The sequence below is a fragment of the Bradyrhizobium sp. CCBAU 51765 genome (assembly GCF_015291725.1).
GTDB classification, from domain to species: Bacteria; Pseudomonadota; Alphaproteobacteria; order Rhizobiales; family Xanthobacteraceae; genus Bradyrhizobium; species Bradyrhizobium liaoningense.
Map to the genome: position 1 here is coordinate 7,234,463 of NZ_CP030038.1, position 57,671 is coordinate 7,292,133.

Consider the following 57,671-nt stretch of genomic DNA (forward strand, 5'->3'; position numbering starts at 1 on the left):
AACAGGCAGCACGTTGGTCATCGGCGACCGACGCTGCCATTGATCGAGATCGCGTATTCGACGACGTGGCGAGGTCGTCATATGTCACACTGCGGCGTTTTCAGAATCAGGACACTGATTGCAAGCCGCACACGGAAGAAAACACGAGTGCAATATCTCATGTCCGCAACACGGCTCGAGATCATTCTTCCGTTGGAGATCCTCTGGAGCGGTATCCCCTGGACCGAGCCCGCCAGGCTGGTTGGCATATGCGGGGAAAGACTACAGTCTCAGCCTTCGTATCGTTAGTCGAGGATCCGTCAAAACTTGTCGTCTCTCGCGATCCGTGGGCGAGAGCGATTGCCAACAATGCGGACGCGCTACACACCTACACCGTACCGAAGACCACAATCTGGACGCCCGACGACGTGCTGAGTAGCATTGGGCTTGGAATGAACGCCGAGGATCAGGACACCATCGATGGAGACGTCGATTTGATGTGCTCACTGGGCAGAACGCCGACCCGCGAAACCGAGCGCCTGTTCCTTGGAGGCAATTTGGAAAGCTACCGCACCAGTAGTGAAGCAAATCCCTACAAGCGCGAGAGTAATGAGTAGATGGTCGATCGCGCCATTTGGCAGGTTCGTTGGCGACCAAGCGCCACAACACCCTGCAACGAAGAAAAGCGGCGCATCAGCTCCGCCTCATGCACAACAGATTAAGCGTAAGGGGGGCGACCGACGGCCCGATGAAGGCGCCGATCGAGCCGTACAGCGGTTGACAGTTCCGACGGAAGGTCAGGAGGACACCGATGTTGTCCCCTCATCCCTTTCCACTCGTTGAAGCATCGTGGCATCTTGGGTGCATTGTGTCGCGAGGCAGGAATTTATCAGGCGGCTTCAGGGGTTGGCAGGCGGATTTGGCGAGGTAAGCCGCCGAAAGCGCAGCATCCTCGCGTTAGCTAACTCTTTCTGACAATGATCGCGTGTCAACCAACCGTGTTTCGGCCGCGGTCGCATCATACATTCACTCACCCGTAGCAAGCGGCGCTATGGCATTACAGCCGATCCGCAACCTGGATGCGTTCCATCAAAACAATCGATTTTGCCGAGCATGCCTAAAGGCCTCATAGTCGATCGAAATGTATGGAGACCGCATTCAAGATGACGTCTGGCAATCGATTCTCTCCTCAGTCCCCTACCGAACAATTTGGCTCGAGCGATCGGCAGTCTCGCGTCACATCGACGTCCCGCGCCCGCCCCGATTTTCCCACTAAATTGCCGAGTATGAGGCAGGTCGGATTGGCCGATCTTTGGCGTCACAGCCGAACGACTGCCTCTTCGCGCGCTTCAAGGCGTTATGGCGCTACGCTTGATTGGACAGACAAATGCTCACGACCTTGGACAGAGCGCGATTGACCTTCGCACAGCTCGGCAGCATGGCCCCACTGTGTCGTCATTGCTTCACAAGGAGTCCGATGTTGATGGCGCCGATACAAAGAGCCCTTAAAGGCACTTGAATCTCACCCAGCGTCAGATTGTAGGATTTACGACAGTCTCGCGACAGACTCCACTCGCGTGAACTCTTCCTGACAGGTAGCGACAATTGCGAACGTCTCAGAATCTCAATGCTCGGCCGATACGGCTTGGGACACTGCTCGACTGCTCCGATTCAGATCTTGCATCGTTAATCTGCTTTGTGAACGCAAGACGAAGCGCGCTCTTCGCAGTCAGGCGAGGATCCAGCGCGCGAGAACAAGGCGAGCAATCGCCGTACCGATCACAGGCTGAGTCCAAGCTCGAGACTAGATCGTTCTTGCGCCGTTCAACCCGTCTGACGAAATTGAGCCGGCCTCACTGCCTCAGACAATGCGCGACAGCAATGCCAGGCTCAATTTGTCCTTCCTTGGCAGCCTTCGCTCGGCTGGCGCGGAGAAAATCTTGGAAGTAACCGAGCTTCAGGACGGTTGACATCATGTTTGGCCATTATCACCGGCTGGCGAGACAATGTCTAACCCGCCCATGGGCGTGTTGAGCGTTTCATCGCTCTTGGCCTTTTACAGCCTGTCGTCCGCCGCATAGCGCGTAAACTGTCTTAGACGCGGAAAACTTGTATCGTAGTGACTTGACGACACTACGGGCTCAACTGCCTTGCAGGACTGACCGCGGATCAAGACGATTTGGGAGTTCCAATGTCGGTTTCGCAAGTCCGTTCGGCGGCAGATACAGCCGCTCTCGCCTGCGCTTTCCTTTCACTCCGCGAGTTTGGCGCGATCGCCACTGCAGGCATTCGCGTAATGCATGCAGCCATCGCTATGTTTAGCCCGCAGATGAATCAGCACATCGCCAGGGCTCTCGTCCTCGTGAGAGATTGCCGATCACTTGCCGGCGTAAAGGAGATTTTGAGCCCCGCCGCGGGCTGGAACCATCCGCCGCGGGCCCCCGCCTATCCGCCGACGGCGGACGTGCACTGCCTGCCAACAGGCTCTTGCGTATCGCGCACGGGTTTTCGAATTCACGCCAAAGCGGCATCCTCTGGGTTCCGCCGATCGTCATGGTCAAGCGTGACACGCTCAAGTCCTGCCAAGGATGGAGGAGAGGCGATGAATGCGAATTCTCCTGGTTGATCATCATGCGGACTTTGGCCGCGCCGTGAAGGAAACGCTGCTGAATTGCGGGTTCGCCGTCGACGTGACGCGGACGCTGGATGAGGCGTCGGCCGCGTTGGATTGCGCGAACTATCACATGATACTGCTCGACTCCTTCTTGCCCGATGGAGATGGTTTGGACTGGTTGAAGCAGTTGCGGCGCGAAGGACAATCAATGCCGACTATGATGATGAGCAATCTCAATGATCTCAGTCGGCGGATTGCGATCTTCAACGCCGGAGCGGATGATTTTCTGCCCAAGCCCGTTTCTATCGACGAGCTCGTTGCTCGCATGCGAGCTATTCTGCGACGATCAACGCAGATGACGGCGCCGGTGGTGACATTCGGGAATCTGCATTTCGATCCGATCGCGAGACAAGTCTCCGTCGGTGGACGAGTACTGAGAATTGCGCGCCGCGAAGTGTGCATTCTTGAACATTTGCTCAACCGCGCGGGCCGTACCGTGCCGCGCGCATCGCTCGAAGAAAGCTTGTATGCATTTGACGACGAGGTCTCGACCAATGCGCTGGAAGTCGGGATTTATCGCCTGCGCACGCATTTGAGCCAGGCGGGTGCAACGCTCAGGATCAAGACCGCGCGCGGTGTCGGTTACACCCTTGAACTCGTTGGCGCAGCATCGGCTGCCTAGCCGATCGAACTTGAAAGCAGCACTTCCTTGAACTTCGTCAACAATGACGCCGGCGCTGATGGACCGTCGATGGTCGCCAGCGGCTCGCATTATGCCGCTTTTCCCCGCCTCTGCTACGCCCTGTGCGCAGTTGCTCTGCTACTTCCGCTTGCTGCCGCGGCTCAGGCAAAGCGAGATGGCAAAGGAGAACCGCCACGAGCCGCGCCTGGCAGCACCACCGGCACGCTCAACCTTACCTCCTCACAGGGAAAGACAGTTCATCTGACCGGACCGGCTGCGAGCATTTTTATTGCCGACCCTGCCATTGCGGATTATCAGGCGCCGTCGAACACCACGATTTTCGTGTTTGGCAAAAAGTCGGGACGGACTAGCCTGTTCGCCCTAAACGACAATGGAGAGGCTCTCGCCGAGCTGCGTGTTGTCGTCACCCAACCGATCGAGGATCTGCGGGCCGCGCTGAAGGCCGAGGTCGGCGACTATCCGATTCAGGTCAGCTATACCCCGCGCGGCGCGATCCTTAGCGGTACGGCGCCTAATGCCGAGGTCGTCGAGACCGCCAGGAAGGTCACTGAGCAGTTTCTTGGGGCTGGCGCGCTGGTTGTCAACAAGATCCAGGTCGCCGGCTCATTACAGGTGAATCTCAGCGTACGGGTGGCAGAGGTCTCCCGCATCGCCGCCAAGGATCTCAACATCAACTTCACCGCCTCGAGCCCAAACGGCGCTTTCCTTGTCACCGGCAAAGGGGGAGGGTCCGGCGCAGCCGGCGGCGGCGGCACGATCGGGATTGGATTTAGCGCCGGCAACACCAACTTGAGCGCTGTTCTGGACGCTCTCGCAAGCGAGCACCTCGCCTCAATCCTGGCTGAGCCGAATCTGACGGCGATGTCCGGCGAAGCCGCAAGCTTCCTCGCCGGCGGCGAATTCCCTATTCCGGTGATGCAGGATAACCGGCAGGTTTCGGTCCAATTTCGCCAATTCGGCGTGAGCCTCGAGTTCGTTCCAACGGTTCTCAACAATAATCAGATCAATATCCGTGTGAAGCCCGAAGTCAGCGAACTCTCGAGCGAAGGCGAAGTCAAAATCAATGGCATGGCGGTCCCTGCCCTCTCCACTCGGCGGGCGAGCACCGTGGTCGAGCTCGCCAGCGGTCAGAGCTTTGCAATCGGCGGCCTCATCAGGCGCAACTTCAACACTGATATCGGCGAGTTTCCCTGGCTCGGCGATGTGCCGATCCTGGGCGCGCTTTTTCGCTCCTCATCGTTTCAAAAACGTGAAACCGAGTTGGTCATTATTGTCACGCCCTACATCGTGCGGCCCGGACCGAATCCGAACCGGATGAGTGCGCCGAGCGACCGCATCTCACCGCCCTCAGACGCGGGGCGGATTTTGACGAACACGGTGGCCCGGCCGCCGCGAGAGCGCGATGCGCCTCGCGCCAGCGCACCAGGATCGACCGGCAGCGCGGGCTTTATTATCGAATGAGGATCGGCAAATGACTTTGCGACATCTGTGCTACCCGATCGTTATTGGAACAACATTGGGGGGCTGCGCAAATACTGCCTCGATCCAGCCCGGGCCGGCTGACCAAGAGATCCAGGTCGAGCAGAAGAGTAACGTGCTGTTCCTGCAGAGCCTTCGTGGCCCCGAACGGCATCGGCTGCGAAGCTTTATTGCAGCGACCAGTCGCGGCCGGCTGGATGCCCTCCATGTGGGTGTCATCGGCCCGCCCAGACTCATTGCACAGGTGGCCCACGAGGCTCGCGCCATGGGCGTTGCCACCTACAACATCCGCCTGTCCGCTTCTCGTGTGGATTTGCCGGCTCGTTCCGGGGTGAGGATCGAAGCGATCACTTTCGAAGCCCATCCTCCGGTCTGCCCATCGCTCTCCATCGTCGGTCCTACAGTGAACGACAATTCGTTCAATCCGACCCTTGGCTGCTCAGTCCGGAATAACCTTGCGGTCATGGTCAATGAACCTGGCGACTTGTTAGGCAATGGCGCTGTCATGTCGACCAGTGGTGATCGTGCAGTGCTTCCCATCACCGCACGTGGGGCCACGTCGGGGGGCAACAGGAGCAATTTGGAGGATGAAACGCATAACAGGGTTGCGCCAGAAACCCAATAAGCGGCTCGTAAGACCCGAGCAGCATGAACGTCGGTTGGCCATTCTTGTCCATATCAGTCTTGGAATCGGCCGACGAGCCTCCGGGAATCCAATCTTTGCTCGATCCTTTTCTTGGGATCGTGCAGCTTACAGATCAGGTTTTGGGACAGTTGGATCGTTGACCAGAGATTTGAGCGCATCGCTGTTTTGTGCGACGCTAAACTAGGCCGGCGGCAAAGACTGCCTTTGCAACCCTCTCGAAACACTCCATCGGAACGGCCTTGCCCATCGCACCTTTTCGGATCAGCTGACGCGCCAACACATGATCCTCGACAATGCTCAGACGTTGGGCGCGCGCCTCCGCCAGTAACTGTGAAGCCGTTTCGCCCTCGCCGCGGCACACCAGTACTGGGACGCCGGTCTCGCCCCGAACGTAGCGCAGCCCAATCAATGTCGCTCGCCCCGTCAGTATCAATGTCGCCCGATGGATGCCGAGCGGAGACTCGTTCGCCGACTCCCGACGGAGCCTACGGTGTTCACCCTTGATCTGCGGATTACCATCCTGTTCCTTGGACTCGCGCTTGGCTTCGCTCTGCGTCATGCGCATGTCGCGCAAGAACAACCAACGCTGAATGAGCAGATCGGCCAAGCCGCCAATCAGAAGAGCGCCGGCAGCAATCGCGATCAGCACTTTGAGCTCTTTAAAGACAAAACCAAAGCAGCTCAAATCGCAAACGGGCAAGTATACCAGTGCCCTCCAGCTTGCGAGCACAGTGAAAACGAACGTGGCGCCAAGAACCAACACTTTGACGATAGACTTTCCAAGCTCGACAACCGACCGTTGGGAGATAATCCGCTTCAGCCCTTTGACGGGGTCCAATTTCTCAAAGCTGGGTTTAAGCGGCTCAACCGAAATCGTCAGGCCGCCGCCGGCCAAGACACCGGCCAGAATCGCCGCGACAACCGCCGCAGCTAGGATGGGAGCCGCGGCTGTTATAGAAAGGTCCATCAATCCGACCAGCGCCTGCCGGGCCGCACTGTTGAAGGGCTGTTCCTGCAGCTTGTCGGTGAGCCGCACAGCTTCGCGCCATCCGTCTTCGATCGCGCCCGCCCTGAAGCACAGGCAGCCGAAACCAGCGCAAAGGCTTACCGCGGTCACAAAGTCGGCGCTGCGCGGGCTCTGCCCTTTCTTACGCGCGTCCCTCAGCTTCTTGTGACTTGGTGGAAGATTTTTCTCTTCGCTCGTGTCGCTCATTTCAAGAACTTCTCGAGCCACTCCAGCACGTCGTTGAACCGAATGATCTCTGCTCCCATATATTCGATGAGGAAGACGGCGTAGCTGACCACAATAATGCCAAAGGCGGCATTCTTGATGGTCGGAGAGAGATCGTTCAGCTTGATTTGCGGCGCAAAGCGCCCGAGCAGCATGAGGGATACGTCAATCAGAAGCAGCAGAGCCAGCACGGGCCCGGCGACCACAAGAGTCGTATGCATGATATGGTCGAGAAGCCCGATAAACTCCATTGCCCCTTGCTGGGTCAGAGGAGGTAGCAGCCGATACACGGGCCAGATCAGATAACTTCCATAGAGGCATCTGACCATGGTCTGCAGACCTCCTGATACAACGAAGATCGTAACCGCGGCAGTCCCGAGAAAGAGCCCCATCGCGGCGGTTTGACTGCGTGTCGCAGGATCGTCCAGCTGGCTGGAGATGCCGCGCTGGGTATCAATGATGTCACCAACGGCCTGGATGCTCCAAAGTGGTATACTAAGCAGAAAACCAAACAGCAGGCCGATAAATATCTCCTTCAAACCGAGGAGCGAGACCGCAACCATACGGGTGCCCGGATCTAGTGTCTGCAAGCCGTTCCTGATCTGCATCAAGCAAGGCAATCCAATCACAATCGTCGCGCTTGCGCGGATAATCCCGCCAATGTGCGGTCGCGTGAATACCGGAAGAACCAGCATAATGCCGAGGGCCCGGGCCGCGCCAAGACCGGCCGCAACGACGAACTCGACAGCAGTCTGAATCAGAGCTTGCGTCTCGGTGGGTGACAAGGCATCCATTTGAGCTCAGCTCGTCGCGCCTTCAGCCAATGCAACCGTCGCACTCACGTCGCCATGATGTGAGACGTCAAGAACTCTGCAGATCTCGTGTCCCAGCGGTTGCAGAGCGACAGGCCTCCCAGGGCAGATGACTTCGGCTTCAACTATCCATATGACTACCGCCATCCGGCGCAGAGGTATGGCCATTCGATGAGAGCACCCGCGAAATCGCGCGCGGCTTACAAGCCACGCTTCTTCCGCTCTCACCGGCCGCAGCGCGGTTTGGAGATCTGAGGGCCAATTTCGCAGTCTATGGAGATCGGTCTCGAGCGGCACCTTCATTCGCAGGCTCATTCACCAGAATGCCAGAAACTTGGGGCCGCTTGCAATCAAAGCGGTTGCCCGTTCACTTGTGTCGACAACTCGCCAGGCTGTGCATCGAGGACCAGGTCTCAGCAGGTAATTGCATCACATCGTAAGCACACCTGAATCGAACGGATAGAAATTCCAAATGGAGTCATCCTTCCTCCGAATACGGCGGGCTCATAGAGCCGAACAGGACAGTTCGGATGTCTATCCGTCTCATAATAGTGAGGCGAGCTTTCGATAAGATGACGAACTCGCTTTTTGTGGTTCGCAATGAAGGCCAACAAACGAGACGCTATAGCTGAAACGTAGACAGGCTTGCGTGCCGCGCGCACTAATACCTCGCTGTGAGCGCGGGGAACTCAGTAAAGATACGCTGGGCTTGCTCGATCAGGGGCGCGCTCAGCACCGGAGCAAACAGAACGAGCACGGCGGCGACGACGAGGAGCTTCACGGTAAGCGGCAAGGTTTGATCCTGGAGCTGGGTTGCTGCCTGCACGATGCCAATACCCAATCCGGCCACGAGGGCTGCCAGAAGCGGCGGTAGAACCCAGATCATGAACAGGACTAATGATCGGCTCAGGTGGGTGAGAATGCTGGCCTCGTCCATCTCACCCCCCCGGGGATGCGTAGCTTAAGACCAATCCGTGCATGAGCCGCGACCAGCCGTCGATTGTGACGAACAGAAAGAGCTTGAAAGGAACGGATATCATTGTTGGTGATACCATTGACATGCCCATGGCCATCAGAATTGTCGTCACAATCAGGTCGATCGTGATGAACGGAAGATAGAGAAGGAAACCAATTTCAAACGCACGCTTAAGCTCCGAGATCAAAAAAGACGGCACGAGGATCGCAAAATCGTCGGCTGTTGCGTTGGCGCGCATCTCCTCCGACCAGATATGTTCCGTCGACGACAAGAAGAACGTGCGCTGCTCCTCAGTGGTGAACTTTTTGAGATGGGCGCGCAGCGGCTCGCTGCCTTCCTTGGCGGCGGTCAACCAGTCATCGGCGGTTTGGTAACGAAGTTGCGTATCGGTCACGCGGTTGTAGGTTTGCTCGAATACTGGGGCCCCTATGAATACGGTAAGGATCAATGCAGCACCATACAAAACGATGTTCGGTGGTATGGACTGAGTGCCGAGCGCGTTGCGGATCAGGAAGAGAACGACGGAAACCTTGATGAACGCCGTTGTTGTGACAACTGCGAACGCCAGCAGGCCAAGACCGGCGGTCGCCGCAACAAGCGCAAGGATGCTCGGTTGAATGTCAACCATTGACCGCCAACTTGCTCAGTAACCGGATGCCCAACGCTTCACCGACGCGTACAATGTCGCCGCGGCCGATCAATTGACCATTGGCAACAATGTCGACCGGACCGTCCACCGGCCGGCCAAGCTCGAACACGTGCCCCTCGTTGATGCTTCTCAACGTACCCAGCGTTATGGGCCAGCGGCCGCATTCGAACACAAGCGTGATCTCAACACTGTCGATGTCGGCTTCCGAGGGCGGGATTGCTTGTTCAGCTTGGGGGCGTATCGTCATATTTGCATACCTTAGAGGATGGGACTGCAGGCGGAATGGTCCCCGAAGGATAAGTCTGTCGCCCGCCGCCTGCGCCGGCGCCCACAACTTGTCCGCAGCGAGGATGAGCTGGCCATGGGCAAAGGGAATGACCTCGGGCAGCAGTGCGTCGCCGGGCTGTGCTTGGCGAAGAAGCTTGATGGGCGCGCGCAGCGAGCCGATCTCTCTCGCAATTACGACCGGCAATTCCGAAGAAATCTTACCTAGATCTCGCGGTAATTGGCCGATCAACTCGCCTAAGACACGAAACGCAGACGGAACCAGACCGTCAAGAGGCGCGAACAAGAACAGGCGAGCCTTGGCCGCCAGCGGCCCGAAAGTAACGTCGAACTCCAAATAGGGGTCTCTGGCCGTTGTGTCTTCGACGCGGATCAGCTGCAAATTCCGCGCGAGCACGATCTCTAATGCAGCGAGCCAAGGTTCCAGTGCAAGTTCGAGAAGGAGCGAGCGAGTTGGGCCGGAAGGTAAAGTAAGGCCATGCTGGATCGTTGAAATCAGTGCCTCGACGAGAAGGCGGGGCAAGGACAACACAGCGGTCTCGCCTTCGGCGCAAAATACGCAGTCGAGCACCGACGTGGCATATGGCTCGGCCTGCCAAACAAGCCGGCTCACACGGATCGATAGCGGCTTATCGCCAATGCGGCTCTGCAGAACCGTGCGCGGTGCGGCGGTCTCGTTGAGCCAGGAGACCACTTCATGCGACAGCTTTGCCGCTGGCTGATATAGTGCGGGTTCACCCATGGCACTTATCGACAGGTTCCGCGGGCGCAGCTCGCGAGTTGATAAGAGAACCAGCCATTAGTTCGAGTCATCGACCGTCTGGCTGCGCGAACCACCCTGATATCGGAGCAAAACCTCATCGTCGGCATCGATTTCGGCTGCAAACTCCGAACGGACAGCGGTAGTGCGCTGGACATCGCCCTCAATCTCCTGCCATTTCTGGCTCGCCGCCGAACGCTTGGCCCATATGGTCCGCGCCTCATTCACCGCCCGCTGGGCCTGCTCATGCGCGATGCGCGCCTGCTCACGCGCCTGGCGTGCCGATTCGATCTCTGCTGCCAGCCGCCCAAGGACGAGTTGACAGCGACGATCGAGCTCGGTCACGGACATCATCTCGAGCGACGCCAGCTCCTGATAAAGTTCAGCTTCGGCCTTGTCGCGACGATCCTCCGCGCCTTTAAGATTCTCAGACGCTCGCTGCAGCGCTGCGACCGCAATTTGGCGCCTGGCTTCCATGTTCGACAATTCACGAAGCGCGCTTCGCTCTCTCATGTCTTTCACCAGCCGCAATTTCGACGCTTGCACGAGATTCAGGCCGTCAGACGCGACATCCATGAAACGGTCTCCTCAAAGCTCGACGGCTCGTCCTGTGCCTGGCGCAAGAATGCGCGCAGTTCCTCGATTGACTCGATTGCCCGATCAGTCAGTGGATCGTTGCCCGGCTTGTATTCACCGACCTTGATCAGGAACTCAGCCTCATTGTAGCGCGAGAGCAGATCGCGGAATGCGGATGCCGCCTTGCGATGTGGACCAGAGGCGACCGCATCCATGACACGACTTCGGCTGGACAGCACGTCGATGGCGGGAAAATGCTCTCGGGAGGCCAGCGCGCGCGAAAGAATGATATGACCATCGAGAATGCCGCGCGACTCTTCGGCGATCGGATCGCCCGTGCCGTCACCTTCGACAAGCACGGTATAGAATGCCGTGATCGAGCCCCGCTCGCCCATACCGGCTCGCTCCAACAGACCAGGAAGCAGCGCAAAGACGGAAGGAGGAAAGCCGCGCCGGGTGGGAGGTTCTCCGGCGGCAAGGCCGATTTCGCGCATCGCACGGCTAAAGCGGGTCAGCGAATCCATCATCAGAACGACCTGCAGCCCTTGATCACGAAAATACTCGGCGAGTGCGGTCGCCATATGAGCGCATTGCGCCCGCTCCATTGCCGATCGATCGGATGTCTCAACGACAACGATCGTGCGAGCGAGGGCATCTCCAAGATGACGTTCGATGAATTCACGCACCTCGCGCCCACGCTCCCCTATGAGAGCAACCACGGTGACATCGGCGGCCGCGCCTTTTACAATTTGCGACATCAGCGTCGACTTACCGCAACCGGCATCTCCATAGATTCCGATGCGCTGACCTTCGCCACACGTCAGAAGTCCATCCAGAACGCGAACGCCGAGCGGAAACGGCTGCTCGATGCCACGCCGCCTCATCGGGTTGGGCGCCTTGCCGCGGAGCGGACAAGTGTGGACCGTCCTTAGCGGCCCCTTGCCATCGAGTGGACGGCCGAAGCTATCGATCACGCGGCCGAGCAGGCCAGGCCCGACTGACACTTCCTGCATGCGCCCTGTTGGGAGCACTTCCGCGCGGTGGGACAAGCCTACCATATCGCCAATGGGCGTCAGCAAAACCCCGTCCGGCAGCAAACCGATGACTTCCGCTTCAAGTGACCATCCGGAAGCGTGATCCTGCAATAGGCAAAGTTCTCCAACACGGGCCCCTGGCAACACGGCATGGAGCAAGGTGCCGATCGCACGCGTGATCCGTCCCCGCACGGCACGCGTATCGACCTCCTTTGCTGCGAATCTCAGAGATGCTATCGCCGAATGCACATCTCCTTCTCCGCCGGCTTGATCATGGCCTGATTGTTGCGTCGTCACGGTTAGCTTTCCTGAGAAGATGGATCAAGGCCGAGACGCAATGTGCGGAGCTGCGCGGCAAGTCCTAAATCGACACTGCCGAACTCACTCCACAGAACGCACTGGTCCGGCCCCACGGCAGGGTCCGGATCGATTCTGACTTTCGGCCGACTATTCGTTCCATCGAACGCCAGGAATTCATGTCTTAGTGCATCAGCGTTCACAGGAGACACGTGAAGGCATATTTCTGCGCTGCCATATCTTTTCTCGACAGCGTGACGAACGGTTCTTACCAACATCTCACCCGGATCAAAGGAGCCCAACAAATCGGTCAATATCTCAATGACGAGCTGTGGTAACTCCTGTTGCAGAACAGCTTTTCGGCCGGCCACATCGGAAGCAGCTCGGGCAATCAGCTGTGCCATTTCGTCCGAGCCTGACCTTAGACCCTCGCAGTGCCCGCGCTCCCGCTCCTGCTGATAGGCCTTCCTTGCCCAACTGCGAACCTGCCGCAGGTATCGCTCGGCTAGCGCGCGCGTCTGCACCGCATCGTACCAGATGCCAAGTTCCGCGGCTGGTATGAGCGGACCGAGCGGCCGTATCTGCGGGCTATATGGCAAGACTGTTTCATTGGCCGTCATGCCGCTGGCTCCTGCGTGGCCAAGTGGGCCACCACCAAAGACAGTAACTGACCCGCTGAGTTGTGGTGTTCGGCTGCCGGAGATTCGGCGGTGGTCCCCACAGGTAAGCGGAGAAGAACGCGCACACGGTCAAGCTCTGATGCGTCCTTGAGCCAAGCGCCAAGGCAGGCAAATCCGTCATTTTCAATCTGGCTCGCGAGCTTCTGCGAATCGTCAATCGATGTGGTTGCGACGGCGCTGGATAAGTGTCGGATTGCGAAAGCATGTGCTTCGGCACCAATGTTTTCGATCAGAATCGCTACATCATGCCTTGAGACAAGCTTCAGCACCGAACGGGCATGCCAGATACTGCCAGCGAGCAGCGCCGCCCGACGCGGCTCATGCCCGAGCAGAACGTCCCTACCCCAGTCGGTTCCGCTCGAAGCCAGCTCACTACCTAGCAGCAATTCGACCAGTCTTTGCTGCAGTCTTGGAGACTTCTGCAACTGCAGCACTGTGGCGTCCGACAGAAGCCCATCAAGATGGCCGGCAAACCGGCTGGGATGGATCAAAGCGGCAAGCTCGCGCAGGCGATCGGAATGCGGGTTGAGTGAATAAGTTGGGTTAGTGGATGCCATCGATACGGACCTGCTGCCGCTATTTCGGATCGGAGGAGAGCTTTTTGCCGGCGGACTGGCCCGCTGGCTTGCTGGCATCTCTGCCGAAACTTGCCACTTTGAGCCAGGATTGACGAAGCTGTCCCCCACGTGTGCTCAGCAGCACGTAAGATAGAATGCCCAACGCGGCGAGCCCACCTCCTGCACCAATCGCAATGTGGGTTGCAATGAACTTGGTTGGTTCGGTGGAAGCTGCCGCTGGCACAACGGAGACCTCATGCTGAGCCCGCTCAACCGGCACGAACACGACCGCCACCTTGTCGTATGATAGACCTTCGATGCTGTTGGCGACGAGCATCTTGATCTGCGGCAGCAAGGCTGAGAGCTTCGCATTCGAGGCGTATCGAATGAACACCGACGCCGAAGACGGGGTTGCATCCTGTCGCAAAAGATCATTCTTCGGCAGAACGACATGAACACGGGCGGAGAGAACCCCATCGATATCGTTGATCGTGCGCGACAATTCTTCACTGAGAGCATAGACGTAGCGGGCTCGCTCCTCAACCGGAGAGGCAACGAGGCCCGCCCCCTTGAACACCTCACCAAGGCTCTTGAAGGGTTGGCGCGGCAAGCCCTGGTTATTCAGAAGCTCGATTGAGTAGGCGAGCTGCTTTTCTTCCACCTGAATTGTGCTGGTCCCATCCTTACCGACAACACGGATGGCATCGACGCCCTTGCTCAGGAGCAGCCCAAGCATCTCGTTGGCTTCGCGTTCTTGCACTTTGGTATACAGATCAGCTTTGCAACCGGCGAGGGTCAGCAAAAGCGGCAACAGGACGAGAGCATGAAGCCGCTTTCTTGCGGGACAGCCGTTACCGATCTTGTCTTTCGTCAAGACAGCCAATGGCCCGCTCAGCCCGCCGATAGAAGCTTGTTCAGAGATGAACTGACAGCACCTGTTCCCTTGGAGACGAGCGAAACCTGGATAGCGCCGTTGTAAACATCCCGCAGATTCGCCAGCGCCGAATCGAAATGATCCGCGCCTTCCGGTTTGCCCGCCGGATGTACCTCGACTTGCTGCACACGCAAGACTGGTTGCGCTGCCGGCCCAAGCTGGAGACCCTTGGTAGGATCAGGCTCGCCGACGAGCGTCGGCGAAACTGCACCCGACGGAAATGGTTTGCCCTGATGGATAGCAGAAATGCTCTGAAGGACACGATCGCCGAGCGGGCTCGGCGACATGACTGCGCGCGGTACTTCCGGCAGCAATGGAGCTGGCGCGCGCTCGCTCACAGAAGAGGCGGCACCTTGGTTCGAGGCCGCCTGCGCAAGACTCTCATCAAACTGGGCGTGTGCCGGCGAACAGCCGTTGGAGGCACACTCGACGGAGTTGACAGGGGTCGGCGTAATGCCAAACAACATGGAGGAAATCATTTCTGTCACGTAGTGAGGTGAGCCATCAGTTCACACGAACGGGCCGGCACCTTAGAGAAGCAAGCTGACCAAAAACTGACGAGCAGCTGTCATCTAATGATCACGGTCAGCTCCCAATTTTCGACGAGGCAGCGGCTTCCAAATTGGGACGAATTCCAGTGCTTGTTCTCAAGCGAAAAAATAGCAGGAATGCTCATTCCATCTACAAGGCGGCACATCTTGAAGAAACTTCTCTATGCTGGTGTTTTCATTTGCTTGGGCGTCGTCGAGGCGCTCGGCGCTCCCCTGGCGCTGCCATCGACGCCTTATAGTTACACAGTTCTGGATCAGGACCTCGCGGCCGCACTGCAGGAATTCGGCAACAACCTAAACATCAGAGTCAATGTCAGCGCCGGGGTGAAGGGGCGGATTCGCGGGCGAATGTCCGATCTCCCACCGCGAGAGTTCCTCGAACGGTTGATCAATCTCTACAATCTTCAATGGTACTACGATGGAATGGTGCTCTATGTATCCGCCGCGCATGAGGCGCAAAGCCGCCTTTTGGTCTTGAGTCCGATCAGCTTTGATGCGTTCAAGGCGGCACTCGATGCGCTCAACATCTCCGACGAGCGTTACATCGTGAGAGCCGTACCGGGAGATGGCCTTGTCTTCGCCTCTGGTCCACCCCGCTTTGTCGCGCTTGTGGAGCAAACACTCAAAGGACTTGCGGCGGAGGCACAGGCACGGCGAAACCCGAGCGGTGACGAAAAGCCACGGCACGAGTCGGTCTTGATGCTGTTTCGGGGATCCTCCAGCGTGGTCGTTCGCGAAGGACGACCGAATGACGCCCCTTCGCCGGAGGCACCACATCAAGACGGCATGGTCCACCTACCCGACGCAGGTAAGAAATGACCTCACGACAACAGATCGCCTACGAAGAGGTGCAACGCGTCTGTTTATGCCCTCTCTCAGCTTTTCGAAAGCTACTGCTGCCATTGCCGGAGTGCGGATATGTAGATGGCCGATGCCTCGGGGCGGCGCAATAAACGCCCGGCCGGCGCCGCGGATGTGAACCAGAGTCCTGGCCGGCAGCATCGGTGACCATGCTTTGCCGCTTTAGCACCTCGTGCGAGCTTTTGAACAACTCTACGAACTCTGCCATGCAAAGGAGCTTCGTCGCAAAAGAATGAAGCCCCTCCGTTGTCCAAAAGGAGGAGCAGCATGGAGTTCAACGCGCTAAGCCCGGCGGACAACCCAGCGTCCCACTCGTCCTCGTCGCCCGCCTGTCCGAGAGAGTCGCATTGATAAAATACCCGAATACAGCCAGGATCTAATTTGGCAGGAACTCGGAGGCAGATTATCGCGTGTCGAGCTATCATTGAGCGGCGGCGAGCGGACCAATTCCCAACAGCCGATCGCTCAGCACCGCGTGGACGCCTCCGATTTCGGCCACGATCCGGGTCACCTCACGCCGGACCGTCTCAAGCGGAGCTCGCGTTGCCGGCACAGGTTTCTCCGCCGGAACTTGGAGATTTCGAAATGCTAAAAAGCCGCGATCTCATACCGACCAGGGCTGCCCGGACAACCATGTTCACCAACCTGGGTGTGCCTCACGGGGCGGAATGGCGAGAAGAAGGTTTTATTCGTCTTAAACCATCGCTAGACGCTGACCTTTGGCCTGTAGGTTCGAGCGAACACTCGCCAAGCGGATAAGCATGATGACATAAAGAATGCCAGGCGCAGCCGAGCTTCGATCCGCTCGGGGCAACATGGTCCGCACAATACCGTCGGACTCTTTCGAGCATCTACGCCAGTCAATCTGATACGATCATTCTGTATCTGGCTCATCGGGCAGACGCCAACACTCTCGTTGGGCGCAGGCGAGGTCGCAAGCCGTGGGTGATTTCACCATAAGATGCTGCGGAGACCTGCGACGTTGTTGCAGGAATTAGCGCACGTGACCATCCGCAGAGCGGCAGACTCGGATTCATTAATTCGACCTAATTGGCGTGGAGGCGAGCGATCGAAACAAAGCAGGCAAGCCGATTCCGATATCAAGAACCATGACCGCCTTTCACACTGTCATTTCGCGTTTCGTTATGAAACCTCTGAATGCCGTCAGCTTTTGGAAAGCTAATCGAACCTACCATACGGCGTGAATATCTAGACGGCGATGTGCCTATAGATTGTAGCGGAACTGAGCGCTGGGGCGCACTGAGCAATCGGAAGCAAGTGGTAGGAGCCATCGAATCCTATCAACATTTATTGCTCGTTGTTCGTCGCGATTCTCGGGCTGCGCCACATGACCGGCTTGTGGTGCGATCTCAAATCAGAGGACGTATAATGTCAGTCAACAACCTGTCGCTAACCGCGAGCTCCACTTTGTCAGGGCTGGCGCCTGGGCCCTCATCGGCGCGGGATCTTTCAAATTTCGAGGCGATGCTGGCTAGTTTCTCGTTGAAAGACAAGGTCGATGACCATTCCGCGCCGCAGGAGCCGACGGCTGCAGACTCAGCCAAGCACCTGACGGAGGAACTCACGCAGGAGGTACGGAACATCCTCCCGCCGGAAATCAAGGCCGCACTGGACGCATGTCAGCAGGCGCCAGAGCCATCCGCCACGGAGTCCTCCTCCGCTGCGAGCGCACCGAAGATTGCAGAGGCACCCGTACAAAGCTCCAGGATCACGTGGAACAGCGGCACGTTGACTGATGCCGAGCTGGAGATTGTGTCGGTGCTGAACCGACACAAAGACAAATGCCCGCTGGATTGGAAATCTCTCGGCGATCTGGCCAACGATCCCTCCACACCGCCGGATCTAAAGGCGGCGATCGAGGCGTTGCAACAGGACCCAGAGCTCTTCTATGCGATAGGCTCGCAAGGTGACGGCCGCTGCGGCGGGAAGATCAAAGCAGGTGATCTCTCCGGCTTCTCCGATCACCACCCTCAGGTTGCTGCTTTCCAGGAGCAGCGGGCAGAGAGCTATACGCAGAACTATATCCCTTCCGACGGCACCCGGAATGGCGAGCCATCGGTTATGACCCAGACCGATGCAGTGCGCGAGCTCTATCGCTATGCCGACAACCTGCCTAAGAACCTGAGCCTTGCGGATTTCAAGCGGATCGTCGACGGCGAAGCCAAAACCGGCAAATGCCCGCCACAGGTCCTCGCTGCCGCTCAATACTTCCTCGACCACCCGGATGAATGGAAGCAGTTGTACGGTGGCTCGATAGACAAGGTCCACAAAGAGGACTTCCTGCAGGTTGCTTCATCATCGATCAATCTCACGCAAGCCGAGCTCGATACGCTCAATACGATCAGCAAGAACCAAAACGCTTTCTTCGGGAAGGGTGACCTGACCCGGGAAAAGCTGGCGAGCATGGTCGATGATAAGAGCCTCGCGCCCGAGGCGCGAAAGGCGGCCTCCCAGCTGCTCTCCGATCCTGTGTTGTTCGGGTTGATGAACAACGCGATTACGGGCTACAAAACCCACCACAAGTTCTTCGACTTCGGCGGCAGCCATACGGTCGATTCCGGCAACATCAGCAACAGCGACTTCGACCAGTTCTTCAACAACATGTCGGGTGCGAACCGCACCGTTCACCAAGTGAAGACGCATGCCGCCCGAACGCCTGCCGAGCAGGACGCGGTCGCGGACATGACGACGGGCATGGCAGACCAGCCCGACATCAAGTCTCCCAAAAAGAACGGTGGCGCCTTCATGCACGCACTTAACGACGTGCTCAAAGTTGGCTCTAAGGTATTCGACTGGGCCGCAACAGCAGTCGGTGTACTTGGCTTCATTCCAGGCTTGGGTGAATTGGCGGATCTGGCGTCAATGGTGCTCGAAGCCGAGGCGCAAGCTGCAAATCTTCTTCACACTGCCATCAGTGGCGGCAACATAAAGCAAGCGCTGGAAGAAGCCGGGCTGAGCCTTGCGGCACAGGCGGTGGGCTGCATCGCCGGACCTGAAGTCAAATTAGCAATGCGAGAAGGCTTGGTGAAGCAGGCCATTCAAGAAGCCGCGACGGCAGGCATCAACCTGCCGGTTTCGGTGGCCCAGTCCTACGCGGAGGATTATTTAAATAACCTGAAGGCTCGCATCGAGTCCGAGCGCTTGCAAGCTGCAGGCGCTTACGCCTAGGCGGAGCGACGCTATCCTCTCAGGATGACGCTCGAAACTGAGCTTGCGCGACCTCCGCGCGTCGCGCAAGCTCCACCAGCACACTTGAGACCGCCCCCGAATCCGAGGAACTTATTTCGGCCCTTCGCTGCGCACAAACTATGTCGGCCGCACTCGATCGTTCGAATCCGGCCTCAAACCCAGTCTGCCGCTGTGACGTTCCATTGACTGCATACGCCGCCTGTCAACATCGCGATGCATTAACAATACCCTACAGACGGCCACAGCCGAGGAGCCAGCCGATTGCGCAAGGATCGAGAGCACATTGGTCCAGAGCGGTAGAGCCGAAGGGCTCTTTCTCGAGCAGCGGGCTCCTGCTCGGTCTCCCTGAAATGGGTCGCGATTGACGGATCTGCCATGGGCCAGCTAGGGCCGATGGACCGCTCTGGCCGCTGGATCGGCCGTCACTCTGGCTTTCAGGCTCGCTCCCGACGAGGTCAAGCTCCGTGCCGCATCGCCTGACCCCAAGCAAATTGTCGAAAGAGCTCGGAGGCATCGCAAGAGACATGAGCCCGAGATTGCAGCACATCGAGCCAAAAACGCTTTTATTAGTGGCGGCTTTGATATTTCGCCAATTGAACGCTTTCGAAGCGATGAGCAACGTGCTCACCCGATCAAGCTCCACAAACGATTGTTTGTCTTAACCATCTGATCTCCAGCTTTGGCCGGCAACCTTTCAAATACGGTCTGCTGGTGAAACGTTTAATGACGACCCACCATCGGCTCATTGTACTTTCTACGACTCGTCAGCTTGTCGAAAGCTAATACTTGCATAGTGGAGGGTGGAAACTGCCTCCATTGGCACATCGAATTGACACAGGAGAACTCCATGCGCGTTGCGAGCTCTAGGGCCGCTGGACACGTTGATGCTGACCTCCATGCGGCTGGCGGCAAAGGCGGCGGCAAAAAGGGATCTCAAAAGCCTGGCGAGCGCGACGATCATGGCCGATCCCCTGATGCCAACATTCCCGCAAACGGCGGCGCGTCCAATCCGGGCACTAACTCGCATGAAGCCGCTATGCAGCAAGCGTTCAACGTCGCTCTGGGAGCCATTGCTCTCCAATTTGCGAATAGTGCAATGAGCCGTTTCGACGATGTCATGGCCGAGACAGACGAGGATTCCTGACGTCGCATGTTGCGACGTTAGGAAATAGGAGCCGCACGTGGCGGCGAAATCGAGCAAACAGGAGAATAGTATGAGTAAAGGAGTTGGTGCGTCTGGTACCTCGACTGCAGGTGGGGCAGCCGGCACCGCTACTGCTGCAGCCGCTTCCGCGGGTGCTGAAGTTGCTGGAGAGGCGGCATTCCAAAAGCAAATCGCCGCTCTGACTGCGACCAGCACAAAGGCTGCTGAGAGGGATGTGGAAATTCGCATTGTCTCGACTGAGCTTTCGACTGTCAAAAAAGCGGCCGATGAGCGGGTGCAGTAAGGGATGTGATGGGGCGGCGTCGCCGCCCCACTTTCCCCGGCTGCTTAGTCTGTGAAGTCGCAAGGGCCGTACGGCTTGCCGTACGGTCCCGTTCACTGTTCAGGAAACCAACCGTGAATGAACCAAATTGCCTGCATTTCGAAGTGCTGTCCGGGTGTTATTCTGGGCTGACAAGTAAAGTGGGGGGCGGATCGTGTCTGATTGGCAGCAGCCTCGACGCAGACTTAATCTTCGTCGAACAAGGCCTCGAACCGCACCATCTTCGTGTTGCCCCGCATTTCAATTCAATCGAGATCGAGGCCCTTGCGAGGGACGTCAGGATTGAGGGGCGCGAGACTGTTTTAGCTAATGAGCCCATTGTTGTCTCTCTTCCTGTCGTTTTGCATGCCGGGGCGATGTCCATTCGCTGGACGATCGAGGACTACAAACAAGCTGGCTCCATCGACCGCCGGCGTATATCGCTCGCCGTTCTCACTTTGGTCCTGATCAGCTCTGCCGCGGTTGGCGCAGTCTCATCCAGTTTTGTCCAGACCGACACCACCTTGGCGTCATGTCCGTCGTCCCCTGCTACGGACATTGCACCCAAGCTGGCGCTCAGCGCTCCTGATGCTCTGGCCACCGATGCAGCTGCCGAGCGGCTGCAAGAGGAAGTTGATAGAGCGGGTCTTGTCGGCATCAAGGTCGGCTCTGGGGTGGGCGTTGTCACCGCCGACGGCACCGTTACGCCCGCCTCGCTCGCCACATGGCGAGACGTCCAGCAGCGGTTTGATCAAAATAGCAATGGCGCTTATACGCTCGTCAATGCGGTCGCCATCAAGGATGAGAAGACGCCCCCCGCAATTGAGGTCCAAGCTGTTTGGCGCGGGAGCGAACCCTATATTGTCATTGCTGGTCAAAAGTATTTCGTCGGCGCGCTCTTGAGCAATGGATGGACCGTCTGCGGGATTGAGGAAGGGCGTGTTCTGCTGAGCCGGGATGGCCGGCTTGCCACCCTACCCTATTAGCGGTTTAGCCCGCAGGTAAGAAAGCAAAGTGCCATGACTAGGCTGCCCCCGAATCCCGTCAAGCCTGGCACCTCTTTTCAGGAGCCAAACGTCGATCATCATGCATCTGCCATCACGCCGGTTAGTTCTCGAGGTAAGTCCATCGGGATTGATCGGAGGCGTGGCAATGATAACAAGAGCCACACCTCAATTTCTCGTCACAGCGACGTGCTGGATCCGTTGGTGGACGCCACGATCGAGAGCGCGCTCGAGCTCAGTTCGATCGATGCAGTTTCGCGCGTCAATCTCGACGAGGCGCGCGCCCCGCCAGGTCAGGTCGAGCCAGGCTCGGAATTCGCTTGGCTTAATGAGCCCAATCTCGCGCACGGTCTGCTCTCCTTCGTGACGCCGCGCTTACGTCACTCGCATGTTCTGCGTCCAGAGCAACACGGCCTTCTTCTGGAGCGTTTGGCTGACACGCTATCAACTGCGCGAGAGGATTTGGTGTCACGTGAAGGGGCCGCGCTTCTACAACTGGAGCTGCAGCGATTAATCCTGCTCCGGCAGAGTCACAACGGCTTGATCAAAGGCTAGCGATGGACGGGCCAGATAAAGCGCAACACCTCACATCTACACAGCGCGTTTCCGAAGCCGGCGCTGTCGAGCTGATCTCCGGGCCGGAGCGAGATTTGCTCTGCGTGCTTTCTTATGTCTACCTTGCCTGCGGACAGAGCGACAAGAGCCTGGCTCTGTTGCGGCTGGTCGCTCACGAACAGTCCCAAGACGTCGGCTTGCTCCGCATCCTGGCCTACGCTCTCATCTCGGAGCGTCGCGGTGACGAAGCACTGTCGGTATTGGACAAGCTTGACAAACTGGATGACGAGCCGTCTTCGTGTCTGCCCTTGATGCTGATGCGCAGCCACGCGCTGCGTCACGCTGGCCGCATGACCGAAGCGCAAGCCGTCTTCAAACGCTATGTTTTATTGCGGGGCAGCACAGCTTCAATCGAACAAAAATAAGGCTTCTCATGGCCAACCTTCTACGAAATCTCATCACGCGCGCGCCGGCTCACCCGGACTTGATGGTCGCGTTGATGCTTCTTCTGGCGATCGGAATGATGATCATGCCGATCCCGATCATCGTGATCGATATGCTGATCGGCTTCAATCTAGGGTTTGCCATATTGCTGTTGATGGTAGCCCTGTATCTCAACACGCCGCTCGACTTTTCGTCCCTACCGGGCGTCATCCTGATCTCCACCGTCTTTCGTCTCGCTCTTACCGTTGCAACGACGCGACTGATCCTAGCCGAGGGCGATGCCGGCAGCATCATCCATACGTTCGGCGATTTCGTCATATCCGGCAACATCGCCGTCGGCATTGTCATATTCCTGATCGTGACCATGGTGCAGTTCATGGTTCTCGCCAAGGGCGCCGAACGGGTGGCGGAGGTATCGGCGCGCTTCACGCTCGATGCGCTGCCGGGCAAGCAGATGGCAATCGACGCGGAGCTGCGCAACGGCCATATCGATCAGCACGAAGCCCGCAGCCGGCGCGGCGCGCTCGAGCGAGAAAGCCAACTGCACGGCGCGATGGACGGCGCTATGAAATTCGTGAAAGGCGACGCCATAGCCGGACTTATAGTCATCTGCATCAACATGCTGGGTGGCATCACGATCGGATCGCTCTCCAAGGGCATGTCCCTCGAGGAGGCGATGCATCAATACACCATCCTGACGATCGGTGATGCGCTCATTTCGCAGATTCCGGCTCTGCTGCTGTCAATTACGGCAGCAACCATTGTTACTCGTGTCAACGGTCCTTCCAAACTCAATCTCGGCGCCGATATCGTCAACCAACTTACGGCCAGCACACAAGCGCTACGCTTGGCCTCCTGTGTCTTGCTTGTGATGGGGCTCGTTCCTGGCTTCCCTTTGCCCCCCTTTGTCATACTGGCCGCGCTCTTCTCCGCCGCCAGCTTTCTCAAGGTTGGCGTGCAAGAGGGCAAGACCGCTCCCAAAGCCGGCGCCGGTCCCACCGGTTCGGCTCCCGCTTCCGCACAGGGTCAGAAGCAAGCCGTGCCCGCGGAGGCACTTCCAATTACGCTGTTGCTAGCGCCGAGCCTGATGCAGGCAATCGACGTAGGGGAACTTGAGCAGTGCGTCGCCCGGGTTTCGGCACTGGTTTCAGCTGATCTTGGCATCACAATTCCACGCATTCCCGCCCAAAGCGCAAAGCACCTGGCCCAATTGCAATTCCGGGTGGATGTCGAAGGAGTGCCCGTGGAAGAGGGCGCCATTGACCCGACACAACTCTTACTTAATGACGACGTGGCGAACATTGATTTGAGCGGGATCCCCTTTTGGCACGACCCAGACACGAATCGGATCTGGATCAAACAAGTCCATGCGCCTGCTCTCAACGCTGCCGGAATAGGGCACCACCGTCCGAGCGAAATCATCGCCTTGCGCGTCCAGTCAACGTTGACACGCTATGCACAGCGCCTGGTTGGCATTCAGGAAACGCGTCAGTTGCTTGGCCGGATGGAGCAGGAATATGCCGATCTGGTGAAAGAGGTGCTGCGCACGACACCGATCCCTCGCATCGCGGATGTCCTACGTCGCTTACTGGACGAGGGCATCCCGATCCGGAACACCCGTTTGGTTTTGGAGGCGCTTGCAGAATGGAGCGAACGGGAACAAAATGCCGTACTGCTCACCGAGTATGTGCGCTCCGCTCTGAAGCGGCAGATCTGTCACCGCTACGCCAACGCCCATCGTGTTGTGGCGGCTTTTATCGTCGAGCGCGAGACCGAGGATATCGTGCGTAGTGCCGTGCGCGAGACAGCTGTCGGTCCCTATCTCGTTTTGGAGGATCGGCAAAGCGAGATGCTGCTTTCACAATTTCGCCAGATCCGTTCGAGCATCGCACGTAGTCGGAACCAGCCAGTTATCCTGGGATCGATGGATATCCGGCGCTTCGTCCGCGGCTTTCTCACCCGCAATGGAATAGACCTACCTGTTCTCTCCTATCAGGATCTCGCCTCGGATTTCACCGTCCAGCCGATTGGCTCCGTCAAACTTGCGCCTGGCAAGGACAAGACTCCTACAGGCGGGCATCGTGACCTCCTCCCTGCGGCCGGCTGACGAGCACAGGTTTGGGGTCGTGAGGTCGCTTATGAATTCATGTAAGAATAACGTTCTGCGGCGCTGGCGTAACATTCGTCGCCATTCGTGCTCGGCCTTTCTTCCCATGCTTGCCATTGTGCTGCTTGCGGGTTGCGTTAACTCGCGCAAGTCGGATCTTTCAGAGCAGCCGACGTCTGCGGCAGAGCTGGTCGGGGCCAAGGAGGTCGATCCAGCTATGCGCGAGCGCATCGCTCTCGCCCTCGGTCCGGATGTTGACGAGAAGGCTTTGCGCGATGCGCTGAAGCAACGACCGGATAATGTTGATGCCGCGATTCCTCTTGCGCGGGCTTTGCTGGCACGCAAATGCCCGAATGATGCGCTTGAGGTGCTCGACGGGATCTTATTGGCAGCCCCTGGCGACCTGCGCGCATTGAATGCCAAAGCAGTTGTTCTCGATCACGAGGGCCGACATCGGGAGGCCCAAGAACTTTACCGCCAAGCTCTCGCAGCGGAACCCGCAAACCCGATGCTGCGCAATAACTTCAAACTGTCCCTCGCTCTTGAAGGTAAGACGGAGACCGGCGGCGCCAACCCAGCACCACAGGCGGACGGCCCGCACTTCGCGGCGCTATCTCGAACGAGCCCATGCGGGACCGGATCGGAACGGTAACGTCTTGATGCTTAGCTATCAGCATGCCGACAGCTAGGCTTACCATCAACGCGGAACACTCAATCGGCGAGCAGCCCCGGCGACCTCGTCGATACAAATGGGAGGCTTCATGTTTCAGCGCACCAGAAATTTATCCGATATCAAATGCGCTTCCGAGGCCGATGAAATGAGAACGCGCGCGACTAATGACCGGTACTACGCGCATCGCCAAAATTTCGCCGGATATACTCTCATTCCTGAATTCGGCGCCATCGAGTTTCTCCTCTGATTCATTTTCGACTGCAGTCCCGCCATACGCACTGGTCGAGAGCCACCAGTGGTTGAGATCAAGATCTTCAATCGGGAACAAGCTGGCAGGGTTTTATGGCGGACACATCGAGCATATTGCTGCGAACCCGCAGCGATACTCTAGCTCGGGTGTCCTGAAAGGCTAAACGCACAGTGGAATTGCGTTTTGCTTCGGCACGAAGTCTGGTTCGGTGAAAGCGCGATATTTCACCTATCAGCTCGGGAACACGAGCACCGGGCTCCTGAGAACGGAAGCCGGAGGTCGCCCGAGTGAGCTGTTCAAGCGCAAAAATGATCGGCGCGAGCAATTTCCTGGGTGAGATGGCCTCACCTCAATAAAAGATTTCCGGGCTACTCATCCGCTTGTCGATAATGCGGGCCATATGTTGCTTGAACATCAGCTCCGGATCGACGGCAACGAACAGCTCGTCCTCTCTCACTCTTTCAATCCGGCAGCGAAAGCCCGCGCAGCAGCGTTTGACTTGTTGAGGTAAGTGACTCGATGATGGTGCTTGATCCCACCAAGAAGGAGGACAAATGGAAAAACAAAGGATGCAAATGGTAACGAGCAGGCAAACCGCCTTTGTATCCTGCCGCGACTGAAGGCAAGAGCGGCAACGCCAGGTGTACCGAGAGTGCGGCAAAGCCCGCCAGCGATCCGCATGATGATGAATATGACTTTATGTAGAACGCACAGGCTCTACACGAAGATAACCGATGTCATTGGCCAAATCGACTTTAGGGAGGTCAGCCTCGCATCTCATGCCCTTCGCCATATAATTCTTGATCAATGATTTCTGCATCCGCACGGGATGGCGGAATTGAGCTTGATAAGCGCAGGTTCCGCTTTCCTTGCGCGGCGCAACATCGGAAACTGGATCGTTTGGCCAGCATTGCCTGTCATGATCCGACCTATTGGCCAGGTGGTGGATACTTTTCATCGTCGAGCGCAATCAAGCAGGACGTGCAGCAGAACAACTGAAGTATCTCTCGATCTCTGCGATCGCGCGCTCCTCCCACTCTGCAGCTTGCGCTAGCAATGAGTCCCGTTGGATTGGCCGAAATGTGGCTGACTGACGGCACAACGAAGCTATCGCGCGATAGCGGCGCACGTTTTCCATAACGGCCGGTCCGCTCATGTGTGGATCTCCTCCCCTGCTATCCCGGGCAAGAACTTGCTCGAAAACCGTTTTCGATCCGTTAGCGGTCGGAGTCGAAGCCGTGAATGGTTGGCAGAACCTTGCCGGCATGACGGGGCCGAAAAAGAATGTTTTCCACAAGGATCACATCCACATAAAACCGCTCGGCGGTGCTCCATCCGGGCGCTTCTGCACCCGTTGGCTCAGCTTATTGGTTGGATAGCGGAGTTAGCAGCAGCTAGCGCGAGCGAGGCACGTTTCGGCTTGCAATCTCAATCAGGATAACTGTGAACTGGCCTGTCTTTGGGTTCCTCACTAACTAATTTGAGCAATCCGTTTATTGGTGATTTGAAAGACAGAGAGCCGGTGCTTTGTCGCCATCCTTTTTCCTCCATAAACAGCAAACGGCACGCAACTGTGACTTCCTCCGTCTCATCGAAAGCTAGCGAGATTGAGCAGCTGTTTACCTCGCCGGTCGACAACCGAAATGCTGCTTGCGACGGATCCTCTCAATCGCGCAACCCTCGGCAATCTACCAGGTAGCGTAAGCTTATCGCATAACTTTCCGAGTCTCTTCCGTAGCTCCGTTTACTTGATTAGCGGTGCGCTTGCGCGGCCGGAGTGCACAGGGATTTCACTGAGAATTTAGCAGAATCGAAGAAGGCCAGAGATACTCATCGATCCTCATGGGAAGTAGTATCGCCGCAATCCCGAAAATTAAAGGGCTATGGGAACGAGACTAACGTTCGGGATCCAGTTGGACGCAGACTACCACCATTGGTCCACACCCGATTGATGCCGGGCCTCCCATCGGATGCCACGTGTGCCGCAAATCGTGCTTCAAAACGTGCCGCAGTCCTACCCCTCAATATGCGGCACCGTCGATCTGGTGAAACTATCGTGGCTGTCAGCATGGCGGCCCGCCAGAGCGCCCTCGCGAGGTCAAGTGAGGCCGTTTTAGACCCGGAACTAGCAATGACAAGTGTCCCTGGTTTTGCGGCCGCGTGGATCACAAAAGGCTAATGCGCCATTCAAGGGGACGCTTCAGCCGGCCGAAAGACCTCTGGCCATCAGCCTACCAAAACAAGGAGGCGACGGGCTCTTGTTTGTAGCATATGCTCTGCGAGCGTACGGACGACAGCAATTGTGCGCCGGCGCGCTCGCATCCTACGGGTTTAGGGGCACTTGGATGATCACGCCGTTTCGACGGAACTGGAGTCCAAAAGAGTTATTCAATACTCTTACGCCAGCGATGTTCGCCGCCGAGCCGCCGGCTGTCCGCGCACGTTGGGACAAATTGTGGCCTGATCTGTACACTGAATATGACGCCCGGTACTTGAAACAAGAATTAGTCGCGAGAAATCTTATCGCTTCCGATGAAGCTGCTGCATTCTTTAACGCCTGGGCGATTGACGAAGAGCGCCACACCGACGGATTCATCCGGATCATTGAACTTGTCGCCAATGGATCCGAGAGGACTCTTCGGGAGAGATTGGAGGCTCGATCTCATGATTTTGGGCCGATCGTTGAACACCTGAAGGACGAGTTTTCCGTGATGGTTATGATCGCATTTGATGAAATGTGCACTTGCCGCGCCTATGCAGCAGAAAAGCCGTTTTATGACGCCCTTGGGAACACCACGTTCCATCATTGGCTGCGGCAGGTAATTGCTGACGAGGCGGTCCACTCGATGAACGCCGTTAATGTTATCCGCTCGCGCTATCGCGACCGCATTGGCCAAGTCGGCACAATTCTCGACAACCTAATCCGCGCGGCGGATAACCTATGCTATTCTGGCACCTTCGTCCTGGACTACTTTGGCGCAGTGTACTCCAAGGAGCTGCTGGCAGACTCCCGCCTCGCTACCATGAGAAATATTGCCAAGCCACTCATCGTGTAGAGCGAGATCTGTAACCGCGAGCCTACGGACAATTGCTCGGACGTCATACCGCCAGCTCAATCCAGCTCTTCTGCAAGTTTTCCATTGTGCCAGTTGACGCCAGGTTATCCCTGACGCGTTGTCTGTAAATGTCGTGTTGACGACATGTCGACGGTTCACCTTTTGCCAGGATGGTAGGTGCCAGTTCCGTTTTGTATCCACTTGGCGTGCGCGCGGCCGTGAGTACACCACTCCAGCAACTGGTCCGGTCTTTGCTCTGCTGTTTGGCAGACAACGAGCGGCTCCGCGCTTTGTCGGATTTGTCTGCCGTGAACGTGGATCAGCATGGAATGAAAGGCGCTACCATGAAGAATCTGATTTCGGTCACCGCCGAGGCAGGAGGTACCGCCGCTAATACTTCCGGCTCGACGACGCCCACCGCGCCGGCGGTCGAGCACAAGATGGATGACAGCACTGACTTATATCTACCTGAAGAGGAGAGCGTCCTTGCCGACAGGGTCAGATCGGATCGACCCGCTAGCTTCACGCTTCAGAACGGCCTCCAGGTGCTCGTGATCCCAGATCATCGCACACCCGTTGTGACTCAGATGATCTGGTATAAGGTCGGCTCCGCCGACGAGCCGCCTGGCAAATCGGGGCTTGCGCATTTCCTCGAACACCTGATGTTCAAGGGCACCTCCAAACATCCGGCTGATGCCTTCTCCACGGCCGTCCTGCGCGCCGGCGGCAATCAGAACGCCTTCACCGGGCTTGACTACACCAGCTATTTCCAGCACGTGCCGCGCGAGCACCTCGGCAAGATGATGGAATTTGAAGCCGATCGCATGACCGGTCTCATTCTCAAAGATGAGGACGTGCTTTGTGAGCGCGACGTCGTACTGGAGGAATTCAATATGAGGGTCGCCAACAATCCACGTGAACGTCTCGCCGAGCAGATGATGGCGGCGCTTTACCTCAACCACCCCTACGGTCGCTCCATTATCGGGTGGCGCCATGAAATCGAAAATCTTACCCGAGAGGATGCGCTTACCTTCTACAAGCGCTTCTATGCACCGAACAACGCGATCCTGATTGTCGCTGGCGACGTCGCCCCCAAGGAAATCCGCTCGATGGTGACGGAGACATTTGGCGGCATCCCCACGCAAGCATCAATTCCCCTGGAACGCCTGCGGCCGCAAGAGCCGACGCCGGCAGCGCCGCGCACAGTGACGTTGGCCGATGCCCGCGTCGAGCAGCCAGCCCTGCACCGCTATTATCTTGTACCATCGGCTCGCACCGCGGCCGCGGGCGAGGGTCCAGTGCTTGACGTGCTCGAGCAGTTGATGGGCGGCGGCGTCAACTCATACCTCTATCGCTCGCTGGTGGTCGAAAAGCAGCTCGCCGTCACTGCCGGAGCGAGCTACCACTCTGCCGCGCTCGATCCCTCGCTATTGGCGATTTTTGCCCTACCAAAATCCGGCGTCAAACTCAGCCAGATCGAGTGCGCCATCGACGAGGTAATAGCCGACATTGCGGGTAATCCCCCGAGCACCGAAGATCTCGAGAGGGTCAAGACGCGGCTGATCGCGCAGGTGACCTATGTCCAGGACAATCAGGAAATGCTAGCCCGCTGGTATGGCCGCGGCCTGACAACGGGACTATCCGTCGACGATATTCGGGGATGGGCCGACGGCATCCGCGCGGTCGGTGCACAGCAGGTGCACGACGCCGCGCCGAAATGGCTCGACAAGAAACGATCGGTGACCGGCTATCTCATCAAAGAGTCCACCCCAAAACAGGGGGAGAAGCTCTAATGATCCATCCTTGCACACGACGTGAGATCCTCCTCGGGGGAGCCTCGCTCTCAATCGCGATGCTCGCTTCGCCCAATTCGCTTGCCGCCACGAGGACGCTTGCCCGGACCGGGATCAAGCGCCTGGTTTCATCTTGCGGTATAGAAGCCTGGTTCGTGCAGGATTCCACTGTCCCGTTGATCGCGATGGAATTTGCCTTCACCGGCGGCGCGACTCAGGACCCCGAACAAAAACCTGGCGTGAGCCACATGGTCGCTGGCCTGCTCAAGGAAGGTTCCGCCGGGCTTGACTTCAAGACCTTCCATGAGCGGCTCGACCATCGTGCCATTGATCTGCATTTTCACTCGACCCATGATCACTTCCGAGGTTCCTTGCGCACGCTCAAGGACAACGCAGACGAAGCCTTCGACCTTTTACGGATGGCGCTAACCTCGCCCCGCTTCGACGCGACCGACGTCGAACGGATCCGTGCCACTGTGCTTGCGCGCCTTCGGCACGACTCGACCGATCCTTCGTCTCTGGCCCATCTCAAGTTCCTCGAAGTCGCCTTTAGCGATCATCCTTATGCTCGCCCAGCCGGGGGCTCGCTGGAGAGCGTGCCGAAAATCGAGATCGCGGATCTCAAGGGCTATGCCCGGCGCGTGATCGCAAAAGACACTCTCAAACTTGCGGTGGTCGGCGACGTCCGTCCAGAGGTCCTCTGCAAACTGCTCGACAAGACCTTTGGCAGCCTGCCGACCGAAGCGGAAGCGGCGCCGGTTCCTGAAGTCGTTGCAGCAAAGCCGCCACGGCGGCTCTTTATTCCGCTCGACGTGCCGCAGACAGTTGTGACTTTTGGCGGTCCAGCCTTCCGTCGCAGCGAGCCCGATTTCATGGCAGCCTATGTCGTCAACCACATCCTCGGCGGCGCCGGCCTGACGTCGCGTCTGTTCCGCGAAGTCCGCGAGAAACGCGGACTAGCCTATTCGGTTCGTGAGAACCTGGTCTGGCTGGATCATTCAGCCATGTTTCTCGGGAATAGTGGCACCTGCGCCGATCGTGCCGACGAAACGGTCGAAGAAATCGAGAAGCAGGTCCGCGACATCGCCGAGGAGGGACCCACTCAGCAGGAACTCGATGATGCAAAGTCCTACCTGAAAGGGTCGCAAATACTGGCTCTCAACACATCATCAAAGCTTGCGCGGACGCTGCAGCAGCAGCAGCTTGACAAGCTGCCCATCGACTATTTCGAAAAGCACAACGCCGTGGTCGATGGGGTGACGTTGGCGGACGCCAAGAGAGCGGCACGGCGGTTGTGGGGCGATGGTCTGCTCACAATTATCGTCGGCCGCTCCCCCAGGGACGCAGCGCAACCGACCACCATGCCACCGGCGATCACACCTCCGCCAGGCGCTCAGCAACTAGACGCCGCCCCGACGGCTCCACCGAATTGACGTTCTAGCAACCCAGGCGCTTGGCAAGCCCCTGGCTGTTGCGCGCAGACTGGGTCTAACCACCGGCTTCAGCCTGCAGAGATATTCGCTCGTGGACAGTTACCATGCGGCCGCTCAAGCACCGTTTTTGCTCAAGCGCGTTGCCAAACAAGCAGTCCGGGTTGAAGTCTTTAGGACAACCAAATGCAAGATAGAAATCGGGGCTCCGCGAAGACTAAGTTGAGGCACTGTCGTCCTGCCATTGGGCAATAGCTCGGACGTGGAGATAACCGCTTACTAAATGGCTTGCCCTAATTCTTTTCATTTCCAGCCCAACCAGCGATGGCCGGATTTTCAGGATCATCTCAGTACTTGTCTGCCGAAAAGACGACGATCTGATCCAGCAGACCCTTTGATGATTGTCCAAGCCATAGTCGTACCGCGTAACACCGCCTTTACTCTTCGCTGAGCTCGCAATCTGACGCTACGTAAGATTCGGTTGCTTTATGCCGATCTAGATAGCGGCGTCGATAGATAACCTATGGCGATGCGACGACCACAGGCATACCGCTGGTTCTTGGCGCCTTTTCAGCCGCTTACAAACCTCACGTAGATCACCACCACAAGTGATTCACTCCCCATTCGCGGTGTGCGTTGTCGTTGCCATCTAAGGACGTCACTCGCTTGATGTTGACAATGTTCATCGGTTGAAGAGCTCTCGCGTCCGAAGAGTCATTGCCCCTTCTTTCTGCCATGTTCGCACCCAAAGCAGAGACGCGCCGGTTGCGCAATTTGCGCGCGGCAATAGCAAGTGTCTCAGGAGATTTCCATGGTGAAGCCAGTTGTAATTGTGGTAGGTGCGGACAAGGGAGGAGTCGGCAAAACGACCGTATCACGAACGCTACTGGACTACTTCAGCGTCAACAACGTGCAAACACGCGCATTCGACACGGAGTCGCCTCGGGGAACGCTGAAGCGCTTTTATCCCGAGATCACCGAGATCGTTGACATGACGGTGACAGCGGACCAGATGAAGATCTTCGATACCCTGAACTCAGGGCTGTCCGTTACTGTCATTGATGCTCGCGCAGGCTTACTGTCCTCCGCGCTGGCTTCCTTGCGCGACATCGGATTTCTGGACTCGGCGCGGTCTGGCCAGATAACGTTCGCGGTGTTCCATATCCTGGGATCATCCATCGCTTCGTTAGACGAGATCGCGGAGACCGCGACCTTCATGAACGGCGCAAAGTACTACCTAGTCAAGAACTTCATCAACGACACTCAATTCTTCCAGTGGGATCAAGCGACCTATAATTCCTATTTTCACCGCATCAAACATGCGACTGAGTTGGTCATACCGAAGCTTAACGAGATGGCTTATGAGCAGGTGGAAGTCGCATCCGTCCCATTCATAGACTTCGTCGCGAACAAGGGGCGGAACGATGAACCCGCGAACAACTCCTTCGTGCTGCGCGGCTATGTCCGTCACTGGCTGGCAAATGTCTGGAGCGAATTTGATCGCATCAACTTGACGGAATTGGCCGGCGCCAAGTCCGCCACCCGGGCCGGCGAGAAGTAGTCGCATATCGGCGAGCTCAGGTCGGGCCCACGTACGAAACGAAATTGATCTGCCGGCTATGTTAGCGACCCCCATCTACATCATTTGCTCTCCTAGCCCGCAGGTCGGTAAAACTCTCATCGCTCGGGCCATGAGCGAGTTCTTGCTGCTGAAAAATGGCACAGCACTGTCGTTTGATGTCAACTTGAAAGAGCCGTCGTTGCTCGACTACCTCCCCAACATCACGGAGACCGCGGATGTGACCGACACTTATGGCAAGATGCAGCTGATGGACCCTCTTATCATCCACGACCGGGTAGCCAAGGTAATCGATCTCGGCTTTCACGCCTTCGACGAATTCTTCAGGATGTGCGAAGAGATCGGCTTCATGAAGGAGACGGCGCGCTGCTATGTCGCGCCCATCATTCTCTTCATCGCGGGCGCTGACCGCATCTCCTTTCGCGGTTATGAAATGCTGCGGCGGCGAATTCCGGCGGCATCGCTGGTCATCGTCCACAATGAATTCGTGCTTCGTAGCGAATTACCTGAAGCGATGGATGGCGAGCGGGTGCTTCGGATTCCCGCTCTTCCGCTGTTCCTCAAGAGATATATAGACCGGCTTGGCTTTTCATTCACTGGATATCTACGCAACGAGAATGACTGGTCCACCGAGCTGCATCAATGGATTCGACGGAACTACAGCATGTTTCGCGATCTGGATACGAGTGTGATGCTGAGAAAGGTCTATCGACCTCGGGGCACGGATATCGACAGCCTACGTTGCACAAGAGCCACTTGAGATTCCGATCTGCCTACCATCTATTCGTCCGGCCTATGGGTTGGTCTTCGATGGCGCTCTCAACGGTCTCGCACGCATGAATTGCGATTTACGACCCTTCAGTGGACTGCGCATCTTTGCTCACCGAACGAACGGGCGGGAAAGTCGCGAGTCTTCGGATGCAATTATTCGGCAGGAATGCGGAGCCAAGGAATGGCCGCTCGATGACCATCGCTATGCTTGATACTCCAGGGACGAAGCATCTGTGATGACTTCAATTGATGATGCATTAAGTGAGATCAGATCGCTGCGGAGCGAAATCTGGCGGTGCCGTCGACTCCTTAAAACGGACCTACCTGGCGCGGAGCGCGAGGCCGTTGAGAATCGTCTGGTTGAACAACTTTCTGCCTTTGAACGGCTCTTGTCGACGGCGTTTCCTTTGACCTTGAGCCCGAAACGGTATTCGGCCAAGAGCATCACGATCGGGCAAACTGATTCCCTTGAAGCACCCATCGGCAACGCCGCAATGGCATCAAGCAGTTCCTTCGGGAAGTCGATGGGCGGATAACAAAAGAGGTTTCCTGCTCTATCTGTATCTTGAGCCCGGCAGTCGAAACCAGGCTATTCTCCAGCTGAGAAACCTGACGAAGAGCACGACGGAACAACCTCCAACGCTAACGTTCCGGCGACGTTTTGCCAGTTATAGCCGACTTAGCCACCTGCCGGAAAATACTTGGTTGCCGACCGCAACGCCATAGATTGATGGGCAGCACGAATTCCTGCAGATGTCCTGCCGTAACCACCGCAGTTACGCAGATTGTCCTTCCGACCAGCTACGACCAAGCCGATGGCAATCTCACGGCGGGCCCAAAGTCGGCGGATCGCTGCAGCGCTGAAGAACGCAACTGCTTCAGTACGAAATTGAAGTTCAGAGCGCATTGCAATCTCGTATCACGCGTGGGCGCACATCGATCGCTGAACGGGGCTAATCGATTCACGGAGCTCAGCCCCCGGATAGATGAACTGCGGCGCGGCCGGCTGATGCTTCAGCCCGATCGACTTTAGGCCACGCTGGCCAAACTCTGGCCCGTAGGTCTGAACACCTCACTGTCGCTCAGTTTCTGCAACTGCCACTCGGACGCCTCACTCTCGATGGAGGACGACCGGAAGCCTATTGAGACGCCGTCTTGGTCCTTCGTTTCTCTCCGCCGCAATTGGCATCATGCGGCGGCATTCGCCGCGTAAATTCTTGAAATTGTCCCTAAGGCAAAAGATGGCTACCTCCACATCGCTAGGCCCTCTAAAGCGGTCACAGAAGCGCATCACGTCTAGTCTGCATGACATTAAGACTTGCTCGGCCCCACGATCTCGCGCACGAGCTTGTTCTGTGCACCACGTGGCTGCGATCGCGATCACGATCGCAGCGAGGGCGGATGCACAGCAATGCGCATTGCAAATCCAGCTCATTCGTCGCTCTTGATTCACCAAACCTGTCTTAAGCCGCATATCCTTCACTATTATTCTTTGCCCCGCGAGCGAAATCTGTTTGCCGGATTGGGCGCCTCGGCAGCCATGATCGAGCCTGCTGCGGGGCAGCCGCAATGATTACGGCCTCCGAATCATCGTCCCGCCACGCGCAACGCGCTCATGCGAAGACGGAGGTACGACAAGATCGGCCGTTTAGAGCATGTGTGGCGATGCTGTCTCCCCGGTGGCGTTCTGCTTCGCAATGCCTACAACCTGACGCCACGGTCGATTCAAGCACTTTGAGCGTCCGGCACGTGTGAATACGTGCTGAGACGGGCTTACCCACATTGGTGGCAGTAGGACGAACTCCCGACAACTGCACGCCTGACTGACGGCCCTTCAGGTAGGAACGTCACCGATGTTGGTGGCGATCAGCTTAGTGTGGGGGTGGAAGGCTCAAAGCGCACGCATCGAGGCGAGCAGCGACAAGCTGCGCCGGCGCAGCTCGCTTTGTTCGCGGTTTCAGCCAGCTGACCTGCAGAGTCAAATAGTGCCGTACGGGTGAGTTTCCGAGAAGCACGGAGGCTTGGAACCGACAGGCCGGGATTCCTGTGGCTGGATGATGATTTGTCGCCCCCGTCACGTACCGTCGATTCGACAGCCTCAAGCCGCTCGCTGCAATTCACAGTGCGCAATTGCATGAAACCAGCCCATCAGGCTTCGCCCTTGGGCCCTGGCACGCCGGTTGCTATAGCACCGGCGGAGCGTCGGCCTGGGTGCAGCCTAGCCTAGCATACGGAAGACACCATTCGTTGACTGCTGCACGTCGTTCTGGGGGCGGACGCGGACCGAGCGCTATGTTTGCGATTCCAGGATCTAGGAGAAAAGCGAGACATCACATGAGGAAAATAGTGTTAAGCGAGCTTTCCAGGGCCTGCAGGTTAAGTGTTGTGGCGTCAGCCATTCTGGTTTCCCCAGCAGCCGGCGCCAATGAGGATCTGATGCGCGCCGCCAAGCGGATTTTCAAGCCGATTCCCTCAGTCGTTCCAGCGGTGAAGGACAATCCTATCACCCATGAAAAGGTCACGCTTGGCAAATCCTTGTTTTTCGATTCGAGGCTATCTGCAAGCGGAGTTATCAGCTGCAACACGTGTCATAACCTTGGGACGGGCGGGGTAGATGCCGGCCCGAGATCGATTGGTCATCGCTGGCAGCTGGGGTCTCGTCGTGCGCCAACAGTCTATAACGCAGTCTTCAACGTGGCGCAGTTCTGGGATGGGCGAGCGGCGGATCTCAAGGCGCAAGCAGCAGGCCCTGTCCAGGCCAGCGTCGAAATGAATGCGACGGCCGATCGCGTACTCAGCACATTGAATTCAATGACCGATTATGTCGTTATGTTCAGTAAGGCTTTTCCCAACGAAGCGGTGCCCCTTACGTTTGAAAACTTCGCCAAGGCCATCGAGGCTTTCGAAGCGACCTTGATTACTCCCCACGCCCCCTTCGATCAGTACCTCGAGGGCGATGAGTATGCTCTCAACGATCAGCAGAAAGCCGGGCTAAAGCTATTCATCGAAAAGGGATGCTCGTCTTGTCACAACGGAATCAACGTCGGCGGACAGGATTATTTTCGCTTCGGCATCATCAAAAGGCCAGCCGAAAGCCAGCTTCCAAAGGAGGACAAAGGTCGTTTTGCCGTCACCAAGGACCTCGGCGACGAGTATGTTTTCCGCTCGGCGCCGTTGCGCAACGTCGCATTGCGTCCGCCCTACTTTCATTCTGGTCAGGTTTGGAGTCTTAAGCAAGCGGTCGGCGTGATGAGTGAGGTTCAGCTTGGAGCAGAGCTCAGCGATGAAGAAACTGACGAAATTGTCGCCTTTCTGAATTCGCTCACCGGACAGCTGCCGAAGATCGAGTACCCGATACTGCCCACGCGCACCATTGCAACGCCAAAGCCCTCCTTAGACAAATAGGCCTTCAGGATAGCGACACGCTATGCGGTCCAAGCTGGAGCATTCAGCAGGCCGCAAATTGCGGGCGTCGAGCCCCAACCCGTTCGTCGCCGACGCCAGGGTTCCTTAGGGGCCGGTCAAGTCATCCCATCTTGGGCAGCTCAATCCCGCGTCGTCTCGCGAGTCGACGAAGGCCCGCGCGCCCTGAAATATGTCCGTAACCCGTGCTGCTAGCAAGACGTTGTGCAGTAGCTCGCGGGCACCGCATATCATCTCACATCAGCCCTTTTTTCAAGCGCCCGGCCCCCGACCTTCTCCTCCGCACAGATCGGAACGTGCGCCAGATCGGATGGCATGCACTTGTCCCTCATTGACGAGTTTTACGCTCATGTTCGCCACAGCACCATCCCCAATCCAAAAGGCGACGGATCATCCTCAGATTCCATGTGGTAGCTCCTACATGTGCGCATGGCGACGCGAGCGTCCACAGTCCTACAATAAGATGCGGCGACTTAAGACGTCGGGTGAAGACCGATACAAAACCTCGCTTGCCGCAAGACGCGCAGAAATTCCTTGAAACGGCACGCGGATTGCTGGGTAGGAATCAACCAGTCGCCGCCAAGGAAGGAGCGCGGGGAGCCGGAGTTTCAATGAGATTTATCCGATTCATCCTGATCGATCTGGCTTTGATGTGCTCGCACCCGAGAATGCAGAAGCCATGACCGTGGCTCCCGGCGCACACTTCAAATCGGCTAGCAAAGCCGTGGGATCCTTGATGCGGATTTCCGGCCCCGAGCCAGTATTCAGCTCTGGCCTGAGCCGACATCTTTACCGCCAAACCTCTCAAGCCGCGCAATTTGGACATTCAGCAGAAGCCGCCGGACCGGCGAAGCAGGCTGAAAACCTCGCGCTAAGGGACAGGCGCTTTGCCTCTCATTGGCAAGCGCACTGGGCAGCGTCCGACTGTCACGATCGTCGCGGCGCGGAGATGCTCAAGAAGCCTCTGATCTTAACACAGATCTGCAGTCCGCCGCCGCAGCTTACGCCCTCAGGCGAGCAGAGACGCCGTGCTGGAGCGGCACAGGCCGGATTATCTGAGGCATGGCGATCATCTCTGTTGCAGCGATTGTGCTCGTGACTTGGATGGGAAGACACAGCACAGGCGCAGGTTCATGAGAGAAGCAAAAGCGGGCTATATTGAGGTTGCGTTCAACGGCTCTCTCGCGAACATTCCGTTAGATGCGCAATTCAGGCTGCCGGCCAAAGGCGTCACGGCAATTTTTGGTCCGCCCGGGTGCGGCAAGACCACACTCGCGCGCTGCATCGCTGGCGTGCAGCATGTGCCGACTGGATTTTGTGCGGTCGATGGAGAGATTTGGCAGGATGAGACGACCTTTCGACCGCCTCATCTGCGTCCCGTCGCATATCTATTCCGACCACCAATTCCTCTTTCTCATTGGTCTGTACGGCGCACCCTCCTATACAAGGCGTCAACATCGACACCAACACTAATCGATTTTGATGGAGTGGTCGAATTGCTCGACTTGTCACCGCTGCTCGAGCGTTCGCCGTCACATCTTTCCGCGGCCGAGCGACAGCGACTTGCCCTTGGCAGCGCGCTGTTGGGCCAGCCCCAGCTACTTTTGCTAGACGATCCACTCATTGTGCTCGATCGCGCCGCCAAATGCGAGATCCTGCCATTTCTCGAGCGCATGCGGGAAAAGCTCCCATTGCCGATGATCTACATCACCCAGGATTACGCTGACATCGAGCGTTTTGCCGATCATCTTGTCATGATGAAAGATGGCGTCGTGACTGCGGCCGGGCCGCTCAACGTCGTTCAGAGCGATCCGGCGCTAGCCGGGCGCGGCGAAGCGGCAGTCTGTCTTGATACCTTGGTCGGCGGTTATGACGGGCGCTATGGGCTGATCATGCTTCGCCTCAACGGGGCGCGCCTTCTGATACCTGGAGTGCCGCTTAGACCGGGCGCGCAGCTGCGGCTGCGCATCGCAGCCGGCGATGTCAGCATCGCGTGCGAGCCCCCACGTGCAAGCTCTATTCTCAATGTATTTCCGGCACGCATCAAAGCCTTTCTGCCGTTCAACGAGGCGGAGGTCACCTTGGCTCTGGCTCTTGAAACTGGCCGTTCCGGCGTGCCGCTGTTGGCGCGCATCACGCGCCGCTCCTTTGATGCGCTACGGCTCAGCAATGGGGCGAACGTTTTTGCGGAGGTCGCGCGCGCCGTTCCGCTAGCGGCTGCCGAGCGGTGCTTGCAACGCCTGCCACGATCCGCATGAGACCGTTCGACAGCATTGCCCCGATACGAGAAACACATAAAACAGGAACCCGGCCGTGATCGATAATCTGGATGAGATAGATCCGAATAGTGTGGGGGCTATTCTCTACCGTCCAAAAGACGATGTGGATAGGCTACTCGCCGATTTCGCGCAGGATATCGCGCAGCAAGGGGTACGCATCGACGGCATCGTGCAGCGACACGCGAGATGCGCAAATGGCACGCACGTCATGCTCGCAATCGACGTTGCGACAGGACAAGAGATCTCGATTTCCCAGCCACTCGGCAGCGGAGCTATGTCCTGTAATCTCGATACAAATGGGCTTGCCGAGGCCGCAGCTGTCGTTTCCCAGGCACTTCGCAAAAAGATCGATCTTCTCGTGATCAACAAATTCGCCAAACAAGAAGCCGCTGGCCGGGGCCTGCGCGCCGAATTCGTTGACGCGATCACCCAAGGCGTACCAGTCCTGACAGCCGTTCCGAAAAAACGCCTTGCCGACTGGCGAACCTTCACCGCGGGCGTTAGCACGCTGCTGCCTTGTGATCGTCAATCCTTGGAGCAGTGGTGGCGCGAGATCTCAAGGCGCCGGGCGCGCGGGGCCATCAGCACCAGCTCCGGTTATTTGGGGACGATGATACCGGATCGCTTGATGACGACGATGAGACTGTCGACAACTTCGTCCCCGAAATCGCCCATCGGGCTCTTTCGCCGCCTCCGAAAACAGCCTTAGCTCTTGCGTCCGCTCCCACGCTCTGCGTCCCGCGATGCCTTGCGAACGTGCCGATTGCGGTCCTTCTATGGCGAGAGCTCAACCAGCTGCCCGTTCAGCGGCGCTGTGTAGCGCATGCTGCTGAACGGCCTTGTCCCGCAAGTCAGATTGGTAATCGGTTGCGGCCGAGCCAAGATGAGCGTGCGGAACATCGACGCTATAACGCGTGCTGCTGAAGGAACTGTACCGCAGGTTGGACCTTGGCGGCACCGGAATCGAACCACCAATATCCTTACGGCGGATATTTTCATGCGACCGGGCGGCTGGAGCCTCGGGGGAACTCGCCTCAGGCAAACTCTGCTCAGAAGAGCGGAGCTGCAGCTCGTCCAACTGCTGCTCGAGGCCAGCTTGATCCGGAGGCTCGGCATCGGCCTCTTGCGCACGCTGCTCATGTTGCTCGGCGCACCAGCGCATCCAATAGTTCGGATCCTTATAACCCGGCTCCATACCACTCTCCCTAGATGGCATAACTCTTCATAGCCGCCCCAGAGTCACACTCGTGTGCACCGACCATGTGGAATCCAGCTCAAAAAACCCGACCGACGAGATCGATGCCTGAACAAACGAGACCTCCATCACACGCCGCACCAAGCTCGTGCACTACTCACACCTGCCCAACCTTCTGCAGCAGAGCGCCCGCTCCTGAGTGGCATCGTAAAGCCGAAAACGCCGAAAACAGTCCAAGATAAACTCAAGCCAACTTGCCTCATTCCAAGAGCAACGGCGTTCGTGCACTACTCCCCCCGGGCAAGGCCGCATGCCGCACATCTGGATCGAGATTGGGCTGATCAATTGCCGCTGGAAGACCCACCGTGATTTGATACTTGCAACGGAACGTCCCGCTTCGCATTCGATTCTTCACGCCAATGCCCTCACATCCCCGACAAATCGGGTCGTGCCTGCACAGCCACATGCCTAACGCACCTAAGATCTTGAGACATTGAGGTCTCTCCTTCTCATAAAGGAGCTTCAGAGTGATCGCCGCATGTATGATCCAGACTGTACAACCTGACGCCACGTAGAGTCCAAGCCCCAATCGCCGCCGAAGGCGAGCCCGGTTGGCTTTGAAGCGTTTCAGGATCCGGCAAACCCTCGAGCCTGGCGATCTAGCGCCGCTTGAAGCGCCTCAATGCGCGAAGCGCCGTAGCCTATGATTACTCGCACCTTGTTTGGTAGCCGCGAGCATCTGGCCTTACTGGCGCAATCTGTTGTCGCGGCGATACAGCCGCTCTTGTTTGCGCTAGATGCTACGAACCTCGCGCCTCGTCAGGTTCCATATTTCCATTAGATCTCGGCAGGCCGGCAATCAATTATCACATTGATGGCGAGATGAGGAAGTTTGCTCTAAGGGACGCAGAACGGTCTTTGCCCAGACGCTTGCAGTGCGAACATCTCAGGCGGCCGCGCAAAGCAAGACTGTTTTCATGAGCCTTGGTAAGGAAGCGCTTGGCTACAGATTTTTCTCGGATCGACGCTCCAAGCGCCCGGGTATGCCTGTATCAAAGCCGCTGGACTCCACTCCTGAGAACGCATGGCACATAGCTTGCTTCAACAGTGAAGCCACCTTCTACAGAGAGCGAATTTGTGAGGACAGCATGCTCGGAATTGGAAGTCAGTTGCCGCCGTTCGAAATCACAGGCGTGAAGCCCGGTTTTCAAGCTCAGGAAGAAGGAGGACAGAGTGCATTCGAGACGCTGACCGAAGCGAGCTTTCCAGGAAAATGGAAGATCATCTTCTTCTATCCCAAGGATTTTACCTTCGTCTGCCCGACAGAGATCGCTGAGTTTGCCCGGCTTTCCAAGGAATTCGCCGACCGCGACGCGGTGGTACTGGGTGGTTCGACCGACAATGAGTTTTGCAAGCTCGCTTGGCGGCGCTCACATGTCGACCTACACGAACTTCCAATCTGGCAGTTTGCCGACACAAAGGGAACGCTCGTCGACGGTCTTGGCGTGCGTTCACCCGAAGGGGTTGCCTATCGTTACACCTTTATTGTTGACCCCCAAAATACGATCCAGCACGTCTATGCGACGAATCTCAGCGTCGGGCGCAGTCCTAAGGACACGCTCCGCGTTCTAGACGCGCTGCAAACCGACGAGCTCTGTCCCTGCAACCGCGAAATCGGCGGCGAAACCTTGAAGGTTGCTTGAGGCAGCATGTCGTCGATCAAACAACTAAGCGACCAGATTCCCGATTTCGCGAAGGATGTCAGGCTGAACTTGACCTCCTTGATGGCCGATGAGACGCTTTCGCCACAACGAAAATACGGGCTGCTGCTGGCGAGCGCGATTGCCACTCGCAATGCAGTCCTGATTGCCGCGATGGAATCGGCTGCGTCCGCTGTGATGACATCTGTGGCGATTGCCGCAGCGAAAGCCGCAGCCAGCCTCATGGCAATGAACAACGTTTACTACCGCTTCGCTCACCTTGTCTCCAACCCGGAATACAAAACGATGCCGCCACGGCTGCGTATGAACGTGATCGGCAATCCCGGCGTGGACAAGTCCGATTTCGAGCTGTGGTCGCTTGCGGTCTCCGCCATAAACGGCTGCGGTGCCTGCATCGATGCCCATGAGAAGACACTCAGAGCCGCGGGCGTCAATTCCGAAGCGATCCAGACCGCCGTGCGCTTTGCCGCGATCATGCAGTCAGTGGCAATCGCAATCGAGGCCGCCGGGCCCGACCCCTCTCAGGCGAGGGGCTGATCCTTCCTCTTCCGTCCGGTTGACTACGTTGTAGCGCCATTCAGTGAGGTCACAACCAGTCCTTCGCGGCTCCCGAACGAGCGGCACATCTGCACGTTATGGCTTGTGCGGCGTTCCCCCGAAGAGTGTCTTGCTCGACGTCCCAGCGCCGCGCAAGTGACGCGGAATGCGCCAATGATGCGGTGAAGCCCTATCGCCTAACTCGGTCGCACCACGGCTCTGTTCCACTATCAGCCAAACTTGAACTGCACTCCATATCCGCCGCGCGGATGGCTCCATTCGATGTCGCCGGTGGGCTCGGCGATCACGCGGCAGGTACCGCACTCGATGCAGCCGTCGACTGTTATCTCGACTTGGCCGTTGTCGTTTAGCTCGTAGCATCGCGCTGGGCAGGCTTTCAAAAGTGCAAGGAGCTGCGGCGATGGCGTCGTGTGCGCACGGACCTTGACGTGAGGGTGACCGATGTCGACAAGATAGCGATTATAATACAGCTTGTCTTCGACGCGGACTGGCGATTCGACATTCATGCTTTGACCTTCCATTGTTGGGCTTCACAACTGTCGCGGTCAGCGCCAGGCCCGGGCAAGACGACAAGCATCACCGAACAGACCTGCCCATGACCGCGCCTTGACAAAGGATTTCAGGGTCGCCTTCTCCTTCTCAGCCTTGGGCGTACCATCGACGCGCACGAAGTTTTGCATCGCCTTGGAGATGAGCTGCGGATAGGTGAGAAAGAAGTTTTGTGACTGGGTATGCATTAGGGGCGGCAAATCCTTGTACTTCTTTAGATCTTTGATGACGAAGGAATCGTCTAGCATCTTCTTGTAGATCGACAGATTTGCTGCACTCATCGGCTCGCCGCGCGATTTCACCAGACCTATCGCTTCGGCGGCGATGCGGCCGGAAGTCATCGCGAGATTGGAACCCTCACGATGAATGGCATTGTTGAGTTGGGCCGCATCGCCCACTACGACCCAGCCTTCCCCATACAGCTGCGGGATCGACTTGTACCCGCCTTCAGGAATGAGATGGGCCGAATACTCCTTGACTTCGGACCCTGCTACCAGGGGTGCCACGGAGGGATGGCTCTTGAATTGATCGAGCAGGCCGTATGGCGTCTGGCCCGTGCGCTGGAAGTCGGCGACGAGACAACCGATGCCCAGCGAAATGCACTCTTTGTTGGCATAGATGAAACCCATTCCGGTCATGCCGCGGGAAATGGTACCGGCCGCCTCGATCACGACGCCTTCATCGCCCTTGAGATTGAAGCGCGCCTCGATAGTCTCGCGGGGCAAGAAGTGCATCTCTTTCACCGCGAGCGCAACGTTGTCGGGTCTCGGCCGCGCGCGCAGGCCCGCGCGCGTCCCGAGCAGGCCATTGACCCCCTCGGCCAGCACGACGACATCGGCATGTATTTCGCCGTCTCGGCGATCTGTACGAACACCGACGATTCTTTCACGCTCGTCCCGTACGAGCTCGGTGACGGTCGTCTCGCACAGTAAGGTCGCGCCAGCCTCCCGCACCTTGGAAGAGAACCATTTGTCAAACTGGGCGCGTATAATCGTGTACCTGTTCGGCCGTTCCTCGTTGAATTCGTCTGAACGGTAATGCATGCCGACATGGGAACGATCGTCCATCATCCAGAACCGCTGCTCAATCACGTGACGTTCGAGCGGCGCCTCCTCTCGAAACTCGGGGATAAGCTTTTCCAGCATGTCGGCATAGAGGATGGCGCCCTGCACATTCTTCGATCCTGGATATTCGCCCCGCTCGAGCTGCAGCACCTTCATGCCGCGCTTAGCCATGGTCAATGCCGCCGCGTTGCCGGCCATACCGGCTCCAACCACGATCGCATCGAATCTCTCTTCAATCATCATCATCTCCTCTAGACCGCGATCCGGGCGCGCGAGTTCGGCAAAAGGCGGGCGCGAAATGCGGCCGTCAGCGCGGGTAGCAGTTGGATGGCGTCGCTCACGATCGCGAGATGGGCAAAGTCGAAGATCGGAGCATTCTTGTCAGTATTGACGGCGACGATCAAATCCGCGCCCTCGACGCCAACGCGGTGCTGGATCGCTCCGGAAATGCCGGCGGCAATATAGAGCTTTGGCCGGATGGTTTTCCCCGTCTGGCCGATTTGGCGGTCAGACGTAACCCACCCTTTTTGTACCAGAGGACGCGAGCAGCCATATTCAGCGCCAAGCAGAGTTGCGAGCTCGCGCACCAACCGAAAGTTCTCAGGCGATCCCAATCCCAGGCCGCCCGCAACCACGACATCGGCATAGGCCAGATTGGAGGTTTCTGCATCGCGGTCGGGTAGAAACGACAATACCTTTGTGGCAATATCATCTTCGAGAAGACCGAGCGGATGGACGATGATACGAGCGGCATCGCGTACGACGCGCTCAGGCATCGGCATGACCCGCGGGCGGACGGTTGCCATCTGCGGACGATAATTCAAGGTATAGATCGTGCAGAGCAGCGAGCCGCCAAAGGTCGGACGCGTCGCCGCGAGCGAACCATCGGCGTCGACGTCGAGCGCGGTGCAGTCGGCAGTGAGCCCCGTCGACAGAGTCGTCGCCACGGAACCTGCGAGATCGCGACCGAGCGTCGTCGCCCCCAACAGCAGGATCTCGGGCTTGTAGGTGTTGACGAGTTCGGTTAGCGCTTTGGTATAGGATTCGTTTCGGTAATCCGACAAAACGTTGTCGCTCACGAGGTAGGCCAGATCGGCGCCATAGCAAAAGGCGTCAAGCGCGGCGTTACGTGTGTGCTGCCCTTCCGGACCGATAACGACAGCGGCAAGATTCACCTTTAGCCTGTCGGCCAGCCTGCGGCCCGCACCCATGAGCTCCCATGAAACCGGATGCACCTGGCCACGCTCCAGCTCGACGAAGACCCAGACGTGCTTGTACGCCTTGAAGTGCTCCGGCAGTTCTTTTTTGGCTGTTGCGCGCCCGGCCGGCGCCGGCATGATCGTTCTGGTGACATTGCTCATACTCTAAATTCCCCTCAAAGATAGGCGCGCCCGCGCCACAGGTTGCTTTTTAGCTTCCTTAATTGAAGATCACTTTTGGTCAGCAAGTGGCCGGCTGCTCTGCCCCGTCTGCTTGGTCCGACCGGCCTCACAACAAGACGCGTCGTCGCGATAGACGTACCGGTCCGGCCGGATTTGGCGAGGTCTTCCACACTGAACGCTTGCGCGCCGCGTTTGACGAGCGCCACCGCGGTGGCCAGGGCGCCGCGGTGATTCTGACCATTCGCTTCCATGCCCGAGTTGGCGATTCCGTTCGCTGCGCAATACTTGCGCCTCAGTTTCCGCCCACCAGCTCCACATTGACTGTGACGACGAGCGCGATACCGGCGACGCACCTGTCACGCGATCCATGCCGAGCCTCCAGCGCGGACAGCCCGTATGGGCCGACGTTGGCCCTCTTCCTGACGCATGTTGCTATCCAGCATGAGCTGGATACAAATCTGAGCGAAATCCAGGGCCGATTTGATGCGGGCGACGCTGTGCATACCCTCTCCAGGTGTAGCGCGATCGGGCGACTTATCCATTGACCACCATCTCACCGTCCATATGGAGCCTTGATCGCGTCAAAGACCGTTTCGAGCGGACCTGGCGCGATCGTACGCCACGAGATGATGGCGCAGGGCTCGGCAGGCACTAAAAGCAGCATCATGGGTCTTCCTTCAATCTCATCTCGGACGACTACCATCCGTCGGCATCGACGATCGGGTCGGCAGGACAGCAGCAAGTGTCGTACCAGTTGCAAAAAACACTGAAAGTCCGTCGAAAGTAATGGTTTGGCAGACACTTGAAATCCGCTGATACCTGGACACGACCAGTCCAGACATGGGTCGGGAATACGACAGCCGCCGCTCGGGTGATAGCTGCAGAGAGTTGACCCGGATAAAGACGAAGGCCGTACATCGGGTTGCCACGGTGCCCCGTCGGGCACACCTTGCAGTGGAACGCTAGATCACTTCAGCTCGCTCAATGGGACAAAGGCCGCCGCCTTCTTAGGGTCTGCGGCGCCCTCCTTCAAAACCTTGAACACTCGCTGGTCGATCGGTGACGATGCCACGAAATCCGCATAGGCCCGCTCCAGCATCGCCTTGCACCGAGCTCTGATTTCCGGCTCTGCGGCACCAGCAAATTGCTCTTTTGCAAAGTATTGTCCCATGCGCTTTAAGATGTGAAGGCGCGCGACATTCACGATTTTAGGGTCGTAATCGACGCCAAGTAGCGAAAAAAAATCCTCCGCCGATGAGGCCTTGCTGAGCCGATCCAGGATACCGGCTGCCGGGGATGAGTTGATCATGAAAAATTCTCCTTCGGATTAGCTCTGGACGGTAACTGCTGGCGGGATCAATGGCCAAACCACGATCGAGGCTGACGCTCGTCAGGAGGTCGCCGGACCGGAACTCAGCGCGAGAAGACGCCGATTGGCAGTGCGGGGCGGCTCGCCATTGGGTAGGAGGTCACAGCATGTATGGCGGAACGGGAAGTAAGATCTGGAGATGAGATCGCGCCAGGGGATCTGACGTGCGAAAGCTGGACGCCGTGCGGGCCCATCAGCGATATCGGACGCCATCCTTGCGGCGCGTCTGTTTACGCAAACGCCGCTGGACACGGCTTTTCACGCGGGGTGGGTTGCCAGGCATCCGCACACGTCGCGCCAGATCGCCGCCACGGTTTCGCGCTCGACCGAGCGCTTGTGCTCGATGGCATATTTGCGGACTCGCGACAGAATCTGTCTGGCTTGATCGGCGTTGGCGACGAGCTGCAGTTCATCGAGTAACGCGGTGATCGCCCCAAGTCCGGAATGCTTGCCGATCACAAAGCGGTTGCAGCGGCCAAACAAAACGGGATCAAGCGATTGATAGGTGCGTTGATCCTTCAAAAGGCCAGCGACATGAATGCCGGATTCGTGCGTAAATACATGCTCTCCGACGATGGCCTTGTTCACAGGAATCGCACGTGCGGCCGCGGCTGCAACCACCGCGGCGACGTTCTCGAGCTCCGGGAGTATGATGCCAGTCTCGCGCCCGTAGAGCTGTTTGAGTGCGACCGCGATTTCCTCGAGCGGGGCATTTCCGGCCCGCTCGCCCAGCCCGATGACGGTCACTGAGGCGTGGCTCACGCCGGCCTTGATAGCGGAGAGCGTGTTGGCGGTTGCGAGTCCGAGATCATCGTGACCGTGAAATTCGAGTTCGAGATCGGTGGTCGCACGCAAATTCCTGACCAGCACGTAGGTTGCGTCGGGATCGAGCACACTGAGCGTATCTGCAATACGAAAGCGACGCGCGCCCGCGGCTTTTGCAGTTGCCATCAGTCTGATGAGAAAATCGATGTCGGCGCGGGAGGAGTCCTCACCACCGACGGCGACCTCAAGTCCGCGCGCACGGGCATAGCCTACCAGGCGCTTCACCCGTTCCAGCGCCAGGTCGCGATGACCACCTAGCTTGGCCGCGATCTGGACGTCGGAGGTCGGGATCGACATATTGATCATGGATACCCTTGCTTCGATGGCCGCGTCGACATCCGATTCTCGCATCCGGCACCAGCCTATGGTGGTCAGCGGAAGATCTGCTTCGACAATGGCGCGAATGGCGGAGATCTCCTCGTTGCCCATCGCCGGCGTTCCCGCCTCGATCTCCGTGACTCCGGCCCGCGCCAGCGCCTGCGCAATCGCTAGCTTTTCCTCTGTGGTGAACGCAACGCCAGGTGCCTGCTCGCCGTCGCGTAATGTCGTGTCGTTGAGCACGGTGGGCTTGGCGCGCACCTGGTCGGACCAAGACGATTTTGCGGCGGTGCTAGCGGCAATCACGCGAGAGCTCCTCATTGTTTGACCGACCTAAGCTTCAGCAAATGGATTGTCGTAAATGCGACAGGCTCATGAAGCGGACGCCTTGCCTATTGCCCCGCTGAGTTCGAACTTCAATGCAGTTGCGGCACGCCAGGATGTGAGAATTGTTGCGGAGCACTTGAGCCCGCCGCCGCCTTGGACACATGGTCGCTCGCTCGAAACGGCGTCGGCCGCGCCCTCAACCTTCCGCGCGGCTTACCAAATCCTGCGAGGCTTTCTCCGATGATGGTGCGATCGCGGACCCTTGTGGCAGCTCAGATGGCCAGTCACCGGCAACGACCGGCCGAGCGGCCTGCAACAGAAAATCCCGCCGGCGCTCGGTCATCCGGCTCTCACCGCTTTCTTCGCCGAAGCAGATGTTGAAGTCGTCACATTGGTTGCACACGGGTGTCGTGCACATCACGAGGCCTTCATTCTCGCAAAGCATGCGGTAGAAGAAGCGCTTCCAGCGCATATTGTTGACATTGCGCGCGGCGAGCGGCGCGAAATGGCGGCTCAGCAGCCGGGAGAGTTCGCCGCGATTGCGCAAGCCGAGAGCTTCCCACAGATGGCCTGGCTCAATGGCGCGCCGCGCTATCATGGCAGCCAGCCAGCGGCCAATATCCCGTTCCGTCGAGCGTTGCTTGAGCAAGAGATCGCGCAGCATTGCGATCTCTTCGTCCCCTCCGCACCTGAAAACCGAGAGCTGCTCCGCGAGCTTGATCTCAAGCGAGGGAAAGTACTGCTCCAGCAAGGCCGCCAGTTCAAGGCCGGACAGGCCGGCCTTCTCGGGAAGGGAGCCACCATCCATTGTGGCAGCCGCCAAGATAGACGCTAAGACATGGCAATCGAAATTGCTGTCAATGGCAATATCGGCATCTGCAGGAGGCACACCGGTGAGTAGGCGGTAGGTTGCAATTCCCCTGTGCATCTGACTGTTGGCCTCAACGGCACAATCAGCCATCAACGGAAGGAAGTGCACTTCGGACATAATTTTGCGAGTTTCCACAATGGTCTGGCTTGAGCTGCCGCATCCTGGTTTTGATCAGGGTCGATCGTCAGAATGCCGGCCTCCCGGGATGGGCGGTGAGGGAGACCGGCATTCGTCGCGCGCCTTCGCAAGGCCGCGAGTCGCGACCTTTACGAGGCCGCGAGTTCGGCGGCGGTCTTGCCGACGATGGATTCGTCCACGGGCTTCATAATGCCATGCTCCATCAGCATGTCCTCGAGCTCGTCCATGGAGATTGGAGTCGGGATGATGCCTTTGCCGCCATTTTTGTGAACCTTGGTCGCAAGATTGCGATAGTGATCGGCCTGCTTGGAATCGGGTGCATACTCGAGCACTGTCATGCGGCGTAACTCGGCATGCTGCACCACGTTGTCGCGCGGCACGAAGTAGATCAGCTGAGTGCCTAGCTTCTTGGCCAACGCTTCCGCCAGTTCCAGCTCCTTGTCGGTCTGCCGCTCATTGCAGATCAGACCGCCCAGCCGCACACCGCCAGAGTTTGCGTATTTCAGGATTCCCTTGGAAATATTGTTCGCGGCATACATAGCCATCATTTCACCGGACATCACGATATAGATTTCCTGCGCCTTGTTCTCGCGGATCGGCATCGCAAAGCCACCGCAAACGACGTCGCCGAGCACGTCATATGAGACATAGTCAATGTTTTCGTAGGCGCCGTTCTCCTCCAGGAAATTGATCGAGGTAATGACGCCGCGGCCGGCGCAGCCGACACCCGGCTCAGGACCACCAGACTCCACGCAGCGAATGTCCTTGTAGCCGACCTTCATTACGTCCTCGAGCTCGAGGTCCTCCACGCTGCCGGCACTCGCTGCAAGGCTCAAAATCGTGTCTTGCGCCTTGGCGTGCAAAATCAGGCGGGTCGAGTCCGCTTTCGGGTCGCACCCTACAATCAGGATTTTCTGGCCCATCTCAGCCAGCGCCGCCAGCGTGTTCTGCGAAGTGGTCGACTTGCCGATGCCGCCCTTCCCGTAGAACGCGATTTGTCTCAGTGAAGACATGTTGCTCTCCATCAACCGATTTGCCAAAGTTGCGCGCTTCTTGCGCGCGAGCTTGTTTCTCTCTCAGAAACGGGGCACACGGGTTTAGGGAAGGAGCACATCGCTCGTCTTACGCGTCGGCGTGCACTCAGCCCTCACTCAGTGTTGCTGCCGCTTCTTAGCAACCGCCGTGCCAACGCTTGACCGCGCTCCTTAACCTTCTGATTACGTTTCCGAAAACCAACTAGCTGGTGAGCAAGGTCCTGGCTGCTTTGGATCTAACAGGATCTGCGCGGCTGTCAGAAAACTAACAACGACTACAATCATCACCGCGAAAACACCGATTTGGCGCGCCTGTTCCGATGTCTTCAGTTGTGGAACGGAAGTTGCTCCGATCTCAGGATAGTGAATATGCCAGTCGGGCCCGAAACCTGGCGCACCAGCGGTGAGGTTGCATACATGGTACGGCGCTTGGTGCGCTGACTTTGAAGAAATTGAACGGGCTCCCGAAGCAGCCGCGGCTTGCCAATCGTTCAGCTCCAGCGCGCCTACATAGGTATATCGTGGCGACAATCATCTTCTATCAGAAGCCCGGCTGCGCCACTAACGCGCGCCAGATTCAAGCGCTGAAGTCCGCCGGCCCCGACGTGATAGCCCAAGACATCTTGAAGGAGCCATGGGATGGGGAGGAGTTACGTAGGTTCTTCGGCCATATGCCCGTCGGCTCCTGGTTGAACCGAGCTGCGGCACGTATCAAGTCAGGCGAAGTCAATCCCGATACTATCGACACGGAAAGCGCACTCGCATTGATGGTGGGCGATCCGCTCCTGATACGACGACTGCTGATCGACATAGGCGGGGCACGATTTGCCGGGCTCGATCATGAGTCCGCGCTGTCACTGCTTGGCCGCAAGACGCAAGAAAATCTCGAGGGATGCTTGCACGAAGCAAACCTCACGCGTTGTCCGCAGACCTGAGGAAACGAAGAAGCCTCCCCCAGGGCGCCTAACAAGCCAAAGATGACGCCTCCCACTCTCGGCTTTCTGCGGCTTCTTGAAGAGACCGGACTCTCTTGAATTGAATAACGATCAGAACAGATCTCGACGCTTCGCGGCCGTGATCCTTATGCAACTTAGCGGCATAATTGCGCTCTGCTCGCTCCATTTTGATCGGCATCAAATCTCCGCCATTAGCTTTGTGTGACAGAGATCTCGCGCGGCTCTTCGCGCGATTTTTTGGAATGGAGAATTCGATGAGAACAAGGAGAGTTCTGACGAGGGCATCACTCCTCGCGCTAGCAACCTCGTTGGCCAGCATCCCGGTACAGGCTGCAGATCTGGCCCGGGCGCCGATCTACTATAAAGCGCCCGCGATCGAACCCTTCAATCCATGGATGATCCGCCTGCGCGTGCTTGGCGTTTTGCCGGATACCTCAGGCAGCTCAGTCAGCGTCGCCGGGGCGCCCTCGCTGTCCTCACCAAGTTCTGGGCTTTCGATCAGCGATCAAGCCATACCCGAGCTCGACATCACCTACTTCTTCACGCCAAACGTTGCCGCCGAACTCATTCTTGGCGTGACCAGCCATCACATCAGCGGCAATGGCGCGCTGACTGGCCTCGATATCGGCAAAGCTTGGCTGTTGCCGCCAACATTGACCCTGCAATATCACTTCGCCGATCTCGGCGCGCTCAAGCCCTATATCGGCGCGGGCATCAACTACACCGCCTTCTTCAACCAATCGGCAGCCAATACGTCGCTCGGCGGTCTTGCCGTTACGGATTTGCGCATCAGCAACCAATTCGGCGCGGCGGTCCAATTCGGCTTCGATTACATGCTTGATCGTAACTGGGGCCTCAACTTTGACGTGAAGAAGCTATGGCTGCGGCCGGAGTACTCCGCGACCGTAAACAATTCGATTCCCGTCACCGGGCGAGCCAACATCGATCCATGGCTCGTCAGCGGCGGCGTCACTTACAAGTTCTGACGCTAGAACAGGACCAGAAAGAGAAATCCGCTTGATCAACCCGGACGCGGCGAGCTCATCCAGCGCGTCCCCTAACCTCACCGCAGTGCAAGCAGAGCGAGATGACGCGTCAAGGGCACGTCATTTCGCAAAACGCCGGAGCCATTTGCAGCAAAGATCTTGCTGTGAGCTACGAATCGCGCGGCATGGAGTGACCGTACACAAACAGATTGACCTAGAATGCGCGCGTTGCAAAGGCGCCACTTGCCGATAGGGCCGGAGAAGAAGGGCGGCACGCGCGGAAACGTCAATGACTTGCTGTTCTCATCCGGGGCGTGATAGCTACGCTCAATCTCAGACGATCTGACCTCCGAGCGGCCAGCTCATCGCCGGACAAGCCGTCGATGCTTGCTAGCCCGGGCAAGTGGCCGCTAATCGAGGCGTCTAGCTTCGCTTTAACACCATCACAAGGCGGTCGACACGTTTTCCCTGCTTGAGGTGGGAGTTTACAATTTCGTCAATATCCTCAGGCGTGATCGCGCGATACCACACTCCATCGGGATAGACGACCATCAAGGGACCAGAGTTACAAAAGCCAAGGCAGCCTGCCATCGTGAAGCCAATATCGTTGAGGCCCTCCGCTTCGATCGCCTTGGCCATTCGATCCCACAGGGCTTGCGCGCCGGAGGCGCCACAGCTGCCGTGCGGATGAGTTGGCGGACGCTGCGTGTTGCAGGCAAATACATGATGCCTATAAAGTTGAGGAAGCTCGAATTCAGTTTCTGTGTTCATGCGCCTATCCTGTGATCAATGTGCTTCATCTGAGAAGAGACAAGATGCGAGCACATCGCAACCCACAATCTCTTACGATTGAACGCCGCATCAACCGAGTGATGCTTATGATTCCCACTCGCGCTTGCCAAGGCGGGCAAAATGAACGAGCGCCATAGTGATTGTCGTCGCTGAAGATCAGCGATAGATATCTTCGCGTCCAGAGCAACCTCCTCGATCAACTTCAACCTCTTCTGCTCTCATCACGATCTTTCTGCTCCCGCATCACTTGCTCACCATCCAACTTCTGTAAAGCAAGTTGCGCACCAGAAGCGTAACGTTCGTTTCTGCAACGAACCTTGCTTTGCGCCACTCATAATGATTGCGAAAGTTGCGACAAGGTCGTTCGCTACTGTCTCGGACACGACAAACCTCGCACTGCGTTTGACCTCCCGCTTCACCGTTCTGCAATTTGTACGCAGAAAAACCGAGAAGCTCGGTTATTTTTCCAGCTCTGCGCTATCAAATCTTGGAATGAGCAGCGATCTTCATGACCGTCAAGCCGCCTAGCGAGGAGCTCGAAAATCGTGCGGAGAATCGAGCGCCGTGTTCTGCCATGGGTGATCGGCTGGCCGCATTGACTGGCGCGAGCCCACAGCATCTTTTTCGCCCTGAAGCTTGACGCTGCGTCGCGCCGCTGCCCATCTATAGAGCTGCCGCGAGAGCCCAACGAGGCAGGGATGATCACCGAGTCACCTTTGAGGCTGCAGACCAGGCCGGTCGCAATTCCGATCGGCAGCACCGCTAAACCGCAACACATTGGGATCACGCTTTCATACGGCCGGTCAAGATGCGCTTGCAGTGGAGAATGCGGAACAACATGCACGTGCACATGAATGCATTTGCTCCTAACCAGTCCTAACCGCCGATGGTGTCGCCAATCGCTAAGAGCGTCGCACGAACCGCGGTTTGGCATGGCAGTTGCAGCGCAGGCAACAACGCCAGCTGCACCGGCCGGCCTTCTGACACAGGATCGTCGTTCCTCATCCCCCAAACGATCCTGTCAGTCTGGGTCCCGCCATTCTCCAAGCCCAGACGATGCCCTCGGCGAACTTCCAGCCGCCGAGGGCATTTCCCCTCAAACATATCGACAGCGATAGGAAGCGGGTCCCGCCTGCCGGCCTCAATTTGACGAGCCAGCGCAAGAGCAGCTTGTTGGTGCTGCGGAGGTCGCGGAGTGCAAGTTCGCAATCCGACGAGGTGGCCGTTTTGTCTCACCCAATCGAAAGCTGTGACTCGCGTCTACCAACGCTCACGAGTACAATGGCCTCATTCGAGGGCAAAGCGCCTCAGGCAGCTTGAGCACAACAAAGCGATAGGCCCGTTAGGCCGGATGGATCGTAATATCCATGGTCTCGTCGCTGGTTCCGAAGGGGTCGGCAAACCGATCGTCCTCCAGCAGCTTGACGCCGCACAGGCAGACGTCACCTTCGATCACGGCGAGCGCCACCAGCTCAAGCGATTGTCCGTCACAGGGGCCGCCGATGCACATCCCAGTGTCGATCTCGAATCTCGCTCCGTGCCGGCCGCATCTAAGAAAGGAGCGGTCCGCCGAGAAAAACGTACCGGAGCCGATGTTCAGCCAGACGCTCTCATGCGGACAACGATTCACGTAACCAAAATAGTCATTGCCGGAGGTGCGCACCACAATAATCGGAAACGGCCGGCTCTCGCCCCTATCGTCAATCCGCGACAGGCTAAAGCTCATGGCCCCACTCCGCTCGATGGCATCGGCCGGACAGACGACAAAAACCTCGATCTGACCGCTCACCAGGTTAGCGATTATAGGTTCGCTCATCCCGGCCTCGCAGTTTCCTGCTTGAAGGCTTCGATCGCAGTTCGGCTCAGTTGAAAAATCCCACGACCACGAGCGAGCGCTCGATAGGCGGAGCTGGCACGGGTGTTGAGGACGTCAAACCACTGGTTCGGCGTGAGCTTCGCCGGACGCTCGCTGATTTGGATCACCCTTCCGTTCGGAGCGAAGCGGACGTGGATGATGACTTGTTGCGAGTTCATACCGATCCCCCGTTTTGGTAACTCTAAAGATCCTGAGCGGAGACTCTCGACTTTGATGTGCTTGGCTTTGGGCACCTTGACGCGTAGGCTCTCAAGCCGCGCCTTGGACGCGCCGCCTTCTCTGCTATCGAGCAGGTCTTCTTCGCGCTCGCTAGGAGCATTTCTCTTGCGGTCTTAAGTCGAGTGCATACCTCCAGCGGCATGCGGCACGCTTCCGGCATGTGGGGCACGATGTATCCGACAACGCTGCCACAAAAACGATCCTCGGTCCGTTGCTCATCTCTTGCGATGAGACCTACCACGCTCATCGCAACTTCAACCCTCGTTCTTCCGTGTCGTGGATGACAATCATCTTAGTAAATCGCGGCACCCGCTCCCACGTTTATCGACGCATCATTCATGGTCTCGACGATAAACTCGATCTGCTTGTTCGTGAGATGGGTGTGAAACGGAAGCGCAAGAGCGCGATCTGCTATTTTTTCCGCAACCAGGAAATCGCAACGCCGATAGCCAAAGTCAAAGTAGTGGCGTTGCAAGTGCAGCGGTTGGCTATAGGCGGCGGATTCAATCTGCGCGCCGCGCAGATCTTCGATAATGGCGTCGCGCCCCGATCGCGTGAAGCGCGTCCCCAGATGAACGAGATAAAGCAACCAGTTCACCTCGGTTACATCAGGGCCAACATAAGGCGGCTTGATGCCCTCAAATGATTGCATATGCGCGTTATAGAGCTGCTCGACGAACCGACGGCGCTCCAGGATTTCATCGAGACGTTTGAGCTGCGCTAGGCCCAAGGCAGCCGTGAGATCGCTCATGCCAGCCTGATAAGGTGCCGTGCTACCGACGACAACGGAAGAGCGCTCGTCCACGCGATGGGCGCGATGGCGACGCAAGCCGAGCGCGATGTCGATATCCTCGGTCACCACCATTGCGCCTTCGCCACAGGTCAGGGCCACCGGCTGAGCAAAGTCGAACACCGCGGTGTCGCCAAAGCGGCCGACGAGCTCACCCTTGTAGCTCGATCCGATCGCCTCGGTGGAATCCTCCAAAAGCAGCAGCTGATGGCGCTGCGCGACCGCGCGCAGCTCCGACCACGGCGCTGGATGACCGTTGGGATTGCCGGCGACAATCGCCCGCGTGTTGGCCGTGATGCGCTCTTCGGCCTTCGCTGGGACTAATGCTCCCGACCAATAGTCGATATCTGCAAATACCGCTCGTGCGCCTGCGAGACTGATGGCATGCACGGTCTCACGAAAGGAGTAGGGAGAGGCGATAACCTCGTGCCCGGGGCCAATGCCGAGCGCCCTCAGCGTAAGGAGGAGCCCTATGGTACCACTCGAGACCGCAACAGCATATTTGCGACCAAGATAGGCGGCGAAAGCGTGCTCAAACGCCTCAGTAGTCCGCCCGTTGGAGATTTGCGGCGAACACAGCAGCGTTTCAACGGCAGAGAGCTCGGCGAAGGTGATATCAGGATCGGACAGTGGAATGAATGATGTATTCTCCTCCACAGTGAGCGCGCCATCAAGCCGATACTCTGCTAGTGCAGTGCTCACCGCTCAACATTCCTTTTGGCCAATACGATGCCGGTGGCCCGCGTCGGATCGGCCGTAATCTGCACGCAGTGGTCCGATCCATCGATCAGATGAAGGTCGAAACGCGGAAACTGCCGAAACGGCTGATCCGCCACATCCGACGCATCACAGCGCACCCAAGCAAGTTGCGGAAAGCGGCGGCGCAGCTCGACAAACGGACCCATCTCGGCGCCCTCGGCTGCAAGCAGCCGCTCAATTTCGATCACTTCCTCCGCGGTGAGCGCCATCGTGGCTCCTCTTTGACTCCTAAAAGGCGGGTCTTCATTGCCAAAACAGACGCTCCGGATCCGCGTTCA

At 57.7% G+C, this 57,671-nt stretch carries 53 protein-coding genes (2 of these 53 running past the window's edge); 27 read left to right on the plus strand and 26 right to left on the minus strand.

Annotated elements, in window-relative coordinates:
• The 4 genes from XH96_RS33550 to XH96_RS33565 all read left to right on the plus strand — a co-directional run.
• Positions 1-596, plus strand: partial view of a hypothetical protein gene (locus XH96_RS33550; RefSeq protein WP_246789865.1) — the 3' portion only. It extends 448 nt beyond the left edge of the window; the window shows 596 of its 1,044 coding nt (coding positions 449-1,044); its start codon lies off the left edge, out of view; it ends in the stop codon at positions 594-596.
• A gap of 1,989 nt (positions 597-2,585) precedes the next feature.
• Positions 2,586-3,275, plus strand: coding sequence for a response regulator transcription factor (locus XH96_RS33555; RefSeq protein WP_194389687.1), 690 nt, complete (start codon positions 2,586-2,588; stop codon positions 3,273-3,275).
• A gap of 69 nt (positions 3,276-3,344) precedes the next feature.
• The gene (locus tag XH96_RS33560) at positions 3,345-4,757 is read left to right on the plus strand and encodes a type II and III secretion system protein family protein (RefSeq protein WP_244553900.1); all 1,413 of its coding nucleotides are present in this window, start codon (positions 3,345-3,347) and stop codon (positions 4,755-4,757) included.
• 10 nt (positions 4,758-4,767) lie between these two features.
• Positions 4,768-5,400 (plus strand): CpaD family pilus assembly lipoprotein, encoded by a 633-nt coding sequence (locus tag XH96_RS33565; protein WP_194389689.1) that lies wholly within the window; start codon positions 4,768-4,770, stop codon positions 5,398-5,400.
• Positions 5,401-5,596: 196 nt separating this feature from the next.
• Here the strand turns inward: XH96_RS33565 and XH96_RS33570 are convergent, their stop codons facing one another.
• The 11 genes from XH96_RS33570 to XH96_RS33620 all read right to left on the minus strand — a co-directional run bounded on the left by XH96_RS33570 (position 5,597) and on the right by XH96_RS33620 (position 14,691).
• Positions 5,597-6,634 (minus strand): EscU/YscU/HrcU family type III secretion system export apparatus switch protein, encoded by a 1,038-nt coding sequence (locus XH96_RS33570; RefSeq protein ID WP_194389690.1) that lies wholly within the window; start codon positions 6,632-6,634, stop codon positions 5,597-5,599.
• Positions 6,631-7,446, minus strand: coding sequence for a type III secretion system export apparatus subunit SctT (gene sctT, locus XH96_RS33575; RefSeq protein ID WP_194389691.1), 816 nt, complete (start codon positions 7,444-7,446; stop codon positions 6,631-6,633). The genes XH96_RS33570 and sctT overlap by 4 nt, the downstream gene beginning before the upstream one ends.
• 679 nt (positions 7,447-8,125) lie before the next feature.
• Positions 8,126-8,401: an EscS/YscS/HrcS family type III secretion system export apparatus protein gene (locus XH96_RS33580; RefSeq protein WP_194389692.1), complete on the minus strand. Its 276-nt coding sequence runs from the start codon at positions 8,399-8,401 to the stop codon at positions 8,126-8,128.
• 1 nt (position 8,402) lies between these two features.
• Positions 8,403-9,068: a type III secretion system export apparatus subunit SctR gene (sctR, locus tag XH96_RS33585; protein WP_027563377.1), complete on the minus strand. Its 666-nt coding sequence runs from the start codon at positions 9,066-9,068 to the stop codon at positions 8,403-8,405.
• Positions 9,061-10,116 carry a type III secretion system cytoplasmic ring protein SctQ gene (gene sctQ / locus XH96_RS33590; RefSeq protein WP_194389693.1) on the minus strand — a complete coding sequence of 352 codons (1,056 nt, stop codon included), beginning with the start codon at positions 10,114-10,116 and terminating at the stop codon, positions 9,061-9,063. Before sctQ ends, sctR begins: the two co-directional genes overlap by 8 nt.
• A 57-nt stretch (positions 10,117-10,173) precedes the next feature.
• Positions 10,174-10,710, minus strand: a complete 537-nt coding sequence (locus XH96_RS33595) for a hypothetical protein (protein WP_194389694.1) — start codon at positions 10,708-10,710, stop codon at positions 10,174-10,176.
• Positions 10,686-12,041, minus strand: a complete 1,356-nt coding sequence (gene sctN, locus XH96_RS33600; protein ID WP_092218272.1) for a type III secretion system ATPase SctN — start codon at positions 12,039-12,041, stop codon at positions 10,686-10,688. Before sctN ends, XH96_RS33595 begins: the two co-directional genes overlap by 25 nt.
• A 2-nt stretch (positions 12,042-12,043) precedes the next feature.
• Positions 12,044-12,661, minus strand: coding sequence for a type III secretion system stator protein SctL (gene sctL / locus XH96_RS33605; protein WP_092218273.1), 618 nt, complete (start codon positions 12,659-12,661; stop codon positions 12,044-12,046).
• Complete coding sequence (locus tag XH96_RS33610) at positions 12,658-13,278, minus strand: nodulation protein NolU (RefSeq protein ID WP_092218274.1); 621 nt, start codon at positions 13,276-13,278, stop codon at positions 12,658-12,660. Before XH96_RS33610 ends, sctL begins: the two co-directional genes overlap by 4 nt.
• 19 nt (positions 13,279-13,297) lie before the next feature.
• Entirely contained in the window at positions 13,298-14,152 is an 855-nt protein-coding gene (sctJ, locus tag XH96_RS33615; protein ID WP_246789866.1) for a type III secretion system inner membrane ring lipoprotein SctJ, read from the minus strand.
• A 17-nt stretch (positions 14,153-14,169) separates the two neighbouring features.
• Positions 14,170-14,691, minus strand: a complete 522-nt coding sequence (locus XH96_RS33620) for a nodulation protein NolB (protein WP_246789867.1) — start codon at positions 14,689-14,691, stop codon at positions 14,170-14,172.
• A 189-nt stretch (positions 14,692-14,880) separates the two neighbouring features.
• Here XH96_RS33620 and XH96_RS33625 point away from each other — a divergent pair, with 189 nt between their 5' ends.
• The 10 genes from XH96_RS33625 (at position 14,881) to XH96_RS39540 (ending at position 25,330) form a co-directional block, all read left to right on the plus strand.
• Positions 14,881-15,582: a secretin N-terminal domain-containing protein gene (locus XH96_RS33625; protein WP_246790218.1), complete on the plus strand. Its 702-nt coding sequence runs from the start codon at positions 14,881-14,883 to the stop codon at positions 15,580-15,582.
• A gap of 1,431 nt (positions 15,583-17,013) precedes the next feature.
• Positions 17,014-18,813, plus strand: coding sequence for an HrpF/NolX family T3SS translocon protein (locus XH96_RS33630; RefSeq protein ID WP_371739907.1), 1,800 nt, complete (start codon positions 17,014-17,016; stop codon positions 18,811-18,813).
• 868 nt (positions 18,814-19,681) lie between these two features.
• Positions 19,682-19,978 carry a hypothetical protein gene (locus tag XH96_RS33635; RefSeq protein WP_194389696.1) on the plus strand — a complete coding sequence of 99 codons (297 nt, stop codon included), beginning with the start codon at positions 19,682-19,684 and terminating at the stop codon, positions 19,976-19,978.
• Between the two features lie 37 nt (positions 19,979-20,015).
• Positions 20,016-20,282: a nodulation protein NopA gene (locus XH96_RS33640; RefSeq protein ID WP_246789868.1), complete on the plus strand. Its 267-nt coding sequence runs from the start codon at positions 20,016-20,018 to the stop codon at positions 20,280-20,282.
• 113 nt (positions 20,283-20,395) lie between these two features.
• On the plus strand, positions 20,396-21,286 hold the full coding sequence (locus XH96_RS33645) for a hypothetical protein (RefSeq protein ID WP_194389697.1): 891 nt from the start codon (positions 20,396-20,398) through the stop codon (positions 21,284-21,286).
• A gap of 33 nt (positions 21,287-21,319) precedes the next feature.
• On the plus strand, positions 21,320-21,859 hold the full coding sequence (locus XH96_RS33650) for a hypothetical protein (protein ID WP_194389698.1): 540 nt from the start codon (positions 21,320-21,322) through the stop codon (positions 21,857-21,859).
• Positions 21,860-21,861: 2 nt separating this feature from the next.
• Entirely contained in the window at positions 21,862-22,284 is a 423-nt protein-coding gene (locus XH96_RS33655; protein ID WP_194389699.1) for a histidine kinase, read from the plus strand.
• A gap of 8 nt (positions 22,285-22,292) precedes the next feature.
• Complete coding sequence (gene sctV, locus XH96_RS33660) at positions 22,293-24,410, plus strand: type III secretion system export apparatus subunit SctV (protein WP_194389700.1); 2,118 nt, start codon at positions 22,293-22,295, stop codon at positions 24,408-24,410.
• Between the two features lie 106 nt (positions 24,411-24,516).
• The gene (locus XH96_RS33665) at positions 24,517-25,062 is read left to right on the plus strand and encodes a tetratricopeptide repeat protein (RefSeq protein WP_194389701.1); all 546 of its coding nucleotides are present in this window, start codon (positions 24,517-24,519) and stop codon (positions 25,060-25,062) included.
• Between the two features lie 109 nt (positions 25,063-25,171).
• Positions 25,172-25,330: a hypothetical protein gene (locus XH96_RS39540; protein ID WP_246789869.1), complete on the plus strand. Its 159-nt coding sequence runs from the start codon at positions 25,172-25,174 to the stop codon at positions 25,328-25,330.
• 973 nt (positions 25,331-26,303) lie between these two features.
• Here the strand turns inward: XH96_RS39540 and XH96_RS39545 are convergent.
• On the minus strand, positions 26,304-26,489 hold the full coding sequence (locus XH96_RS39545; protein ID WP_092218283.1) for a hypothetical protein: 186 nt from the start codon (positions 26,487-26,489) through the stop codon (positions 26,304-26,306).
• Between the two features lie 1,189 nt (positions 26,490-27,678).
• On the opposite strand from XH96_RS39545, the gene XH96_RS33675 reads away from it, so the two are divergent.
• The 9 genes from XH96_RS33675 (at position 27,679) to XH96_RS33715 (ending at position 40,373) form a co-directional block, all read left to right on the plus strand.
• Complete coding sequence (locus XH96_RS33675; RefSeq protein WP_231164220.1) at positions 27,679-28,389, plus strand: hypothetical protein; 711 nt, start codon at positions 27,679-27,681, stop codon at positions 28,387-28,389.
• 440 nt (positions 28,390-28,829) lie between these two features.
• Entirely contained in the window at positions 28,830-30,182 is a 1,353-nt protein-coding gene (locus tag XH96_RS33680; RefSeq protein ID WP_194394370.1) for a pitrilysin family protein, read from the plus strand.
• Positions 30,182-31,615, plus strand: a complete 1,434-nt coding sequence (locus XH96_RS33685; protein WP_371739908.1) for a M16 family metallopeptidase — start codon at positions 30,182-30,184, stop codon at positions 31,613-31,615. The genes XH96_RS33680 and XH96_RS33685 overlap by 1 nt, the downstream gene beginning before the upstream one ends.
• An 808-nt stretch (positions 31,616-32,423) precedes the next feature.
• Complete coding sequence (locus tag XH96_RS33690; protein ID WP_092218284.1) at positions 32,424-33,173, plus strand: hypothetical protein; 750 nt, start codon at positions 32,424-32,426, stop codon at positions 33,171-33,173.
• A gap of 58 nt (positions 33,174-33,231) precedes the next feature.
• Complete coding sequence (locus XH96_RS33695; RefSeq protein ID WP_092218285.1) at positions 33,232-33,951, plus strand: hypothetical protein; 720 nt, start codon at positions 33,232-33,234, stop codon at positions 33,949-33,951.
• Positions 33,952-34,198: 247 nt separating this feature from the next.
• The gene (locus XH96_RS33700) at positions 34,199-34,498 is read left to right on the plus strand and encodes a hypothetical protein (protein WP_246789870.1); all 300 of its coding nucleotides are present in this window, start codon (positions 34,199-34,201) and stop codon (positions 34,496-34,498) included.
• A 1,798-nt stretch (positions 34,499-36,296) separates the two neighbouring features.
• A complete protein-coding gene (locus tag XH96_RS33705; RefSeq protein ID WP_194389704.1) occupies positions 36,297-37,367 on the plus strand; it encodes a cytochrome-c peroxidase in 1,071 nt (356 codons plus the stop codon).
• A gap of 1,151 nt (positions 37,368-38,518) precedes the next feature.
• On the plus strand, positions 38,519-39,643 hold the full coding sequence (gene modC / locus XH96_RS33710; protein WP_194389705.1) for a molybdenum ABC transporter ATP-binding protein: 1,125 nt from the start codon (positions 38,519-38,521) through the stop codon (positions 39,641-39,643).
• Between the two features lie 55 nt (positions 39,644-39,698).
• Positions 39,699-40,373 (plus strand): DUF2478 domain-containing protein, encoded by a 675-nt coding sequence (locus tag XH96_RS33715; RefSeq protein ID WP_194389706.1) that lies wholly within the window; start codon positions 39,699-39,701, stop codon positions 40,371-40,373.
• A 78-nt stretch (positions 40,374-40,451) separates the two neighbouring features.
• On the opposite strand, the gene XH96_RS33720 is transcribed toward XH96_RS33715, so the two are convergent.
• Positions 40,452-40,859, minus strand: a complete 408-nt coding sequence (locus XH96_RS33720) for a hypothetical protein (protein WP_194389707.1) — start codon at positions 40,857-40,859, stop codon at positions 40,452-40,454.
• Positions 40,860-42,007: 1,148 nt separating this feature from the next.
• On the opposite strand from XH96_RS33720, the gene XH96_RS33725 reads away from it, so the two are divergent.
• Both XH96_RS33725 and XH96_RS33730 read left to right on the plus strand, forming a co-directional pair.
• Positions 42,008-42,562 carry a peroxiredoxin gene (locus tag XH96_RS33725; RefSeq protein WP_092218291.1) on the plus strand — a complete coding sequence of 185 codons (555 nt, stop codon included), beginning with the start codon at positions 42,008-42,010 and terminating at the stop codon, positions 42,560-42,562.
• Positions 42,563-42,568: 6 nt separating this feature from the next.
• Positions 42,569-43,117: a carboxymuconolactone decarboxylase family protein gene (locus XH96_RS33730; RefSeq protein WP_194389708.1), complete on the plus strand. Its 549-nt coding sequence runs from the start codon at positions 42,569-42,571 to the stop codon at positions 43,115-43,117.
• A gap of 230 nt (positions 43,118-43,347) precedes the next feature.
• On the opposite strand, the gene XH96_RS33735 is transcribed toward XH96_RS33730, so the two are convergent.
• The 7 genes from XH96_RS33735 to nifH all read right to left on the minus strand — a co-directional run bounded on the left by XH96_RS33735 (position 43,348) and on the right by nifH (position 50,994).
• Entirely contained in the window at positions 43,348-43,644 is a 297-nt protein-coding gene (locus XH96_RS33735) for a ferredoxin family protein (RefSeq protein WP_092218293.1), read from the minus strand.
• 39 nt (positions 43,645-43,683) lie between these two features.
• Complete coding sequence (locus XH96_RS33740) at positions 43,684-44,991, minus strand: FAD-dependent oxidoreductase (RefSeq protein ID WP_194389709.1); 1,308 nt, start codon at positions 44,989-44,991, stop codon at positions 43,684-43,686.
• An 11-nt stretch (positions 44,992-45,002) separates the two neighbouring features.
• Positions 45,003-46,112 carry an electron transfer flavoprotein subunit alpha/FixB family protein gene (locus XH96_RS33745; RefSeq protein WP_194389710.1) on the minus strand — a complete coding sequence of 370 codons (1,110 nt, stop codon included), beginning with the start codon at positions 46,110-46,112 and terminating at the stop codon, positions 45,003-45,005.
• A gap of 988 nt (positions 46,113-47,100) precedes the next feature.
• Positions 47,101-47,442 carry a nitrogenase stabilizing/protective protein NifW gene (gene nifW / locus XH96_RS33750; protein WP_092218295.1) on the minus strand — a complete coding sequence of 114 codons (342 nt, stop codon included), beginning with the start codon at positions 47,440-47,442 and terminating at the stop codon, positions 47,101-47,103.
• A gap of 318 nt (positions 47,443-47,760) precedes the next feature.
• Positions 47,761-48,951 carry a homocitrate synthase gene (nifV, locus tag XH96_RS33755; protein ID WP_371739909.1) on the minus strand — a complete coding sequence of 397 codons (1,191 nt, stop codon included), beginning with the start codon at positions 48,949-48,951 and terminating at the stop codon, positions 47,761-47,763.
• Positions 48,952-49,168: 217 nt separating this feature from the next.
• Positions 49,169-49,960, minus strand: coding sequence for a nitrogen fixation protein NifQ (locus XH96_RS33760; RefSeq protein ID WP_194389711.1), 792 nt, complete (start codon positions 49,958-49,960; stop codon positions 49,169-49,171).
• Positions 49,961-50,109: 149 nt separating this feature from the next.
• A complete protein-coding gene (nifH, locus tag XH96_RS33765; RefSeq protein WP_092218329.1) occupies positions 50,110-50,994 on the minus strand; it encodes a nitrogenase iron protein in 885 nt (294 codons plus the stop codon).
• A gap of 542 nt (positions 50,995-51,536) precedes the next feature.
• Between nifH and XH96_RS33770 the strand changes: the two genes are divergently transcribed.
• Both XH96_RS33770 and XH96_RS33775 read left to right on the plus strand, forming a co-directional pair.
• Positions 51,537-51,950, plus strand: a complete 414-nt coding sequence (locus tag XH96_RS33770; RefSeq protein WP_092218296.1) for an arsenate reductase family protein — start codon at positions 51,537-51,539, stop codon at positions 51,948-51,950.
• Positions 51,951-52,213: 263 nt separating this feature from the next.
• Positions 52,214-52,957: an OmpW family protein gene (locus tag XH96_RS33775; protein ID WP_194389712.1), complete on the plus strand. Its 744-nt coding sequence runs from the start codon at positions 52,214-52,216 to the stop codon at positions 52,955-52,957.
• Between the two features lie 423 nt (positions 52,958-53,380).
• On the opposite strand, the gene XH96_RS33780 is transcribed toward XH96_RS33775, so the two are convergent.
• The 6 genes from XH96_RS33780 to XH96_RS33805 all read right to left on the minus strand — a co-directional run.
• A complete protein-coding gene (locus XH96_RS33780; RefSeq protein ID WP_092218297.1) occupies positions 53,381-53,728 on the minus strand; it encodes a ferredoxin in 348 nt (115 codons plus the stop codon).
• Between the two features lie 1,363 nt (positions 53,729-55,091).
• Entirely contained in the window at positions 55,092-55,565 is a 474-nt protein-coding gene (locus tag XH96_RS33785; protein ID WP_194389713.1) for a Rieske 2Fe-2S domain-containing protein, read from the minus strand.
• Positions 55,562-55,783, minus strand: coding sequence for a hypothetical protein (locus tag XH96_RS33790; protein WP_027563343.1), 222 nt, complete (start codon positions 55,781-55,783; stop codon positions 55,562-55,564). Before XH96_RS33790 ends, XH96_RS33785 begins: the two co-directional genes overlap by 4 nt.
• Positions 55,784-56,136: 353 nt before the next feature.
• On the minus strand, positions 56,137-57,291 hold the full coding sequence (locus tag XH96_RS33795) for a DegT/DnrJ/EryC1/StrS aminotransferase family protein (RefSeq protein ID WP_194394372.1): 1,155 nt from the start codon (positions 57,289-57,291) through the stop codon (positions 56,137-56,139).
• A gap of 41 nt (positions 57,292-57,332) precedes the next feature.
• Positions 57,333-57,602 (minus strand): DUF6129 family protein, encoded by a 270-nt coding sequence (locus XH96_RS33800; protein WP_027563341.1) that lies wholly within the window; start codon positions 57,600-57,602, stop codon positions 57,333-57,335.
• 34 nt (positions 57,603-57,636) lie between these two features.
• Positions 57,637-57,671, minus strand: partial view of a DUF3024 domain-containing protein gene (locus tag XH96_RS33805; RefSeq protein WP_027563340.1) — the final stretch only. It continues 325 nt past the right edge of the window; 35 of the gene's 360 nt are visible here — the last part of the coding sequence; its start codon lies off the right edge, out of view; its stop codon occupies positions 57,637-57,639.

Excerpts from the sequence above, each read along its gene's own strand:
- XH96_RS33555 (WP_194389687.1), top strand. The coding sequence starts at position 2,586 with ATGCGAATTCTCCTGGTTGATCATCATGCGGACTTTGGCCGCGCCGTG.
- XH96_RS33560 (WP_244553900.1), top strand. The coding sequence starts at position 3,345 with ATGGTCGCCAGCGGCTCGCATTATGCCGCTTTTCCCCGCCTCTGCTAC.
- XH96_RS33565 (WP_194389689.1), top strand. The coding sequence starts at position 4,768 with ATGACTTTGCGACATCTGTGCTACCCGATCGTTATTGGAACAACATTG.
- XH96_RS33570 (WP_194389690.1), bottom strand. The coding sequence starts at position 6,634 with ATGAGCGACACGAGCGAAGAGAAAAATCTTCCACCAAGTCACAAGAAG.
- sctT (WP_194389691.1), bottom strand. The coding sequence starts at position 7,446 with ATGGATGCCTTGTCACCCACCGAGACGCAAGCTCTGATTCAGACTGCT.
- XH96_RS33580 (WP_194389692.1), bottom strand. The coding sequence starts at position 8,401 with ATGGACGAGGCCAGCATTCTCACCCACCTGAGCCGATCATTAGTCCTG.
- sctR (WP_027563377.1), bottom strand. The coding sequence starts at position 9,068 with ATGGTTGACATTCAACCGAGCATCCTTGCGCTTGTTGCGGCGACCGCC.
- sctQ (WP_194389693.1), bottom strand. The coding sequence starts at position 10,116 with ATGGGTGAACCCGCACTATATCAGCCAGCGGCAAAGCTGTCGCATGAA.
- XH96_RS33595 (WP_194389694.1), bottom strand. The coding sequence starts at position 10,710 with ATGGATGTCGCGTCTGACGGCCTGAATCTCGTGCAAGCGTCGAAATTG.
- sctL (WP_092218273.1), bottom strand. The coding sequence starts at position 12,661 with ATGACGGCCAATGAAACAGTCTTGCCATATAGCCCGCAGATACGGCCG.
- XH96_RS33610 (WP_092218274.1), bottom strand. The coding sequence starts at position 13,278 with ATGGCATCCACTAACCCAACTTATTCACTCAACCCGCATTCCGATCGC.
- XH96_RS33620 (WP_246789867.1), bottom strand. The coding sequence starts at position 14,691 with ATGATTTCCTCCATGTTGTTTGGCATTACGCCGACCCCTGTCAACTCC.
- XH96_RS33625 (WP_246790218.1), top strand. The coding sequence starts at position 14,881 with ATGCTCATTCCATCTACAAGGCGGCACATCTTGAAGAAACTTCTCTAT.
- XH96_RS33630 (WP_371739907.1), top strand. The coding sequence starts at position 17,014 with ATGTCAGTCAACAACCTGTCGCTAACCGCGAGCTCCACTTTGTCAGGG.
- XH96_RS33635 (WP_194389696.1), top strand. The coding sequence starts at position 19,682 with ATGCGCGTTGCGAGCTCTAGGGCCGCTGGACACGTTGATGCTGACCTC.
- XH96_RS33650 (WP_194389698.1), top strand. The coding sequence starts at position 21,320 with ATGACTAGGCTGCCCCCGAATCCCGTCAAGCCTGGCACCTCTTTTCAG.
- XH96_RS33655 (WP_194389699.1), top strand. The coding sequence starts at position 21,862 with ATGGACGGGCCAGATAAAGCGCAACACCTCACATCTACACAGCGCGTT.
- sctV (WP_194389700.1), top strand. The coding sequence starts at position 22,293 with ATGGCCAACCTTCTACGAAATCTCATCACGCGCGCGCCGGCTCACCCG.
- XH96_RS33665 (WP_194389701.1), top strand. The coding sequence starts at position 24,517 with ATGCTTGCCATTGTGCTGCTTGCGGGTTGCGTTAACTCGCGCAAGTCG.
- XH96_RS39540 (WP_246789869.1), top strand. The coding sequence starts at position 25,172 with ATGTTTCAGCGCACCAGAAATTTATCCGATATCAAATGCGCTTCCGAG.
- XH96_RS39545 (WP_092218283.1), bottom strand. The coding sequence starts at position 26,489 with ATGAGCGGACCGGCCGTTATGGAAAACGTGCGCCGCTATCGCGCGATA.
- XH96_RS33675 (WP_231164220.1), top strand. The coding sequence starts at position 27,679 with ATGATCACGCCGTTTCGACGGAACTGGAGTCCAAAAGAGTTATTCAAT.
- XH96_RS33680 (WP_194394370.1), top strand. The coding sequence starts at position 28,830 with ATGGATGACAGCACTGACTTATATCTACCTGAAGAGGAGAGCGTCCTT.
- XH96_RS33685 (WP_371739908.1), top strand. The coding sequence starts at position 30,182 with ATGATCCATCCTTGCACACGACGTGAGATCCTCCTCGGGGGAGCCTCG.
- XH96_RS33690 (WP_092218284.1), top strand. The coding sequence starts at position 32,424 with ATGGTGAAGCCAGTTGTAATTGTGGTAGGTGCGGACAAGGGAGGAGTC.
- XH96_RS33695 (WP_092218285.1), top strand. The coding sequence starts at position 33,232 with ATGTTAGCGACCCCCATCTACATCATTTGCTCTCCTAGCCCGCAGGTC.
- XH96_RS33700 (WP_246789870.1), top strand. The coding sequence starts at position 34,199 with ATGACTTCAATTGATGATGCATTAAGTGAGATCAGATCGCTGCGGAGC.
- XH96_RS33705 (WP_194389704.1), top strand. The coding sequence starts at position 36,297 with ATGAGGAAAATAGTGTTAAGCGAGCTTTCCAGGGCCTGCAGGTTAAGT.
- modC (WP_194389705.1), top strand. The coding sequence starts at position 38,519 with ATGAGAGAAGCAAAAGCGGGCTATATTGAGGTTGCGTTCAACGGCTCT.
- XH96_RS33720 (WP_194389707.1), bottom strand. The coding sequence starts at position 40,859 with ATGGAGCCGGGTTATAAGGATCCGAACTATTGGATGCGCTGGTGCGCC.
- XH96_RS33725 (WP_092218291.1), top strand. The coding sequence starts at position 42,008 with ATGCTCGGAATTGGAAGTCAGTTGCCGCCGTTCGAAATCACAGGCGTG.
- XH96_RS33730 (WP_194389708.1), top strand. The coding sequence starts at position 42,569 with ATGTCGTCGATCAAACAACTAAGCGACCAGATTCCCGATTTCGCGAAG.
- XH96_RS33735 (WP_092218293.1), bottom strand. The coding sequence starts at position 43,644 with ATGAATGTCGAATCGCCAGTCCGCGTCGAAGACAAGCTGTATTATAAT.
- XH96_RS33740 (WP_194389709.1), bottom strand. The coding sequence starts at position 44,991 with ATGATTGAAGAGAGATTCGATGCGATCGTGGTTGGAGCCGGTATGGCC.
- XH96_RS33745 (WP_194389710.1), bottom strand. The coding sequence starts at position 46,112 with ATGAGCAATGTCACCAGAACGATCATGCCGGCGCCGGCCGGGCGCGCA.
- nifW (WP_092218295.1), bottom strand. The coding sequence starts at position 47,442 with ATGATCAACTCATCCCCGGCAGCCGGTATCCTGGATCGGCTCAGCAAG.
- XH96_RS33760 (WP_194389711.1), bottom strand. The coding sequence starts at position 49,960 with ATGTCCGAAGTGCACTTCCTTCCGTTGATGGCTGATTGTGCCGTTGAG.
- nifH (WP_092218329.1), bottom strand. The coding sequence starts at position 50,994 with ATGTCTTCACTGAGACAAATCGCGTTCTACGGGAAGGGCGGCATCGGC.
- XH96_RS33775 (WP_194389712.1), top strand. The coding sequence starts at position 52,214 with ATGGAGAATTCGATGAGAACAAGGAGAGTTCTGACGAGGGCATCACTC.
- XH96_RS33780 (WP_092218297.1), bottom strand. The coding sequence starts at position 53,728 with ATGAACACAGAAACTGAATTCGAGCTTCCTCAACTTTATAGGCATCAT.
- XH96_RS33785 (WP_194389713.1), bottom strand. The coding sequence starts at position 55,565 with ATGAGCGAACCTATAATCGCTAACCTGGTGAGCGGTCAGATCGAGGTT.
- XH96_RS33790 (WP_027563343.1), bottom strand. The coding sequence starts at position 55,783 with ATGAACTCGCAACAAGTCATCATCCACGTCCGCTTCGCTCCGAACGGA.
- XH96_RS33800 (WP_027563341.1), bottom strand. The coding sequence starts at position 57,602 with ATGGCGCTCACCGCGGAGGAAGTGATCGAAATTGAGCGGCTGCTTGCA.